Origin of the sequence: Paenibacillus sp. NPDC056579 (genome assembly GCF_042793215.1) — a bacterium.
Lineage (GTDB): Bacteria > Bacillota > Bacilli > Paenibacillales > NBRC-103111 > Paenibacillus_S.
The window spans coordinates 287,354-345,024 of the sequence record NZ_JBHTVD010000001.1 but is presented as its reverse complement, the minus strand read 5'-3'; the positions used below and the strand labels follow the sequence as shown (position 1 = coordinate 345,024).

59 protein-coding genes and 1 pseudogene (1 of these 60 cut by a window edge) are annotated in these 57,671 nt (G+C 51.1%); 9 read left to right on the top strand and 51 right to left on the bottom strand.

Features of this window, described 5'->3' with window-relative positions:
* The 13 genes from ACFQ88_RS01770 to ACFQ88_RS01710 form a co-directional block, all read right to left on the bottom strand.
* On the bottom strand, positions 1–140 hold the 5' end (the start) of the coding sequence (locus ACFQ88_RS01770; RefSeq protein WP_379451430.1) for a hypothetical protein. Its footprint begins 1,987 nt before the window's first position; 140 of the gene's 2,127 nt are visible here — the first part of the coding sequence; it begins with the start codon at positions 138–140; its stop codon lies beyond the left edge, outside the window.
* Positions 118–1,035 carry an ATP-binding cassette domain-containing protein gene (locus ACFQ88_RS01765; protein ID WP_379451429.1) on the bottom strand — a complete coding sequence of 306 codons (918 nt, stop codon included), beginning with the start codon at positions 1,033–1,035 and terminating at the stop codon, positions 118–120. The genes ACFQ88_RS01770 and ACFQ88_RS01765 overlap by 23 nt, the downstream gene beginning before the upstream one ends.
* 2 nt (positions 1,036–1,037) lie before the next feature.
* Complete coding sequence (locus ACFQ88_RS01760; protein WP_379451428.1) at positions 1,038–3,977, bottom strand: ABC transporter permease; 2,940 nt, start codon at positions 3,975–3,977, stop codon at positions 1,038–1,040.
* A gap of 11 nt (positions 3,978–3,988) precedes the next feature.
* Positions 3,989–5,032: an efflux RND transporter periplasmic adaptor subunit gene (locus ACFQ88_RS01755; RefSeq protein ID WP_379451427.1), complete on the bottom strand. Its 1,044-nt coding sequence runs from the start codon at positions 5,030–5,032 to the stop codon at positions 3,989–3,991.
* Entirely contained in the window at positions 5,016–5,717 is a 702-nt protein-coding gene (locus ACFQ88_RS01750) for an ABC transporter ATP-binding protein (protein ID WP_239634673.1), read from the bottom strand. Before ACFQ88_RS01750 ends, ACFQ88_RS01755 begins: the two co-directional genes overlap by 17 nt.
* Before the next feature lie 96 nt (positions 5,718–5,813).
* Entirely contained in the window at positions 5,814–7,337 is a 1,524-nt protein-coding gene (locus tag ACFQ88_RS01745; RefSeq protein ID WP_379451426.1) for a response regulator, read from the bottom strand.
* Between the two features lie 3 nt (positions 7,338–7,340).
* The gene (locus tag ACFQ88_RS01740) at positions 7,341–9,050 is read right to left on the bottom strand and encodes a sensor histidine kinase (RefSeq protein WP_379451425.1); all 1,710 of its coding nucleotides are present in this window, start codon (positions 9,048–9,050) and stop codon (positions 7,341–7,343) included.
* Between the two features lie 81 nt (positions 9,051–9,131).
* Positions 9,132–9,404, bottom strand: coding sequence for a hypothetical protein (locus tag ACFQ88_RS01735; RefSeq protein WP_239634667.1), 273 nt, complete (start codon positions 9,402–9,404; stop codon positions 9,132–9,134).
* 47 nt (positions 9,405–9,451) lie between these two features.
* Positions 9,452–10,240 carry a TIGR00266 family protein gene (locus ACFQ88_RS01730; RefSeq protein WP_239634666.1) on the bottom strand — a complete coding sequence of 263 codons (789 nt, stop codon included), beginning with the start codon at positions 10,238–10,240 and terminating at the stop codon, positions 9,452–9,454.
* Positions 10,241–10,308: 68 nt separating this feature from the next.
* Entirely contained in the window at positions 10,309–10,803 is a 495-nt protein-coding gene (locus ACFQ88_RS01725) for an acyl-CoA thioesterase (RefSeq protein ID WP_379451424.1), read from the bottom strand.
* 36 nt (positions 10,804–10,839) lie between these two features.
* Complete coding sequence (gene purT / locus ACFQ88_RS01720) at positions 10,840–12,027, bottom strand: formate-dependent phosphoribosylglycinamide formyltransferase (protein ID WP_379451423.1); 1,188 nt, start codon at positions 12,025–12,027, stop codon at positions 10,840–10,842.
* Between the two features lie 52 nt (positions 12,028–12,079).
* A complete protein-coding gene (locus ACFQ88_RS01715) occupies positions 12,080–14,020 on the bottom strand; it encodes a vWA domain-containing protein (protein WP_379451422.1) in 1,941 nt (646 codons plus the stop codon).
* 47 nt (positions 14,021–14,067) lie between these two features.
* A complete protein-coding gene (locus ACFQ88_RS01710; RefSeq protein ID WP_379451421.1) occupies positions 14,068–14,991 on the bottom strand; it encodes an ATP-binding protein in 924 nt (307 codons plus the stop codon).
* A 267-nt stretch (positions 14,992–15,258) separates the two neighbouring features.
* Between ACFQ88_RS01710 and ACFQ88_RS01705 the strand changes: the two genes are divergently transcribed.
* Positions 15,259–15,576, top strand: coding sequence for a winged helix-turn-helix transcriptional regulator (locus ACFQ88_RS01705; RefSeq protein ID WP_239634658.1), 318 nt, complete (start codon positions 15,259–15,261; stop codon positions 15,574–15,576).
* 100 nt (positions 15,577–15,676) lie between these two features.
* On the opposite strand, the gene ACFQ88_RS01700 is transcribed toward ACFQ88_RS01705, so the two are convergent.
* Both ACFQ88_RS01700 and ACFQ88_RS01695 read right to left on the bottom strand, forming a co-directional pair.
* Positions 15,677–15,832: a hypothetical protein gene (locus ACFQ88_RS01700; RefSeq protein ID WP_379451420.1), complete on the bottom strand. Its 156-nt coding sequence runs from the start codon at positions 15,830–15,832 to the stop codon at positions 15,677–15,679.
* A gap of 87 nt (positions 15,833–15,919) precedes the next feature.
* Complete coding sequence (locus ACFQ88_RS01695; protein ID WP_239634654.1) at positions 15,920–16,117, bottom strand: Spo0E family sporulation regulatory protein-aspartic acid phosphatase; 198 nt, start codon at positions 16,115–16,117, stop codon at positions 15,920–15,922.
* Positions 16,118–16,381: 264 nt separating this feature from the next.
* Here ACFQ88_RS01695 and ACFQ88_RS01690 point away from each other — a divergent pair, with 264 nt between their 5' ends.
* Complete coding sequence (locus tag ACFQ88_RS01690) at positions 16,382–17,083, top strand: response regulator transcription factor (protein WP_379451419.1); 702 nt, start codon at positions 16,382–16,384, stop codon at positions 17,081–17,083.
* A gap of 74 nt (positions 17,084–17,157) precedes the next feature.
* Here the strand turns inward: ACFQ88_RS01690 and ACFQ88_RS01685 are convergent, their stop codons facing one another.
* From ACFQ88_RS01685 to ACFQ88_RS01645, 9 genes are all read right to left on the bottom strand, one after another.
* On the bottom strand, positions 17,158–17,892 hold the full coding sequence (locus tag ACFQ88_RS01685; RefSeq protein ID WP_379451418.1) for a hypothetical protein: 735 nt from the start codon (positions 17,890–17,892) through the stop codon (positions 17,158–17,160).
* Between the two features lie 170 nt (positions 17,893–18,062).
* Complete coding sequence (locus ACFQ88_RS01680) at positions 18,063–18,563, bottom strand: hypothetical protein (RefSeq protein ID WP_379451417.1); 501 nt, start codon at positions 18,561–18,563, stop codon at positions 18,063–18,065.
* Between the two features lie 30 nt (positions 18,564–18,593).
* Positions 18,594–19,250 carry a trimeric intracellular cation channel family protein gene (locus tag ACFQ88_RS01675; RefSeq protein ID WP_379451416.1) on the bottom strand — a complete coding sequence of 219 codons (657 nt, stop codon included), beginning with the start codon at positions 19,248–19,250 and terminating at the stop codon, positions 18,594–18,596.
* 10 nt (positions 19,251–19,260) lie between these two features.
* On the bottom strand, positions 19,261–20,334 hold the full coding sequence (locus ACFQ88_RS01670; protein WP_379451415.1) for a Gfo/Idh/MocA family protein: 1,074 nt from the start codon (positions 20,332–20,334) through the stop codon (positions 19,261–19,263).
* 207 nt (positions 20,335–20,541) lie between these two features.
* The gene (locus tag ACFQ88_RS01665) at positions 20,542–21,195 is read right to left on the bottom strand and encodes a response regulator (protein ID WP_379451414.1); all 654 of its coding nucleotides are present in this window, start codon (positions 21,193–21,195) and stop codon (positions 20,542–20,544) included.
* On the bottom strand, positions 21,196–22,566 hold the full coding sequence (locus tag ACFQ88_RS01660; protein ID WP_379451413.1) for a sensor histidine kinase: 1,371 nt from the start codon (positions 22,564–22,566) through the stop codon (positions 21,196–21,198).
* A gap of 39 nt (positions 22,567–22,605) precedes the next feature.
* Entirely contained in the window at positions 22,606–22,989 is a 384-nt protein-coding gene (gene kapB / locus ACFQ88_RS01655) for a kinase-associated lipoprotein KapB (protein WP_239634643.1), read from the bottom strand.
* 25 nt (positions 22,990–23,014) lie between these two features.
* Positions 23,015–23,326 carry a thioredoxin family protein gene (locus ACFQ88_RS01650; RefSeq protein WP_379451412.1) on the bottom strand — a complete coding sequence of 104 codons (312 nt, stop codon included), beginning with the start codon at positions 23,324–23,326 and terminating at the stop codon, positions 23,015–23,017.
* A gap of 78 nt (positions 23,327–23,404) precedes the next feature.
* A complete protein-coding gene (locus tag ACFQ88_RS01645) occupies positions 23,405–23,923 on the bottom strand; it encodes a hypothetical protein (RefSeq protein WP_239634641.1) in 519 nt (172 codons plus the stop codon).
* Between the two features lie 106 nt (positions 23,924–24,029).
* On the opposite strand from ACFQ88_RS01645, the gene ACFQ88_RS01640 reads away from it, so the two are divergent.
* The gene (locus tag ACFQ88_RS01640) at positions 24,030–24,239 is read left to right on the top strand and encodes a hypothetical protein (protein ID WP_239634640.1); all 210 of its coding nucleotides are present in this window, start codon (positions 24,030–24,032) and stop codon (positions 24,237–24,239) included.
* Between the two features lie 99 nt (positions 24,240–24,338).
* Here the strand turns inward: ACFQ88_RS01640 and ACFQ88_RS01635 are convergent, their stop codons facing one another.
* From ACFQ88_RS01635 to ACFQ88_RS01625, 3 genes are all read right to left on the bottom strand, one after another.
* The gene (locus ACFQ88_RS01635) at positions 24,339–25,952 is read right to left on the bottom strand and encodes an ABC-F family ATP-binding cassette domain-containing protein (protein ID WP_379451411.1); all 1,614 of its coding nucleotides are present in this window, start codon (positions 25,950–25,952) and stop codon (positions 24,339–24,341) included.
* Positions 25,953–26,098: 146 nt separating this feature from the next.
* Positions 26,099–28,021, bottom strand: coding sequence for an ABC-F family ATP-binding cassette domain-containing protein (locus ACFQ88_RS01630; protein WP_379451410.1), 1,923 nt, complete (start codon positions 28,019–28,021; stop codon positions 26,099–26,101).
* Between the two features lie 15 nt (positions 28,022–28,036).
* Entirely contained in the window at positions 28,037–29,092 is a 1,056-nt protein-coding gene (locus ACFQ88_RS01625) for a M42 family metallopeptidase (protein ID WP_379451409.1), read from the bottom strand.
* Between the two features lie 101 nt (positions 29,093–29,193).
* Here ACFQ88_RS01625 and ACFQ88_RS01620 point away from each other — a divergent pair, with 101 nt between their 5' ends.
* Together ACFQ88_RS01620 and ACFQ88_RS01615 are read left to right on the top strand one after the other, a co-directional pair.
* Positions 29,194–29,526: an ASCH domain-containing protein gene (locus tag ACFQ88_RS01620; protein ID WP_379451408.1), complete on the top strand. Its 333-nt coding sequence runs from the start codon at positions 29,194–29,196 to the stop codon at positions 29,524–29,526.
* A gap of 102 nt (positions 29,527–29,628) precedes the next feature.
* On the top strand, positions 29,629–30,063 hold the full coding sequence (locus ACFQ88_RS01615; protein ID WP_379453530.1) for a DUF2269 family protein: 435 nt from the start codon (positions 29,629–29,631) through the stop codon (positions 30,061–30,063).
* Positions 30,064–30,106: 43 nt separating this feature from the next.
* Here ACFQ88_RS01615 and ACFQ88_RS01610 read toward each other — a convergent pair whose 3' ends face one another.
* From ACFQ88_RS01610 to ACFQ88_RS01555, 12 genes are all read right to left on the bottom strand, one after another.
* Positions 30,107–30,397, bottom strand: coding sequence for a Dabb family protein (locus tag ACFQ88_RS01610; protein WP_379451407.1), 291 nt, complete (start codon positions 30,395–30,397; stop codon positions 30,107–30,109).
* Positions 30,398–30,493: 96 nt separating this feature from the next.
* A complete protein-coding gene (locus ACFQ88_RS01605; protein ID WP_379451406.1) occupies positions 30,494–31,381 on the bottom strand; it encodes a PP2C family protein-serine/threonine phosphatase in 888 nt (295 codons plus the stop codon).
* Positions 31,382–31,384: 3 nt separating this feature from the next.
* On the bottom strand, positions 31,385–33,058 hold the full coding sequence (locus ACFQ88_RS01600; RefSeq protein WP_379451405.1) for a DUF6382 and FHA domain-containing protein: 1,674 nt from the start codon (positions 33,056–33,058) through the stop codon (positions 31,385–31,387).
* 25 nt (positions 33,059–33,083) lie between these two features.
* Complete coding sequence (locus ACFQ88_RS01595; RefSeq protein ID WP_239634624.1) at positions 33,084–33,608, bottom strand: A24 family peptidase; 525 nt, start codon at positions 33,606–33,608, stop codon at positions 33,084–33,086.
* Complete coding sequence (locus ACFQ88_RS01590; RefSeq protein ID WP_239634622.1) at positions 33,605–34,273, bottom strand: TadE/TadG family type IV pilus assembly protein; 669 nt, start codon at positions 34,271–34,273, stop codon at positions 33,605–33,607. Before ACFQ88_RS01590 ends, ACFQ88_RS01595 begins: the two co-directional genes overlap by 4 nt.
* 53 nt (positions 34,274–34,326) lie before the next feature.
* The gene (locus ACFQ88_RS01585) at positions 34,327–36,597 is read right to left on the bottom strand and encodes a hypothetical protein (RefSeq protein ID WP_379451404.1); all 2,271 of its coding nucleotides are present in this window, start codon (positions 36,595–36,597) and stop codon (positions 34,327–34,329) included.
* Between the two features lie 49 nt (positions 36,598–36,646).
* Positions 36,647–37,723, bottom strand: a complete 1,077-nt coding sequence (locus ACFQ88_RS01580) for a hypothetical protein (protein ID WP_239634618.1) — start codon at positions 37,721–37,723, stop codon at positions 36,647–36,649.
* Positions 37,689–37,916, bottom strand: a complete 228-nt coding sequence (locus tag ACFQ88_RS01575) for a Flp1 family type IVb pilin (protein WP_239634616.1) — start codon at positions 37,914–37,916, stop codon at positions 37,689–37,691. The genes ACFQ88_RS01580 and ACFQ88_RS01575 overlap by 35 nt, the downstream gene beginning before the upstream one ends.
* Before the next feature lie 35 nt (positions 37,917–37,951).
* A complete protein-coding gene (locus ACFQ88_RS01570) occupies positions 37,952–38,809 on the bottom strand; it encodes a type II secretion system F family protein (protein ID WP_379451403.1) in 858 nt (285 codons plus the stop codon).
* A 22-nt stretch (positions 38,810–38,831) separates the two neighbouring features.
* On the bottom strand, positions 38,832–39,764 hold the full coding sequence (locus ACFQ88_RS01565; protein ID WP_379451402.1) for a type II secretion system F family protein: 933 nt from the start codon (positions 39,762–39,764) through the stop codon (positions 38,832–38,834).
* Positions 39,765–39,801: 37 nt separating this feature from the next.
* Positions 39,802–41,022 carry a TadA family conjugal transfer-associated ATPase gene (locus tag ACFQ88_RS01560; protein ID WP_239634610.1) on the bottom strand — a complete coding sequence of 407 codons (1,221 nt, stop codon included), beginning with the start codon at positions 41,020–41,022 and terminating at the stop codon, positions 39,802–39,804.
* On the bottom strand, positions 41,009–42,145 hold the full coding sequence (locus ACFQ88_RS01555; protein ID WP_379451401.1) for an AAA family ATPase: 1,137 nt from the start codon (positions 42,143–42,145) through the stop codon (positions 41,009–41,011). Before ACFQ88_RS01555 ends, ACFQ88_RS01560 begins: the two co-directional genes overlap by 14 nt.
* A 364-nt stretch (positions 42,146–42,509) precedes the next feature.
* On the opposite strand from ACFQ88_RS01555, the gene ACFQ88_RS01550 reads away from it, so the two are divergent.
* The gene (locus tag ACFQ88_RS01550; protein ID WP_239634605.1) at positions 42,510–42,977 is read left to right on the top strand and encodes a hypothetical protein; all 468 of its coding nucleotides are present in this window, start codon (positions 42,510–42,512) and stop codon (positions 42,975–42,977) included.
* A 70-nt stretch (positions 42,978–43,047) separates the two neighbouring features.
* On the opposite strand, the gene ACFQ88_RS01545 is transcribed toward ACFQ88_RS01550, so the two are convergent.
* The 12 genes from ACFQ88_RS01545 to ACFQ88_RS01490 all read right to left on the bottom strand — a co-directional run bounded on the left by ACFQ88_RS01545 (position 43,048) and on the right by ACFQ88_RS01490 (position 53,630).
* The gene (locus ACFQ88_RS01545; RefSeq protein WP_239634603.1) at positions 43,048–43,317 is read right to left on the bottom strand and encodes a hypothetical protein; all 270 of its coding nucleotides are present in this window, start codon (positions 43,315–43,317) and stop codon (positions 43,048–43,050) included.
* A 22-nt stretch (positions 43,318–43,339) separates the two neighbouring features.
* Positions 43,340–43,603, bottom strand: coding sequence for a hypothetical protein (locus ACFQ88_RS01540; RefSeq protein ID WP_239634601.1), 264 nt, complete (start codon positions 43,601–43,603; stop codon positions 43,340–43,342).
* Positions 43,604–43,618: 15 nt separating this feature from the next.
* The gene (locus ACFQ88_RS01535; RefSeq protein ID WP_379451400.1) at positions 43,619–44,353 is read right to left on the bottom strand and encodes an MBL fold metallo-hydrolase; all 735 of its coding nucleotides are present in this window, start codon (positions 44,351–44,353) and stop codon (positions 43,619–43,621) included.
* Positions 44,354–44,437: 84 nt separating this feature from the next.
* Complete coding sequence (locus tag ACFQ88_RS01530) at positions 44,438–44,596, bottom strand: hypothetical protein (protein WP_379451399.1); 159 nt, start codon at positions 44,594–44,596, stop codon at positions 44,438–44,440.
* Between the two features lie 83 nt (positions 44,597–44,679).
* Entirely contained in the window at positions 44,680–45,714 is a 1,035-nt protein-coding gene (locus tag ACFQ88_RS01525) for an SAM-dependent methyltransferase (RefSeq protein WP_239634595.1), read from the bottom strand.
* On the bottom strand, positions 45,714–46,484 hold the full coding sequence (locus ACFQ88_RS01520) for an ABC transporter ATP-binding protein (protein WP_379451398.1): 771 nt from the start codon (positions 46,482–46,484) through the stop codon (positions 45,714–45,716). The genes ACFQ88_RS01525 and ACFQ88_RS01520 overlap by 1 nt, the downstream gene beginning before the upstream one ends.
* 13 nt (positions 46,485–46,497) lie before the next feature.
* On the bottom strand, positions 46,498–46,839 hold the full coding sequence (locus ACFQ88_RS01515) for a cyclic-phosphate processing receiver domain-containing protein (protein WP_239634591.1): 342 nt from the start codon (positions 46,837–46,839) through the stop codon (positions 46,498–46,500).
* Between the two features lie 118 nt (positions 46,840–46,957).
* Positions 46,958–47,797 carry a deoxyribonuclease IV gene (locus ACFQ88_RS01510; RefSeq protein WP_379451397.1) on the bottom strand — a complete coding sequence of 280 codons (840 nt, stop codon included), beginning with the start codon at positions 47,795–47,797 and terminating at the stop codon, positions 46,958–46,960.
* Between the two features lie 12 nt (positions 47,798–47,809).
* On the bottom strand, positions 47,810–48,619 hold the full coding sequence (locus ACFQ88_RS01505) for an Fpg/Nei family DNA glycosylase (RefSeq protein ID WP_379451396.1): 810 nt from the start codon (positions 48,617–48,619) through the stop codon (positions 47,810–47,812).
* 165 nt (positions 48,620–48,784) lie between these two features.
* Positions 48,785–50,227 (bottom strand): ribonuclease H-like domain-containing protein, encoded by a 1,443-nt coding sequence (locus tag ACFQ88_RS01500; protein ID WP_379451395.1) that lies wholly within the window; start codon positions 50,225–50,227, stop codon positions 48,785–48,787.
* A 102-nt stretch (positions 50,228–50,329) separates the two neighbouring features.
* Positions 50,330–52,582: a DEAD/DEAH box helicase gene (locus ACFQ88_RS01495; RefSeq protein WP_379451394.1), complete on the bottom strand. Its 2,253-nt coding sequence runs from the start codon at positions 52,580–52,582 to the stop codon at positions 50,330–50,332.
* 133 nt (positions 52,583–52,715) lie between these two features.
* Positions 52,716–53,630 (bottom strand): DUF4097 family beta strand repeat-containing protein, encoded by a 915-nt coding sequence (locus ACFQ88_RS01490; RefSeq protein ID WP_239634581.1) that lies wholly within the window; start codon positions 53,628–53,630, stop codon positions 52,716–52,718.
* Between the two features lie 308 nt (positions 53,631–53,938).
* Between ACFQ88_RS01490 and ACFQ88_RS01485 the strand changes: the two genes are divergently transcribed.
* The 3 genes and pseudogenes from ACFQ88_RS01485 to ACFQ88_RS01475 form a co-directional block, all read left to right on the top strand.
* The gene (locus tag ACFQ88_RS01485; RefSeq protein ID WP_239634580.1) at positions 53,939–54,631 is read left to right on the top strand and encodes a response regulator transcription factor; all 693 of its coding nucleotides are present in this window, start codon (positions 53,939–53,941) and stop codon (positions 54,629–54,631) included.
* Complete coding sequence (locus tag ACFQ88_RS01480) at positions 54,609–56,696, top strand: sensor histidine kinase (RefSeq protein WP_239634578.1); 2,088 nt, start codon at positions 54,609–54,611, stop codon at positions 56,694–56,696. Before ACFQ88_RS01485 ends, ACFQ88_RS01480 begins: the two co-directional genes overlap by 23 nt.
* A 610-nt stretch (positions 56,697–57,306) precedes the next feature.
* Positions 57,307–57,671, top strand: a pseudogene (locus ACFQ88_RS01475) (Gly-Xaa-Xaa repeat protein); the annotation flags it as partial.

Genomic DNA, 57,671 nt, shown 5'->3' with positions numbered 1-57,671 from the left:
GCAAGCCGGGAGGACGACTCCAGCTCATCCCGCTGGTAGATTTCGCCGTCAGCCAAGACGGCTCGGCTTGGAGCCGCCCAAGCCGTTGTCATGGCCACAGCCATTAGTAAGATGATTCTAGCCTTTAAGGACAACCTCATGTTTCTTTTCCCCTTTCTCCTCCGGAGGCAGCAGTACGATCTTTCCGTCCTCCACTTGGACCCTAACCTTATTCGATGATTGAACGCCTATGGTTTGCAGCATATCGGCTGGAATTTGCAAGCGGCCGGATTTATCCAGTACGGCATACTCCACGTGAGAATCTTCCTCTTCCGCTTGCGCGCCTTGTTCAAGCTCCGCAAGCTCGTCGGCGTACGATTTGCGCCGAATAATTTCCGATGACGTTTTGCCGTCGCGTATCGCAACGACACGATCCACCTTCTTGGCCAGAAGCGGATCATGGGTAACGATAACGACGGTCAGCCCCATCCGCCGGTTCAGGTCGCGGAACAAATCCAATATTTGATTCGCCATCTTGGTATCGACAGAACCGGTAGGCTCATCCGCAAGCAGCATCTTCGGATTGTTCGCCAATGCGATGGCGATAGCAACCCTCTGCTGCTCGCCTCCGGAGAGCTGATGCAGCCGGTTTTTCACGCGATGGCTCAAGCCTACCGCATCGAGCAGCTCAAGCGCTCTTTCGCGTCTCCTTTTGCCCTGCAGCAGGATCGGAAGCTCTACATTCTCCAGCGCGGTCAAATACGGAATCAGGTTCCGCGCGTTATTTTGCCAAACGAAGCCGACGGTTTCGCGTTTGTACTTCACGAGATCTTTCTCGGTAAATTTCAGAAGATCCTTGCCGTCTACAAGCAGCTGGCCTGCAGAGGGGCGGTCAAGCCCCCCGAGCATATTGAGCAGGGTCGATTTGCCGCTGCCGCTGTTGCCGATGATCGCCATCAGCTCTCCGGGATCAACGTGAAGGTCCAGTCCTTGAAGAGCAACAACTTCCAGATCAGCGACTTTATAAATTTTCACAAGGTTGTCGCAATGAATCATGTTCAGTCCTCCCCGAGCTTCACAGCCTGATGAATTTTAATTCTCGAGAGCATCGTTCCGAGAATGAACAAGCCCAATACCAGCATGATGCTGACAATAATATACAGCTGGAACTGATCCCGCGGATCGAACGTGACTTGGAACGGCGGCACTTGACTGGTCGACTGCAGGGACAGCTGGAACATCGGAACGAACAGACGGCTCGTCAAGCTTCCCGTAAGCAGGCCGATCGCAATGGCGGCGCCGGACGTAAGCAGCTGCTCTCCTATGAGCATGAAGATGAGCTGACGGAACGATATCCCCATCGCCCGCAATATACCGAGCTGAAGCACTCTGCTGGAAAGCGACAAGATCCAGTACAGCAAAAATCCGCAAAAGCTGATTACGATAGAAATAATGAAGCCCAAGGTCATAACCCCGTTGATCGCCAGAAGGAACGGATCATTCTTCGAGCGGATCAGCTCCTGCTTCGCATCCTTCAGCTTCGTAACCGGAGTGTTCTTCTCTTCCAGTGCGGTATACAGCTCTTGGCTCGAAGCGCCGGGCTTCAGCTTCAGCCACACATCGTATGGCTCCAGCGCCATATTGTTTTGAATATAGGACAGATGTCCAACGATCAGCATCGGCGCAAGCACCTTCTTGCCCTTGGCATTGCTGCCGGTCGCTGCCGGAGCAGAGCTTTTGGCCGAGAAGCTGGGGTTCGGGTTCCAGGACGGCCAATAGTCGACGATGCCGAAGATGTTGAACATCGTATTCTCTACTCCGTTCCAGCCGACATAGAACGGATCGCCCACCTTCAAGTTAAACTGATCCGCCAGCGTTCTCGAAATGAGCACCGCTTGAGGGTTGGATGCGAGCAAATTCAAATATTCGTTGAAATGGTGATCCAAGAGCCCATTGCGCAGCCAGGCCGTTCTTCCGAATTCATCAGTATCGATCCCCATTAACGTTGCGGTTCCGCGCTCTTTGCCGACGGTAAACGAAGCATCGTTCTTCGTAAACACCTTGGCCGCTTGCTCGACTCCCGGCAGCTGTGTCATCGGCAGGAACGGCGGCTCCGAATACTGGATCTTTTTCTTCACAACCGGCACGATCGGAGCGTTAGCGGCAGGCGCGGCACCTTCCTCATCCGAGCCTTCTTCGCCGGCAGCTTCCGACTCCATCCCCGGCGGAGGGGCATCGTCCTCCCATTGAATCTGCATCGAAATGTCGGCGCCGTTGGAGTACATAATTTTCTCATCGGCATTCTTATTAATGGTTCTCGCCGCGCTGGCGCTGAACAGACCCGTTGCCAGAGTGACGCTCAAAAAGACCATGATCGCCTGATACTGCGTCGTCGAACGGCCAACTTGAAGCAATGTCGAGTACAGTGACGGCGACCACCAGCGTCTGCCCGCTTGGTACAATAGTCTGATGATCCATGGATAAATACGCAGCAGCATAAAGCTGACGCCTAATATGAATAAGGCCGGTACGAGGAACAATAGCGGATCCATCTGCAAATCGCTTGCCTCAAGCCCCAGCGCCTGCATGTCGGACATACGGCGGCGGAACTGAAGCAGCCCGTACAGCGATACGCCGAGAAGCGCCACATCGAGAAAATATTTGTGCCAAAACGACAGCTTCGTTTGACGGGCCATTTGCTGCTTATGTCCGACAATGCTCGTTCTTGTAGCAAGCAGCACCGGCAGCAGGGTCATGACCAGCGAGCATAGCACCGCCATCAGGCCGTATTGATAAGCATCGTTGTTCAGACGGACATCAAGTGCCGCACGCTGCACAAATTCGAGGAACCCGTTAGACGCTCCCAGCATTTTCGTCAGCGATAATCCGAAGAACGGACCAAGGATGATGGCTATGCCTCCCAGCAGCAGCCCTTCCACTACATAGCCGAGAATAATCTGCAGCCGGCTCGCCCCGCGGCTTCGCAGCACGGCGATCTCCGTTTTCTGGCGCTCGGTAATCAGATTTGATACCATGAACAAATAGTAAGCGAGCATGATCATGACCGGCACGTTCAACGACCAGAGCATCGTGCGCAGCTTCTCTTCCTTGACGAAATAGCCGCTGATCGTCTGCATCGCCGGCGCTTTCATAGAGTAGCTTGGGAACTTCTCACTAAGAAAGTTCTCCGTCTGCTGATACGTCCGGAGGAAATGGGATATGGAATCCAGCTTCATCTGAGTGTAGTCTACAGTGCTGTACCATATACTGGAGCGAAGCATGAGCTGCTGCTCCTGCGTGACGGTTTTCTCAAACCATGGAAACGCTGCCAACAAACTCGCGTTATAGCTGGATAAAGCATTGTACCAATACACGTCGTCATACGATTTGCGGTCGATGACGCCGACGATTTTAAATTTGAACGGCAGTTTCACCGTCTCATCCTCGATAACATACTCCTGTCCGACGACCATCTTCAGATTCGTAAGCGCCTGGTCGACGACCGCCACTTCAACGACTCCGTTCACCGGCTCGGCGGAAGGAAACTTGCCGTCAATCAGTCGAACGTGATCCTCGAGACCGCTCAAGGACGTAATATCGGACAAGCGCTTGACCGTGCCGTCCACCTTGTCGCCGTCTGCAGGGACCAGATTATATTTATCGGTAGCCCGCTCGATGACATAGGATTTGATCGGCAAGTGGAATCCGGGCTGCGCCGTCTTCACCATGTACTCATCCGTCGCCATGATTGCTTGCTTGGCGGCGTCCGGCTGGATTTCCCCCGTAATGAAGGTCGACGTCCAAAAAATGCCGGGATATTGCTGAGTATTGTCCTGCAGAAGCTCCAGATCTTTCACCAGCAGCCTTTGCAGAATGGCATTCGTATATATAGGCATGCTGCTGACAAGCCCGACCGAGATGATCAAGCCAAGCAGCAGGCTGAGTTCTAGCCATTTGTTTTTGATCATTTTCCTCATGATCATCACAAGTATTGCCACGAAGCGTCACCTCAATTGTTTAAAATCACCTTTTGTCCTTCTTTGAGCCCTTTGCGGATTTCCACTTCCGTGGCCGATACGATGCCTTTCTCTACGTCCACTTCCTTCCGGCTTTCGCCTTCGAGCACCTGCACGTAATCGCGTCCCATGTACGAACGCAGCCCCACTTTAGGAATAAGCAGCACATTGTCGCGCTTCTCGGTTACGATCGTAATATCCGCGTTGGTTCCGATCGTCACGGTGTCCGGCAGCTCGTCAGGCACGATGACAATGGATTTGGCGTTCTTATCCTGAATTGCCTTAACATCGGATTGCGGCGCCGTAGCCGGTATTTGCACGACCTTCCCTTTCAAGGCTGTATTTTTAATTTTCAAATCGGCGGCCATGCCCACCTGAATTCCGGTCAAGTCATTCGAATTGGCCGTCTCATACACAAGCTTGATCGACTTTGGATCGGAAATGGTGAGCAGCGTTTTGTATGCCGTAACGGCATCGCCCTGCTTGATCGGATCCATAAACGTAACGATACCGTCCACATTGGACACAAGCTTCGTACGTTCCAGCTGCTGACGAAGCATGTCCAGCGCTATTTGCTCCTTCTGTACGTCCAGCACCTTCATCCTGATGGCAATGGCGTCGCCGCGCTGATCTTCCTTGGCTTGCTCGAGCGCCAGCTTCGCTTTCTCCAGCACGATTTCCTGCTGACGGATTTTGCCCTCGACCTCACCTTTATCCAGTTGAGCCACCACATCGCCTTTGGCCACCTTGGAGCCCATACTGACGTTCATGGACGAAAATCGGCCGCCCGATTCGTTGTAAGACAAATACTGCAATCGGTCCGAAGCGAACGTTCCGACCCCGCTGACCTGCTTGGTAATCGTCCCTTTCTTGACCTCATACAGCTCGAAATTTTCCTTCACCGGCTTCACGAGAGGCGGCTGCAGCGCTTGCTCCTCCTTGGGCAGCAGGCTGCAGCCGGGCAATACGGCCAGAACGGATGCTGTCAGCGCTGCGATGGCTAACGTGCTACGGCGTTTGCTAACTTTCTTCCACAATGTGTCCATCCTCCAATGCATACACTTGATCGACAATTTCCATAATCGCCGGATCGTGTGTTGTTAAAATAATCGTCATCCCTTCTTGCTGGACCAGGTCTTTGAACACCTTCATGACCTGCAAGCCCATGCGGCTGTCGAGCTCCGCCGTCGGCTCGTCGGCCAGCAGCAGCTTCGGACGGTGCGCGATCGCCCTGGCGATAGCAACGCGCTGCTGCTCCCCACCGGACATTTCATAGGGCCGGTGCTTCATCCTTGGCTTAAGGCCAACGAAATCCAATGCTTGCTCCGAATATTCCCGGTAATTCGAGGAGGATACTCCCGCAATACGCAGACCGAATTCCACATTCTCGTAGGCCGACATATACGGCACAAGCGCGAACGACTGGAAGATAAGCCCCAGCCTGGTTCGGCGAAGCTCGTTGCGCTTCTTGTCGGACATGACCGTCACGTCCTGTCCCATGAAGTAAACGGCTCCCTCGGTAGGGCGATCCAACGCGCCCAGCATATTCAGCAGCGTTGTCTTGCCGGAGCCGGATCTTCCTCTGAGAGCTACCAGCCTTCCGTGAGGAATGCTGAGGTTCGCTCCGCGGAGCGCGTGAACGGCGCCCGTTCCTTTACCGAATGTGCGCTTAACGCTTACCGCCTCGATAATCGGTTCATCCCTTTTCATAGGAACATTCATTGCTTCTCTACTCCCCTTCAATGAAAGCGTTATCTATATTAAATGTAATCGTTACCTTGACATAAAAATAGACACCAATCTGTTAGATAATAGTGTCTATTTGTTCTGTTCCTCGTATTCCGTCGGAGTACAGCCGACCATTTTCTTGAACGTTTTGGCGAACGTCTTGGCATCGATAAAGCCGACCGCCTCGGCAACCTCATACACTTTCCGTTCCCGGCCGGCAAGCAGGCGCTTCGCCTCCTCAATGCGAATGCGTGTCAGCGCTTCGATCAGCGACTCTCCCGTCTCTTTACCGTACAGGTCGCTTAAGTAGCTGCGGCTCAGCTTGACATGCTCGGCAATATCCGACGTGCTGATAGGCATCCGGTAATGATTCCTCATATATTCGATAGCCTTGCGTACGAACGGATTGCGGGTAGCGGCCTCCGAGCGGGATTGCAGCATCGCCGCGAGCTCGCGGCAGGCTTCGTCGAACCATTCCGTCAGCTCCTGCATCCGCAGACGGCTCTGAACGGCAGCGAGCGAGACATATTTGCGCTCGAAGGTGTCCACAGCAGTCTCCGTCTGCTGTCTGGCAAATGCCGCTGCAAGCCCCAGCAGCTCGTGGAGAAAGCTGTACACTTGATCTACCGGCGGCTTCTCACGATACAGGCGGAGGCAAATATGCCGCGCCCAATGGTGAATCGCCTCCTCGTTGCGGCCTGCGATAGCTTTCAGCAGATTTTGCCTCTCTTCCAGAGGCAGCGTATCACCGCTCTCGGCAGGCGGGGAGAAAGGCTCCGGCTCCATCATAGTTCCGTCGATGTCCGAATAAAAGTAGCGGCTCCGGAGAGCTTCATGCTGTCCGAGAGTCTGCTTTACCTGTTCGACGCCGCGTATTGCCGCGATATCGGTAATGAAAAAGCTTGCTTCCGGTATATTGCACTCGTGCAATAAAAACCGGCGGATTTCTTCCGATCGGGACGGCCCCTCATAAATTAATAGGAGACGCTGGTCCGACAAGGAAATATAGGCAAGCGCATCCGGCCACTGCCACCCGAGCAGCGGCATTTGCGAGCCTGGAGCAAAATGAATCAAATAGCTGGCGACTTCCCCGCCATCGCGGAACCAGGCAGCCTCCAGCTCCTCGTCCGGCATTCCGGTCACCCATGCTTTTTGCAGCCGCTGGCCCCATTGCGCTTGCTTGGACAGCATCAGCTGGCGCTTCAGCTGCTCGCTCTGCTCCCGCTCCTTGCGCTGCAGCAGCAGGCCGTCTCTCGCTTCGGTCAAAATGTGTACAAGCTGCTCCGGCTCCATGGTCGGCTTCAAAATATAATCATGCGCACCATGCTTCATCGCTTCCTTCACATAGGTGAAATCGTCGAGGCAGCTCAGCACGACAACCGCAACATCGGCCCCCGTCTGCTTCAAACGTTTGACCAGCTCCAGTCCGTCCATCCGGGGCATCAATATGTCCGTCACGACAAGATCAATACCGCCTTGCTGCACGGCTTCCCAAGCCTCTTCTCCGTCGACGGCCTCACCGCCCCACTGCAGACCGTGCTCCTCCCAACGGATCATCGACTTAAGGACTTTGCGGATGATCGGCTCGTCATCCACTATGAGCACTTTCATCATAGATTATCCTACCTCGCTTTGATGTACAGGCATTGTAAGCCGGATCGTCGTGCCTTCCCTGGCTTTGCTCATCATTTGCATACTGTAGCCTTCTCCGTAATACAGCTTGATTTTTTCACGAATGTGGCGGAGTCCGATCCCGCTCATCCGCTCTCTTACGGATGCCGCGGACGCCTCATTATCCCACGATTCTCTGGCCATCCCTACTCCGTTGTCCTCGACTTGGCAATAAAGAAGATCTCTTGGTACATCCAGCCAAATGCGGATCACGATGCAGCCGGATCGCCTTCCGGGCTCGATGCCGTGAATAATGGCGTTCTCGACCAGCGGCTGCAAAATCATTCTCGGGACCAGACATTGGTTGGCCATCGGATCGATGCTGCATTCCAGCTGAACCTGGTCGCCATAACGGAACGACTGAATCTCCATATAATCGTGAATGAGCCCGATCTCCTCGCGGATCGTAATAAAGTCGCCTTTCTTCCCGAGACTCGCCTGCAGCAGCCGGACCAGGGACGTGACCACTTCGGCAATTTGCGGGGTTTGGTGCATTTTGGCCACCCATTTGATCGTATTGAGCGTATTGTACAAAAAATGAGGATTCAGCTGGTATTGCAGTGCTTCCATTTCCGCTTCCTTCTTCAACGCTTCTTCCCGTTTGACCTGCTTGATCAGCTCTTCCAGCCGGTTGAGCATCTGGTTGTAGCTCTCCCCAAGCTCGCTCCATTCCTTGCTCGTTTTACTGACCCAATAAGCTTTGAAATCGCCGAGCTCCGCCCTATTCATGAGCCGCCGCAATTGATCCATCGGCTTCGTAAGATAATGCTTGAACAAATACGTGCTGACTATGCCTAGAAGCAGCAAAATGAAGGTGGCAAGCAGTATAGTCAGCTGAACCGTCGTGCTGTGCGCCTTTTCCAACACCTGCGGTGCCTCGATTCTCGATATCCATAAGGTTCCCTGCAGATCGACGGACTGCTGGGATATGACGGTGTCATCCTTCCACTGCAGCTGCGATGTTTCCGACCATTTCCAATCGGAATCGTTTGGTTTCCCCGGGCTCCCGGGCGGAATCCGCAAATACATTACATCGCCATCCGAATTCATCAGCTGATGGCGGGTCAACGGCCATTTGCCGTAGATATCCTTCATGATAGAGTCCAGCGAGACCATGAATTGGATCGAGCCGCGGACAACATTCGTCTTGCGGTCGACAAGCGGCGATACGAAGATCACTTCATAAGGGGAGCTGGCGGCGCCTTCATTTACTCTTGGCACAATGAGCCTGTCCTGTCTTTGCATGATCAGCCTTTGCGTATCCAGAAGCGAAGAGGCCGCGTCGGAGTTCGTGCACAGAATGAACGGGTTGTCGCTGACCGTAATACATACGTCCGTAATATAAGGAAGCTGCGTTGTTTGCTGTTTGATCAGCATATCCGCATAATCGCGCATTGACCTTTCTTCGGCGGAGTCTCTTGCAGCCTGCCCCTCGGTCAGCCGCTGGATGACGTAGTCGTTCCCGACATTACGCGCCATATAGTCGATTTGATTGAACGTTTGCCGGAGCCTCTGCAGCGTTTGCTCGTGAAGCCGGCTCACCTGATCTGACATTTCGCGCCGTTCGCCCGACCAAAGGTTGTAAGAATAGAACATCAACGTTCCTGTAATAGACAAGGAGCAGACCATAATCAAGTAAATCAGCAAACGAATCATCGTCGTTTATCACCTGGGGCGATCCATATTTGTTTGGAAAAAAACCCATGGGCTTGGAGGCCCACGGGTTCACGGGTTCTTTTACGGCGTGCCTACTAATTGCAAAGCCTGCGCCTGAAGCTCTTCCTTATAGCTAGCCATGCAATTGCACAAAAAGTCTTTGCGGCAAATCGGGCAAGGCTCTTTCAGCAGACGATTCACATGCGTTACGCGAGCTTCGCCGGATTCTCCGTCCTTCTCGAAGATAAGACGGCAGGATGTACGATCCTTCAAATTGACCACAATTTCAAACAATCCGTTTTTCGGGTTGTTGCTGACAATTTTGGCATCGACGACTTGTGGTTGATATGCCATTGTTTCAGCACCTCTCTTATGTATTGTATCTTGAATAATAGCTTGTTTTACTTATCCCCGTCAAGTAAATTGCCGAGTCCTCCGAGGATGCTGCCTTCTTCCTTGCGGCCTCCGGCACGCGATGCGGACAATACACGGTCGGCCAACCGGCTGAATGGAAGCGACTGAATCCATACGCGCCCCGGACCTCTAAGCGTAGCGAAGAACAGGCCTTCGCCGCCGAATATCGCGGTCTTGATGCCTTTTACGAACTCAATGTCGTAATCGACATCTTGGGTCATGGCTACGAGACAGCCTGTATCCACCCGGATCAGCTCGCCCGGCTGCAGCACTTTCTCGCAAATGGCGCCGCCGGCATGAACGAAGGCCAGTCCGTCCCCTTCGACCTTCTGCATAATAAAGCCCTCGCCGCCGAAAAAGCCTGCACCCAGCTTGCGCTGCAGCTCAATTCCTACCGATACGCCTTTAGCCGCGCACAGGAATGAATCTTTTTGGCACACGAGCTTGCCGCCGAGCTGGGATAGATCCATCGGCAGGATTTGGCCGGGATATGGCGACGCGAACGTAACTCTTTCCTTCTGGTAGCCTTGATTCGTGAATACGGTCATGAACAGGCTTTCCCCTGTCAGCAGCCGCTTGCCCGCACCGAACAGCTTGCCCATAAATCCTTTGTTATCGTCGCTGCCGTCACCGAAGATCGTCTGCATCTGGATGTTGGCATCCATCATCATCAAGCTTCCCGCTTCCGCAACGACGCTCTCGGACGGGTCGAGCTCAATCTCGACATATTGCATTTCCGAACCGCAAATCCGGTAATCAATTTCGTGAGCATTCATAGTGGCAATCCCTCCCATTACTTTACACTATACGTACACTATATCATACCTGAAATGCGGCTGCATCGTCATGCCTGTTTGGACGACTCTGCCGCCCGTTCTTCCTTGCGCTTCTTGCGCGCCTGGTACCGCTCCTGGGCGCTGGCGTACAATTTGCGCTCTTCCTCGGTCTCGGGGATGACCGCGGGCACCGGCGTCGGCTTCCCTTCATCGTCCAGCGCGACGAATGTCAGAAATGACGTGGCCGTCGTTTTCCGCTCCCCGGTGAACAAATTCTCCGACTCCACCTTGACGTAAACCTCCATGGAGCTGCGGTGGGTCCAGGATACGAAGGCTTCCAGCAGGATCGCTTCCCCGACGCGAACCGGCGCCAGGAAGTCCAGGCTGTCGCTCGAAGCGGTCACCACACCGCGGCGGGAGTGCCGCATACTTGCAATCGTAGCGATTTTATCGATATATCGCATCACGATGCCGCCGAACATCGTACCATGATAATTCGTATCGGAAGGGAATATGATGTCACTCATCGTCGTGCGGGATAAACTGGCTGCCTTTGCTTCCATCCATCTTCTCCTCCATTGCTGCTCATTCGGATTGTGTCACTGGCCGGAAGGATAGACCAGCTTAAGCTTGCCTGCCGCTTCCTCCGCGATTCGGCGAGCAGTTTCCACATCGTCGGCGCTGCTTAGCGCGACGGCCATTCTCCGGCCAACCTTCGTCTCCGGCTTGCCGAATACTCTGACTTGCGTGTTAGGCAGCGCCAGCGCCTGCTCCAGCCCTTCGATCGTGAAATCCTGCCGCTCTTCCGCCGCTTTCAAAGTATGGGATGCTCCCGGAGTCAGCAGACGGATCGTCGGAATCGGGAAGCCGAGAATCGCTCTCACATGAAGCGCGAACTCCGAGAGATCCTGTGTCACCATCGTGACCATTCCGGTATCGTGAGGTCTTGGAGATACTTCGCTGAAATAAACCCGATCTTTGCCCAGGAACAGCTCGACGCCGTAAATCCCCGCGCCGCCCAATGCATCGGTAATCGTTTTGGCGATATGCTGCGCCTCGGCAATTTGTTCCTCGGTCATTTGGTGAGGCTGCCACGATTCTATGTAATCGCCGTCCTTTTGCACATGGCCGATAGGAGCGCAGTAGGAAGTTCCCGATGCGGAGCGGACGGTCAGCAGCGTAATTTCCGACTCGAAGTGGATGAATTCCTCCACGATAACTCTCGTCTTCTTCGCTCGTCCGCCTTCCATCGCATAGTTCCACGACGTCTCGACGTCATCGAACGAACGGCATACGCTCTGGCCTTTGCCGGACGAGCTCATGATCGGCTTGATCACGCAAGGCGTACCGATCTTGGCGACGGCTTGCTTCAGCTCCTCCAGGCTGTCGGCAAATTCGAACTTGGCCGTAGGAAGCTGCAGCGTCTCTGCCGCAAGACGGCGAATGCCCTCGCGGTCCATCGTCAGTCTTGCCGCTGTCGCCGTCGGAACGACCCGGAAGCCTTCCTGTTCGAGCTCCACAAGCACTTCGGTTGCGATAGCTTCGATCTCCGGCACGATCAAATCCGGCTGCTCCTTCATAATCAGCTCGCGCAGCTGCTCCCCGTCGAGCATGTTAATGACATAAGAGCGGTGCGCGACTTGCATCGCCGGAGCGTGTCCATAGCGATCCACGGCAATCGTCTCGACCCCTAGCCGCTGCGCTTCGATGACGACTTCCTTCCCCAGCTCTCCCGAGCCCAGCAGCATCATTTTTTTGGCTTGACCTGATAATGGCGATCCGTACATGTACTATCGTTCCTCCCAAATTGAAATAACTTGCATAACAGGCAAAAATCATTTAGAGCTTGCTTAACAGCATTTTTCGCAGCAAAGGACCGAGCTGTGCCGTAATATCGGCAACATCAGGAACAAGCACGCTGTGTCTACCGTAAATGTTCCGCATGGTTTCGCGCTCCGTATCCTTGATCTCGCCGTTACCGAGAAATACGCTCACGACCTCTATTCCGCTTCTTCTCGAACGCAGAACGGCTTCGCACGTGTCAACGATGCCTTCCTCATGATAATCGGCTGCGGATGGCTCCCCGTCCGAGAACACGAGCAGCACCTTCTGCTTCTCCGGGCGCAGCATCAGTCTCTCGGAAGCGATGCGGATGGCATAGCCGTCCCGGTTGTCCTGCTCCGCCTGTAATTGCAGCAGCTTAGGTCCAACCGCACTGTCCGTCAAACTGCTGATATAGTCCGTGACGACATGGAACACATTGGGGCTGGACGATTCGGTCACTTCGTCGGCGTCTTCCCAGAAGCCTATGATCTCGTGAGGCACACGCAGCGCTCGAAGTGACTCATGGAACAGAGCAATCCCTTGATGAGCCTGTTCCATTTTATCATACATCGAAGCCGAACAGTCGATAAGCAGGCAAAAAGCGGCGTCGACCTCTGTCGATGGGCTGCTTTTTTTGTAAAACAATCGCGGAAACGGCTCCCACGCGGCCCTCACGAGCTTACGGCTCAGTCTGCCGGACAACAGCTCATCCCGTGGCGCGATCCGCTTCTGCTCCATGGTCATGCGAATGGTCTGTTTCAGCTTATGAATCAAGGGAGCGATTCCCTTATGCAGCTCGTTATAGCGAATATAAGCATCGGCATCGGGCGGCTCCGCAGGACGAAACACCGGCACCGCTTTCCGGTTCAACGCCCCGTAAGCGTCCGCTTTCCCGCTCAGCCCGGTGTCCATCCGCTCCAGCGGCTGAGTAGCAGGAAGCTCGGGCTCATTACGCTGAGCCGCCTGTGATGAGCCCTGCACAATTCCCAAGGCTTGATCCCCGCTGTCGGCTTCGCGCACATGATCGCTGAGCAGACCGGCCTTCGAGCCCTGCTCGCTGTCGAATCGAAGCAGGCTCTCCTCCTGCTTCTTCGTTTCCCGGTGCCAGGTCGGGAGCCTCTCGCCCTGCTGAGGGCGCTCTTCCTCTTGCTTCATCGGGAGCACGGACTCGTGCATCCCTTTCTTTTTGCGCTTCAGCTCGCCGATATATTCCCAGGACAATGGCTCGTCCGTCCCGGAATCCTTCTGCAAGGAAAAATATTGCGCTCGGGAGTCGCCGCCCAAACCGTTCCAATCGTCCAATAGCGTGAATAAGGCCTTACACCGTTCCGCCAGCTCCTGCGTGCTCTTAAACTGATCGTTCTTCAAATCAATTAGCAGCCGCTCAATCGCTGGACGTGCATCTCCAGGCAGCTTAGCCAACAGTCCGTTCAGCCCTTCCAACGCATCGAGATTGCGATTGCGATAGATTGCTTCTGCAAATCCGCTGAGCAGCGCATCCGCCTGCTCGCCGCGATCCGAATGTGAGGCGCGCTTGCCGGCAAAATGCTTCGCATACATCGCGCTGCGCATCGATAAGCTGCTTGCAGTACCAGGCCGATGACGGAGGCATAGCGACATCAGCCGCCTCTCCTCGCAAAGCGCAAGCCATTGCTTGGCCAGCATCGGCAGCCGGATTGACTTGATCCAATCCAAATAAGAGGCTATAACGGTAGAATCCGTGAACCACGAGCTGCCGATTCCGCGCAAATAGACGTCCGTCTTCATGCCTGTAAGCTTGATCTCTTCCGGGTAATAGCTCCAAAACTGGCTGACCGCCAGCAATTTTTCCCGATGATTATAATAAGATAAATACGATAGCTCCAGCCCGAGATCCTCAATGCCTGTGAGCGCCTTGGCCAAATCAAGAAGCTGCATGCGTAAGAAAGCGTCCACTTCATTCTCAACAAATCGCATATCCGTACTCCTTCATATCGCTTGTTGCAGAGCCTAAGATGCATTCGTTAATCAAAATAAGTCTCCGCCAAATTCATCACAAGCGCCTTTTCCCGTTCGTCGTCCAGCTTGTCTGCAATGGCGCGCTGCACTGCACGCAACGTTGGGATATAAGCGGCCAAATCGCACGCATCAATAAGCGCCCGTACGGATGCAGCTTCATCCGAAAGCTGTCCCGAGCGGATCTGCTCCTGCAAATCCGACGACAAACGGACGAAACGTTCCAGCACAGAACCATTCGTAAACCGCGCTTTTTCTTTTAGCAGCTCGAGCAGCTTATCCCCTTGCAAATAAGGGACGTCTACGACAACAAAACGGTTTTTCAACGCTTCATTCATTGGAACCGTGCCGACATAGCCTATATTGACGGCCGCTATAACGCCGAAGCCTTCCTTGGCGCGAATAATCTCGCCGGTAAAAGGATTCGTAATGGTCCGGCGATGATCCAGCACGCCGTTAATGAGCGGCAGCGTTTCCGGCTTTGCCATATTGATCTCGTCGATATACAGCCAATGCCCGAGCGTCATCGCCTTGACGACGGGTCCGGGAACGAACCGGACGGCGGATTGCCCCAGCTCGACCTCAAGCGTCTTGAAGCCGATCAGCCCTTCCGCATCCAAATCCACCGAGCAATTGACGGCGTGCATTGGCTGGCCGAACAAATACGACAGCGTTTCGGCCAAGCGGGTTTTTCCCGAGCCTGTCGGCCCTTTAAGAAGCACGTTTTTGCCTAACGCCATAGATACTATCGCATCGTCCAGCACATGCTCGTCCGGCGCCCGGTATCCGTCGTCTCCGATTAAGCTCAAAGCTTCGGCATCCAACGAATGCCGCAGAAACTCCCGCTTCTCCAATATTCTTTTAAGCAGCGGGGCGGGAAGCTTCGAGCGCGTTAATGGTTCTACTTCAATCATGTGATCTGTCCTTTCCATTCAAGGCATTCTCCTAAGTTACCTATCGTTGTTATACTTTACTATGTGAAATTTTTCAACACCTAATCGGATCGGTTTACCCAAAACCGCCTAGCGCCACATACCAACTTTTTACTTAATCAAACCGATGTATGCGAAAGCATAAGATAAGGAGTATAATAGGAGCAACAACCATCACAATAACGGAATTTCATCGGATTGTAGAAAAGGGCTTACTTTTGACAAGTAACTTATGTTAAACTATAGAGAAGAAGGAGATGATCAAACATGGCCGATCACGATTATCAGCTATGTCCCAAGTTTGAAGCGGCTTTCGAGCTTTTGGGGAAACGATGGACAGGCTTGATTATTCAATCGCTGCTGCATGGACCTAGACGGTTCAAGGATATTTCCGAAATGATTCCCGGAATGAGCGATCGCATGCTGGCCGAGCGTTTCAAGGAGCTGGAAGCAGCTGGCATTATTAACCGGCATGTGTACCCGGAGACACCCGTGCGAATTGAGTATGAGCTGACGGACAAAGGCAAGGCTCTACAGCCTGTTATGGTTGCAGTAGGTCAGTGGGGCGAGCAGTGGGTCAAATAATCGACATTGACTTACCCAATGACTGTAGAGCATCGAGCAGTGAACCTATTTCGAGGGCTTGGCATCTGAACCGATTGTGCATTCGCGTATAGCCCTTCGCTTACGTGAGCATGAGATCCGGATGCCAAGCCCCGTTCATTTTATCCTCTTCCAGCAAAAAAGAAATAGACGAGCACCCGAGGTGTTCGTCTATTTTGCCGCTTACCTTGACGAGTGTCAGAAAATAAGCGTTTCCTATCTTATTGGCGATTTCCACCTATCATTCTCCGATAATCCAAACCGCCGCGTCATGTGCCCTGTGAAATCCCCCATCTTCTATAAAGCTTTTGACGGCAAAGCCGATTTATGTATTGACAGGTTCTTCCCGATGCTTTCTATTCTCCCTCTGCAGATGCATCGCGCGGATGATTAAACGATCGAGCTCCTTGCTCTTTTTCACGACGTCCGGATTCGTCAGATCGTATCCCTTCACTGTAACCATCTCTTCCAATGCATCAATGCACAAGCGGATTTTATGTTCCAATCGTACTGGCAATTTCATGGAACCAACCTCCTTGTTGTTCATCAATTTGACACGATTCATAGGAAAATTGAAGCTTGTCCTGCACTTGTTTTTCAGTTACAGTAAAAATACTTGTGTTTTCTACACTTCCTATTATGACGGAATTGTTTTAAAAAAGTTGTAGACTTTGGTAAAAAAACAGCCCGTTTCGACTGATTTTGCTAATACTTTCTTAACATTCGATGGCAACTTTATAGTTTGCCTTTCTCACTATTCCCCATATGTATCAAGGAGGAGGAGTTCATGTCGACCATATTACTTATTGAAGATGATCAAAGCATTGCGGATATGATTTCCATTTATTTATCCGAAGAAAATTACACGGTGCACAGCGCTTCCGATGCCAAACAAGGCAAGCGGCTGTTTCAGACGATAGACCCTGATGTCATTATCCTCGACGTGATGCTGCCCGATATGAACGGAATTGAGCTCTGCAGAGAATTTCGCGCGAATTCTTTGATACCGATCATGATGATATCCGCCAAAAGCGAAGTTTCCGAACGGGTGAAAGCGCTTGTGATCGGCGCTGACGATTATTTGTGCAAGCCGTTCAGTATGAGAGAGCTGGCAGCAAGAACCGGCGCCCTGGTTCGAAGATCGGCAATGTCCAAAGCAGCCGCGTCACCGCCGCCTGAGCCGCCGCAGGCAGTGAAGCTGGATATCGAGAAAAGAAGCGTGTTTGTCCATAATGTGCTTGTAGAAACAACTTACTCGGAATTTGAGATAATGAAACATTTTTGGCTCCATCCGGGCAAAGTTTTTTCCCGAGAAGAGCTGTTAAATAAAATTCGCGGCATCGATTCCTTCGTAACCGAGCGCTCCGTAGACGTACATATTACGAATCTTCGCAAAAAAATCGAGTCGGACCCCAAGGATCCGAAGCATATTAAAACCGTTGGGGTGTCGGATATAAATTCGAGTCATAAATCCGTCTCTAACGGATAAGCTTGTCTTGGAAATGAACGATTCCAAATAAAAACTCCTGACCGGCAGCAAGCCTAGTTCAGGAGTTTTGTTCATTATTGACGCGTATTGTGATCGTTCGGAAACACCCGTTGTATCATCGTGTTGAACTCGTTCATATACACTGACAAATCGACTCCCCGATCGTTCTCCATCGAGTAGAACCGGATTCGCTGAACGAAATTCGGGTTCGCCGATACGAATACCCGCTGGACGCCGGGCTGGGACATCGCAAGCACATGGCCGGAAATGCGATTCGACATGGCATGGCTTAATCCGCCCGGATCGGACCAATTCAACCGGTGAGAGCCTTTGTCCGTACCGAATAGTCCTACTCCGCCTTTCGGCGTAATGGAATTGGCCATCATTTCCGGATGCGCTTCTTTGTCCGGCTGATGTCCGTCCAGCACCAGAGCAACATACGCATTGTTCTCCGTAATGATAATGGTTGACTTATCAACCCCGGCTAATTGCTCTACTCTCGCTGAAATTTCGGGCGCGAACCGAAACGTCTTGGTCAAATGCGGATTGTTCATATCCAGCTGCCGGAACGCGCCCGGATTGTCCGGTTCCGGTCCCGAAACCTGCTGCTTCTCCCACTTCGGCTTGACACCCAGCGTATTATCTTCGTTATTCAAGCTGCTCCGGTCATATAAAGCGTGGTGGTCGCCCGATTGCAAGCCGGCTCCCAGCTGCTTGTTCTTGTTCTGATTGCAGCCGGCCATGAGAACCATTACAGCCGCTGCTATCGCTATACTCCAAATGACACTCCGTAAGTGCATCTTGCGCATGGTGAACCTCCTCAAATGTCTCATCCTTCTATGGTTAGGATGAGTTATGAGCAGGAAAATATACGCTTGCCCTGAACGAAGTTCAGCCATTCCTTCGGTTGGAGCTGTTACTCTGCACAAAAAAAGAACCCGCATGCATGACAGCATCAGCCGGGCTCCCTCTTTTGCTTTTATGATCCGTTATCGTCTTTCCCTAATGTCCGATCGAGCTCCTCCAACAGCTTACGAACGGCTTCTTCCGACCGGTCCGACGACTGCTTGAACCGGAGCAGCTGCTCCTGCAGGTTCACACCCATCTCCTCGCTCTCCGCTTCCTGATCGGTATAGGACGGGTCGAACCATACGTAATCGCCGTCCGGACCATTGCGTAAAAACGATTGCGACCAGTTCTCCGGATACTCGTAGGATTGCTCACCGAATACCAAGCCGAGAACATCGTCGCTTGTCAGAGGCATTAAATGGTGAAACGTTTCTTCCCCGTTGCTCTCCGGTCCGATAGCGGCAATCTGCTTATGCAGGTAAGCATAGTGCAAATAATGCTCCCCGGTCAATTTGTCTTTGGCGACCTCATACATTTCCAGCGCCTCTTCTTTCAACGGCTTGACCGTCTCCAGCCGCTCCTGGAGCCAATCGGAAGGAATTCGTCTCATTTCAACGAACGACATGACCATCATCATTCACTCCTATTGAATTGCCTGCGGTTACCCGTGCCATTTGGCCGGAGTTACGGTCTCATCCGCCAAACGAAGCGAGCGCCGCGGCAAACGCCATTTAAATACAACGGAAAGCATACGCAGCACAACGATCAACACAAATAAAACTAACAACGGATAAGATCCCAGGAACCATCCGAGCGCTATCAGAAGGCCTGCCAGCATGCCCCATACGGCGTATATTTCATCGCGCAGCACAAGCGGCTTGCGACCGGCGAGCACATCGCGGATAATACCTCCGCCGATTCCCGTCATGACCGCCGCAACGATAACCGCACTGATAGGCGAGTTCATATTCGTCGCATATAAGGCTCCCTGTATGGAAAAGGCGGCCAGCCCAATCGCGTCGAACAGCGATTCCCAAGTCTTCCAGCGCTTGATCCAGCTTGTAGGTACGATGAACACTAGCGCCGCCGCAATCAGCGCGGTCTTCAAGTATAAGCCCTGCTCCCACAAGGTCGTCACCGGAATCCCGATGAGCAGATTTCGGACGACGCCCCCACCGAAAGCCGTTACCAAGGCAAGAACGAACACCCCTAGCACATCGTAATCCTCTTCCATGGCGACTACGGCGCCGCTGACGGCAAAAGCTATCGTGCCGATTATGCTGAACAGCTGTAAATTCAATTCGAGTAGCTCGCTCATGTTGTGCGCATCAATTCCAATCCAACGTTACGACGTTGCCCGTACGGGACGATTCATAAATGGCTTCCAGCACCAAATTGTTCGTCAAGCCGCTTAAACCGGAAGTCAGCGGTTCTTTGCCTTCCCGGATGCAATCCACGAAATGACGGCTCATCCGGACGCGCGGACCTGCATCGTTGGCAGGCTGAGTCAGCTCGACATCGGCTGTCCGGTCGAACACTTCGGTGAACAGCTTCCCTTTGCCGCCGCGCAGCGAAGCTCCGCCTTCCGTACCCATCAAGTAAATATACGGCTGGTTGTCCAGCATATCGGTATGCGCCGCCCAACTAACATCAAGTGTCAGGGTGCTGCCGTTATCCATTTTTATCAATGCGGTAGCCAAATCCTCGACATCGTAGGTGCCGTTCCAATCCGGCGTGCCCCATGTACCGATCCCGCGCCGTTTCGGTCCAAACTCCGCATAGGTCGTTCCGAACACTGAAACCGGCTTTGGATTGCCCATCAGATGCAGCGACAAGTCGAGCATATGAACGCCGATATCGATTAACGGACCGCCGCCGGATTTGGACATTTGCGTAAACCATGTGCCCCAGCCCGGGATCCCTTTGCGGCGGAGCCAACCCGTCTTAACGTTATAAATATGTCCTAAAGCGCCTTTGTCGATCTGTTCCTTCAATTGCTGGTTGATCGACTCCCAGCGCATTTGATGTGAAATCATCAGCGTTTTGCCGGTTTCCTTATGAGCTTGGACAATCGCCTTTGCTGCTGCAGCATGGATCCCCATAGGCTTCTCAAGCAATACATGCTTCCCAGCCTTCAACGCATGGATTGCAATGTCCGCATGAAATTGGTTGGGAACCGCAACGATTACCGCGTCGATACTCGAATCCTGGAGCAACTGCTCATAATTCGCATATACATTAGGAATTCCGTGTTCTTTCGCTCTGGCTTCTGCGGAAGGCAGAAAAACGTCGGTGATGCCTGTAATCTTCGTGTCAGGCAGTTTCTTAAACTCATTAATATGCACGTTGCCGATATTTCCGGCCCCGATAACGCCAATATGAAGCTGGCTGTCAGCACTCATGTTCACGGGTTCCTCCATTCATTGTCACTAGTCAAGCCGACATTAAATATACCATATGCGTGCGGATTTACGCTATCGTAAAATGCCTCCACCTGACGGAGCTATGACGTTGAATTCTATCCAATTCTATGCTTGGAGCCATCGATCTTAATAATTCGATAATACACAAAAAAACGGCCAAAACCGTCATGGATGACCGTTCCGCCGTTACAAAATACCCATATCTTTTGCTTTTTGCGCCGCTTCCTTGCTGCTTTTGCCTCCGAGCTTGCGCAATATATTGCCGACATGCACTTTGACCGTTCGAATGGATACTACGAATTTATCCGCAATTTGTGTTTGCGTAAATCCTTTTTCAATCAGGTCCAGCACTTGAATTTCCGTCGGGGTCAGCAGATCGCGCAGCTCCTTGACGCGAATTTCCTGCTCCAGCTTTTTCAGGCGCCGGAATTCCTCCCTCATCTGGGCGGCCGCGCCGGGTGAGATCGAGCTCCGGTTGGCGTACGCGCTGCGGATCGACTGGGGAATTTCCGTAAAATTCGATTTTACCATGTAATCGACGGCTCCCGCCTTGAACGCCTCGAAGATCAGCTCCTTCTCTTCCATTGAGGTAAGCATGATAACCCTTGCGCCCGTACACTGCACAATCTCGGCCGCGGCCCATATCCCTTCCGGACTGTCCGACATCATAATGTCCATCAATACGACGTCCGCCTCCACCTGCTCCAGCAGGCTTACGGCATCTTGCCCGGACGAAGCGGTGCCGACGATTTCGATGTCCTCCTGCTTGTTCAAATAGCTGGACAATCCCCTCAGCCAATCCTGATCGTCCTCAACGATGACCACTCGAATCCGGTTCAATTAGCGTTTCCCCCTCTCTTTTTTGGAAAAGTTAATAAACACCGCTGTGCCTTCGCCCGGCTTGCTGTGAATATGCATAGACCCTTTGTGCTTCTGAATGACGTGATAGCAATAAGACATCCCCAGGCCGAAATTGAATTTCTTGCCGCCCTTGGTCGTATAGAAAGGATCGAACACCTGCTTCTGCTGCTTTTTATCCATACCGATGCCCGTATCCTTGATTTCCACCGTAATATTGCGTTTGGTTTCCGTCAGCTTGACGGTCAGCAGCCCTCCGCCCGGCATAGCTTCTACAGCATTGGTAAGGACGTTGGTGAACACCTCGGCCAGCTGCGCTTTATCGCCCCATATCGTTCCGGTGTAGCGGAAGTCCCGTTCAACCTCGATCTCATTCATTGCCGGCAGCAGCGTCGCTACGCATTGCTCCAATAGCTGATCCAGGTGAACATTGTCGGGATGCAGCTCCACATCCTGCGTCTGCCCTTGAATCCGGTAGATCATATCGTATATATGCTGAGAAGCGGTAATAATGACCCGAATATCGTCACGAAGCTGGTGCGGATCGGGCTGGTCCGCCTCGGACTGGATTTTTTCGCTGAACAGCCGAATTTTGCCTACATCATTCTTGATCGCATGATTCAAGATCGAAGTTCCTGAAGTGATCGCTCTCAACGTATAATCGAGCTTTTGATTTTGAATCGAGATTTGCAGGCCCATAAAGCCATAACGGAAGCTGGAAATCAAGATGACAGCCAGCGTAAACCCGATCAGCCACGAATTGTAGCGCCACATTTCATAAAGTCCGAAATAAGTAGGCAGCACATATAAGGTAAATAAGGCAAAAAACAAGGTGGGCGCCGCGGCTAACGTGGTCAGTATCCTGTGCTTGCGAAAAAAGGTGTTGCGCTCCTTCAACGTCGCATGCACCAAGATCGCGATACCCGCCATAATATAGGGCGTCGTCCACAAGGTAACATAGCGGTACGGGATAGGGTCGTCCTTAACGGGATCAAAGCCGAAGGATAGGAGTACTGGAACCAATAGCGCCCAGGGAACCCAGGTTTTCCGCGAGGACCATACGGCATAATTCGGATGATACACAATCGTGAACATCAGAAACGTATAGGGCAGCCCGTAATAGCAAATGAGCGAGCAGGTAGTTTCAATCTGGATAAGAATCTTGGCAACAGGCTCCGTCAACCATCCCTTATCGTAAAAAAGAGGCTTAAGAGTGTCGTCAATGACCGCCGACAAGCCTCCGGAGCCCCCGGTAAACGCAATGGAAGCGATCCAACGGGTCGTTCGCCGTTTCGGGTCCGTCACTATAAGCAGAAGCCCGATCGTCCATAACCCAATAAGAACAAACATCATCGAAGCCGACTCTCCAGTTCCGTCTTGATTATCGTCTTGCTACTGGGCGTAATCCTTCTTCAATTGCTCCAGCTCCTGAACGCTGCGTTCCGCCCATTGAATCGTTTGCTTGAGCCCTTGAATTTCAGACAAAAGAGCTTGTTCCAAGGACGCTTTATATTCCGGAACCGTTCCGTGGAATGGTTTGATCGTATACAACGGCATCAACGCGATTTCCTGGAACGCAAGCGCACGGCGCTGGTGAAAAAAGGCAACGTTCGGGTTCATCGGATTGTGCAAATCGCCTTGGGTCGGATGCTTCCGGACCGCCAAAATTTTAACAGCCGCTTTGGATGACGAGGTCAGCTCCACTACCTCACCTACGTACTCCCCGGTCTTATATTCGGCTGACACGATGCTGCCGATCTCGAAGCTATGATTCATAGTTATTCCTCCTTGTCGAATTGTGCTACTCCTTGTGCTGGAACCATCGGAGCAGATCGTCTACGGATTGCATTCTATACCGTTTATCCGCCGCTTCCCCATCTACAACGTAGGCAATGCTGGGAACGCTCTCCAGCTGCCAGCGCTGCGCAAGGTCGGGGCTGAAATTAATGTTGCACTTAACTATGGGGAGCTCCGGCTTCATAGCCAAAATTACCTCCAGCATTCGCTCCGTTACTTTGCAGGTTCCGCACATGGGGGTATAAAAATAAATAAACATTCGCTTGCCAGGATGAGCTGACAGCTGCTTCACCTGTTGTTCCGTCCAATCTTCCACAGCCGGCCCCCCTTTTCCTCTGACGATACCGAATCCGTCGCGATGACCGGCTTCTTTTGCCCCGGCCTTATGCGCAAATTACCTGAAAGATTGATCCAGCTGCTCCATACTGGATTCCATATGCTCCAGCAAGCTGGGAATATCCTCGATTTGCCGTTCGTCGAGCTTCCTGACAAAATGAACGGTCAGATGATTACGGAGCTGTCTCGGCTGCTCGCCGTAAGCCGTATGCACCGTCTGCCGGATGACCGGCCCTTCGCCCCAAATGGAGCGCATCAGCTGTTCCGCTTCGGCACAATCCTTGTCTATATCGCTGACGGGAAACGTGAAGGCAAGCTCAAGACTGCAGCCTGGCTGTTTCCCCGGCTCCGCCAGCAGCTCTGCCGATAAATCCGCCAACGATGCGGTTAATACAAAGCTGCCCTTCACTACTCCGCCCGGACGTCTTACCGCTTCCATGCTGAAGCTGCGGGACATCGTAGACAGCTCCACCCTGTCGAGCCGATTCACGATTTGCACCGATCCTCCGAGGTCCAAGTCATACATGGCGCCTTCAAATACTACCTTTAAATTGTCAAAAATCGTAGGGTCGAACATAACGCTCCTCATATCTGGTAAGTTGATTATATTATATTTTTCACTTGCTTCCTATGGGACAAATCAGTACAATGAAATCATCCAATTCAAGGAAGGTGTTACATCAATGTCTGACGAGAATCAGAACGTCGAATCCGGACAAGAGCCTAAGAAGGTCAGCCTGGCTGACGCTATTAAAAACAAGCTTGCCCAGAAGAAGCAAGAGCAGCACGATGCAAAAGCGAACCCACAACTGCGCGGCGGCAACAGCGCTGTGATGAGAAGCCAAAACAATAAAAAGCCTAACAATCAGCGTCGCCGTACCGGCGGGAGCTAAGCGGGCCTTAGGCGGAACGTTTTGCTTCGCCACAAGGATACCTTTTTACATCGAAAAGAAGGATGAGCTTATATTGAAGCTCATCCTTTTTCATTTCATTTAAGCGTAAAGCTTAGCGCGCAGCTGCTTGATTTCTTCGCTTTCCAGGTACTCGTCGTACGTCATCATTTTATCGATCAGACCGTTAGGCGTGATCTCCATGATCCGGTTAGCAACCGTTTGGATAAACTGGTGGTCATGCGATACGAACAGCATCGTTCCGTCGAAATCGACCATTCCATTGTTCAGAGCCGTAATCGACTCCAGATCCAAGTGGTTCGTCGGTTCGTCGAGAATGAGCACGTTCGCTCCGCTCATCATCATTTTGGAGAGCATGCAGCGCACTTTCTCTCCCCCGGACAATACGCTTGCCTTCTTCAGCGCTTCTTCGCCGGAGAACAGCATCCGACCCAAAAATCCGCGGAGATACGACTCGTCCTGATCTTTGGAATATTGGCGCAGCCAATCCACCAGGTTCATATCGCTATTGAAGTATGCCGAGTTCTCTTTAGGGAAATAAGCTTGCGTCGTCGTAACGCCCCATGTGTACTCCCCGGAATCCGCTTCGACCTCACCCATAAGGATTTGGAACAACGTCGATTTGGCATGACCGTTCGGACCGACCAAAGCTACTTTATCCCCTTTATTCAGCGTGAAGCTGATGTTATTCAGCAGCTGCTCGCCTTCAGCGGATTTGTTCAGCTTCTCCACGGTCAAAATTTGTTTGCCCGCTTCGCGTTCCGGCTGGAATTTAATAAACGGATATTTCCGCGTGGACGGCTTGATGTCTTCCAGTGTCAGCTTCTCCAGCTGCTTCTTACGGGAAGTAGCCTGCTTCGACTTGGATGCGTTCGCGCTAAAGCGCTGGATAAACGCCTCAAGCTCTTTACGCTTTTCTTCCACCTTCTTGTTCGACTCGCGGGTCAGCTTCAAAGCCAATTGGCTGGATTCATACCAGAAATCGTAGTTACCTACGTACAATTGGAGTTTACCAAAGTCGATATCCGCAATGTGCGTACATACCTGATTCAGGAAGTGACGGTCATGGGATACCACGATAACGGTGCCTTCGAATTTGGCCAAGAAGTTTTCCAGCCAGTTGATAGATTCGATGTCCAAGTGGTTGGTAGGCTCGTCGAGCAGCAGAATGTTCGGCGTTCCGAACAGCGCTTGCGCAAGCAATACGCGTACCTTTTCGTTACCGCCCAATTCCTTCATCTTCTGTTCATGCAGCTCTTTGCCGATTCCGAGACCGATCAGGAGCTCAGCTGCGTCGGATTCCGCCTGCCAGCCGTCCAGCTCCTGGAACTCACCCTCAAGCTCCGCTGCGCGCATTCCGTCTTCTTCGGAGAAGTCGGGCTTGGCGTACAGCGCATTTTTCTCTTCCATAATCTCGAACAGACGCACATGACCCATCATTACGGTCTTCAGCACTTCCACTTCGTCGTATTCGAAATGGTTCTGCTTCAATACTGCCATCCGCTCGCCCGGGGTGATGCTGACTTCTCCTTTGTTCGCTTCCATCTCACCGGATAAAATTTTCAGAAATGTCGATTTGCCCGCGCCGTTCGCGCCGATCAAACCATAGCAGTTACCCGGTGTAAATTTGATGTTTACATCCTCGAACAGCGCTCTTTTTCCGTATCGTAAAGTGACATTATTAACTGTAATCATCGATACAACCTACTCTCTCATTTTAGTACGATAACGCCCTCAAAGCTTCCAATCACAGATTATACCACAAACCGGCTGGCATTTCCCATTACATTGCAAAAAATGCTATGGAGCATGCGCCGGCATGAGCTTAAGTACCGTCCTGTCTATTTGCCTGCCGAAATTTGCTCCACCAGTTCAGACAGCTCCGCCCAACGATCCATCGTTTGCTCAAGCTGCTCGGTGAGCTTCTGCTCTTCCACGTACAGCTCCTGAACCTTGCCGTAGTCGCTGCCCGCCCGTTCAATCTCCGATTTAATAGTGACAAGACGCTCCTCAATCGCTGCAATTTTGCCTTCGATCTCATCCCATTCCTTCTGATCCTTAAAGGAAAGCTTGCGAGCTCTCGCCGTTTCTCTTCGCTCCGGCGCTTCCACGGTGGACTGGGCAGATGGTGCCTGCAGCTTGCGGTCGTTCGCTTCCGCCTGCTCCTCTTGTTTAACGGCTTCCATATACTCCGTGTAGTTTCCGAAAAAGTGGCGGATATGCCCTCCGCCTTCAAATGCAAACAAATGGTCCGCTGTACGGTCCAAAAAGTACCGGTCGTGGGATACCGTAATGACCGCACCCGGGAAGTCTTCCAGGTACTCTTCCAAAATCGTCAGCGTTTGGATGTCGAGATCGTTCGTCGGCTCGTCGAGCAGCAGCACGTTCGGTTCACCCATCAGCGTGCGCAGCAAGTACAGTCGTCTGCGCTCACCGCCGGACAGCTTGCCGATCGGGGTCCACTGCAGCGCCGGGGAGAACAGGAAGCGCTCCAGCATTTGTGCCGCCGTCACAGCTTCTCCGTTAGCCAGGCGGATCACTTCCGCCGCGTCCTTGATATATTCGATGACCCGCTGCTTAGGGTCCATTTCTACATTTTCCTGCGTATAATACGCTAGCTTGACGGTCGTTCCGACGTCTATCGTGCCTTCATCCGGCTGCAGTCTGCCGGCTATCAAGTTGAGCATCGTCGACTTGCCGCTCCCGTTAGGGCCGATGATCCCGATCCGGTCGTCCGGAAGTACAATATAGCTGAACGGATCGAACATTTTGCGTCCGTCGAACGATTTGCTCACGCCTTCCAGCTCAATCACCTTCTTGCCCAAACGGCTCGCTCCAAGGGCCATCTCCAGCTTGGCTGCAGGTCCGTCGACTTTGCGGTCTCTAAGCTCGACAACGCGATCGATGCGCGCTTTTTGCTTCGTGGTCCGAGCTTTCGCTCCGCGACGCAGCCAGGCAAGCTCCCGGCGCAGCATGTTTTGCCGCTTGTCTTCCTCCGCTGCCTCGCGCTCGAGGCGCTCCGCTTTTTTCTCCAGAAATGCCGCATAGTTACCTTCATAGCTGTACAGCTTGCCGTGATCCAGCTCGATAATGCGATTCGTTACGCGGTCGAGGAAATAACGATCGTGCGTAACGAGCAGAAGCGCGCTCTTCCATTTCCCCAAAAACTCCTCGAGCCATTCGACCGTATCATGGTCAATATGGTTCGTCGGCTCGTCGAGAATAAGGAGATCCGCTGGCTGGATTAGCACCCTAGCCATTGCAACCCTTTTGCGCTGGCCGCCGGAGAGTACCCCCACCTTCTGCGAAAAATCATGAATGCCTAACTTCGTCAATACCGTTTTGGCGGTTGTATTGGCTTCCCATGCATTCATGGCGTCCATTCTTTGCTGAACGGCGAACAGTCGGGATTGTCTCTTCTCGTCTTCCGGAGCCAGCTGCAGCTCCGACAATGCCGCTTCATAATCGCGCAGCACCTGCATGAGCGGCGTATCGCCGTAAAACACCTGCTCCAGCACGGTCGACTCTCCGTCGAACTCGGGATTTTGCGGCAAGTACTCCACCCGGAAGTGATTGGAATGAATCAGCTTGCCCGAATCGACGGATTCGAGTCCCGCCATCGCTTTGAGCAGCGACGATTTTCCGGTTCCATTGACTCCGACAAGGCCAATCCGCTGCTTTTCGTTGATTTGAAATGAAATGTCGTCGAACAATACTTTGTCGCCGTAGCTTTTGCAAAAATGCTCAATCGTTACAATATTCAATGATACCAGCCCCTTTTATGCGTTGGTTCCCCATGCTTCGGTTACGTAAGCCGTGAGCAGTGCGATCGTGTTCCAAATAGCGTCCTGATGCGTTCTTTCCATGCTGTGCGATGCGTGTACGCCCGGACCGATCAATGCGGCTCGAATATTGCTTCCGCCACGAAGCGCAGCCGACGCATCGGAACCGTATTGCGGATAAATGTCCACGGCATAATCCAGCTTCTCGCGTGTGGCCAGCTCAATCAATTTGGAGGTCATTTCGTAATCGTATGGACCTGAAGAATCTTTGGCACAGATGGAAACATCCCGCTCCGTGCAGGACAGATCATCTCCCATCGCACCCATGTCCACAGCGAGCAGCTCATCGATTTCTTGCGGCAAATAAGCCGCTCCGTGTCCAACTTCCTCGTAAGTGCTGATTACAAGCTGAAGGGTATACTCCGGTGTGATTTGCTCCCGCTTCAACAGCTCCAGAAGACCGAACAACGCCGCTACACCGGCTTTATCATCCAGATGCCGCGATTTGATATATCCGCTATCCAGAAAACGCGCCCGCGGATCGAAAGAAATAAAGTCGCCGACGCCGATGCCCAGCTTCTTGACGTCCTCATCGCTTTTCACCGGCTCATCCAGGCGAATTTCCATAACCGACTCCTCGCGTTTGAACTCCCTCGCATCCGGGTATACATGCACGGAAGGCTTGGTTGTCAAAATCGTGCCTTCGTAGGTTCGCCCGTCTCTTGTGTGCACCTTGCAATACTCGTTTTCCACCGCTCCCATCATATAACCGCCAACCGATGTGAAGCGCAGGAAGCCGTTCTTTTTGACCGCTCTCACCATAGCTCCCAACGTATCAACGTGAGCGGACAAGCCGACGACACGATTCGGCTGCTTGCCCGGAACGGTTATCAGGCCTCCGCCTTTTTTCGTATAGCTAATCGAGTATCCGAGCGCCTCGGCCTCCTTGGCTATGACTTTCATGATTGTGCTGCAAAATCCGCTCGGACTCGGCGTGTTAAGCAGCTGTTCTAGAAGACGCAAAACATATTCTTGATTGATCTGCTTTTTCATTGGACTGCACTCCGTTTCTTCTATTGATTACGAAGCATTTGCTATCGTTATTTATTTCGTGTAAGCTATCAAATGAATAAAATCAGGGAGGTATTACCATCATGTCTGAAGCATTGCCGCCAAAAACCTGTACCATCGAACGCCTCGTGACCGTAGCCGCTGACGTGGAAAAAGTCATTAAAGGCGAAAAAACGGCGACCCGCCGTAACGGTCGTTACGCCGATCCGGGTGAAATCATGGAGCTTAACGGCCACAAATTTGAGGTGCACAAAGTGTACCAGCAATCGCTCGGCGAGCTTACGGATGAAGCCGTTCAAATGGAAGGCTACTCCAGTGTGGAAGAATACAAGAACTACATCCTTTCCATGCATGCCGGCATGCCTTGGCTTCCGCACATGAAAGTGTGGGTTCACGAATTCCGTCCAGTGCAATAAGTACACGTTGGCTCCTAAGGCCAGTTGCATGCCAAAAACAGTGTAGCCTTCAATACATGAATGCTACACTGTTTTATTCACCTTTTCAAGTTTGGAGGCTTCATTTTGTATCCTTGGCTCGTTTTTATCCATGCTGTAAGCGCGATGGTATCCATCGGTCCATTCTTCGTCCTTATTCCTATGCTAGCCAAGCTTCGCACGGCTGAAGAGCCGCTGTTGAGCGCATACCTGGATTCCTTTCACTTCGTCGTCCGACTTTCCAAGCATTGCGGCCATGTTTTGGTTTTCTCCGGATTGCTGCTCATGTGGCTCGGTGATTGGCCATGGAATACTCCATGGTTATTCGGAACGTTCGTCGTGCTGTTCGCTTCCGTGCTATTCATGGCCAGGGCGTTTTCCCCGACCATCCGTCAATTGCGTAAGCCCGATCATGACAGAACACGGCTCGTGGATAAGCTGGCCCGCGCGTTGTATCTTTATCTATTCGTTCTCTTCCTAATGCTGTGGCTTATGATAATGAAACCGGCTCTGTGGTGACCATCGTTCACCCGAGCCGGTTTTCGTTGTAATGATGCAGCTATTAAGAGACAAAATCAACGCAAACGCTCGTTCCATCCAGCACTTGCTTCATATGTGCTTTGACCTCCACGTGAATCGGATGGTTGTCATACACGCTTAAATCTTCAAGCGAATCGAACTTCGTGATAAGGGCGATATCGTAGGAACGTTCCGAATGGAGAACGTCCGTGCCAACCTCAATATATTTCAGCACAGGAATTTTACCGTCCATATTCTCCAATACGTCAACAGTAGCTTGTATAGATTCCGGGCTGCGATCTTTAAGCTTGAAAAAAACGACATGAGTTAGCATTGTACAATGTCTCCTTTGTGGTCTCGAATTCAATGTTCCCGATAGACTTCCTTATCGTAGTTGCCTGTTTGCTCTTCCGCGCTGTCGCCCATCGTTTCATGACAGCTTATTATACCATTTTCTCCATTCAACTGGAAATAGCTTATCAATATTTTTCGCCCTGTGCCATGCCCTTTGCAGCGGATTGAAATGGCTGTCAAGAGATTGAAGAAGCACGGCGCTTATATTATCCGGAGACCGTTTATCCAGCGCTTTATCGACGATTTTATCGCAAATGAGCTGCATATCCGCACCAGATTGAAGTTGTTCGGTCAAGAAGCGTTCAACCGCCAAGTCGGACAGCCGGTTGTACAAGCCGTCGCTACAAAGCAGGAACAAGCTGTTTTTCGTATAAAATCCGGTCCGGCGGTATAAATTCAGTTCCTTACTTACTCCTAAACAATGGAGAAGAATATGGCGTTTCGGGTGGACCTGCGCTTGCTTTTGCGTCAGCCGTCCCAAGCGGACTTGACTGGAAACCCAAGACTGATCCTTTGTTATTTGCCTCAAACGACTCCCGTTAAAACGATAGATTCTGCAATCTCCGGTATGGCATAAGAAAAAGGTTTCATTCAGCAGAAAAAGCAGGGTCAGTGTGGTGCTCACCTGACTTCCTGCACGATTTCCGATCATTAACAATTTCTCATTGATTGCATGAAACAATCGCTGGACGGAATGGTCCAGCCTGTCCCAATCTACAGGATCGCGGAGTACGGACTTCAGTTCTCTGTCGAGCCATCCTCTGATTATTTCAAAGGCGGTTTCGCTCGCTTTCTCCCCGTCCCCGCTTCCTCCTACGCCATCGGCAATCACTGCCACAGCGTAGGGCTCACCTCGTTTCGTCGTTCCTATTCTAAGCATGGAGCGGTCCTCATTCATCATCCGAAACCATCCCGAATGAGTCGCAACTCCGTAATGCCAGTTTACGGCAAATGTTGTTCGCACCTTTTACAACCCCATTTTAAAAGTAAAGTCGGTACCTACTATCGTCACTTTGTCTCCTTCTTTCAGCTCATACACTTTATAGGGAACCATCCATTCTCCATTGAAACGCGTTCCGTTACGGGACCCTAAGTCCTTCACCCCAAAAGTGCCGTTCTGATTGACGATTTCCGCATGAAGTCTGGACACGCCATGCTCTTGATGCTCGTAGTCGACGCCCTTCCCCCCTCTGCCAATAACAAAACACGGCTTGTCCAAGCTGATTTTCCGTACGGTACCTGCATCAAGCAGTTCCATGTAAGGAAGCGGTGCTTGTATCTTGCTGTGGCTGTCAGGCGAACTGAGCAGAACGGTAGCATCAGGCTGGGATAGAAGGGTGGTCCTTTGCTCAAGGGACTGATAGTACGGATCGGGTGCTAGAGCATGAGCATGGTTTGACATGGATTCAAATGGACTTTGCACCGCCGGGCGAAGTTCCGCATTGCGGCTCAAACCGGAAACGGCTGACGCAGCATTCTTTTGCGATTCCCCCATTAAGAACGATGCCAGCGGCGATGAAGCTTCCACAGGCTTCTGTGCTATCAGTCGGGAAAGGATAGCTTCCGGAGATGGAAGATCATCGGCCATAGGCTTATTGGCTTCAACTATCCCGTCTTCTGCGATTCGTCCGGATGCATTACCTATATGGTTCCGAAGCCATATCATGACATAAACCAAATCGGCTGTCAGTAAAGACAACCCGGAGCTAATGTACAACCACCCTTCCGAAGGGTGATCCAGATAAAGCTTCCATGAAAGGCATATCCCGAGAACTCCGATCAGCATCATCGGCAGCTTCATTTTATTAGCAGGCTTGCTCGTATCTCCGGCTTCTGTTATTTCAGGCCCGGCGAATAATGGCTGTCCATCCGGTCTGCTTATTTCATCATAAGCACCGCGAGGTGCAATGGCAGGTGCAGTGTCCGCACCATCTGATGCGGCATGGAATAGCGCAGCTGCCTTATGCAAAGCCGGCTGCGTAACATTTAATTCCCCGAAGCCGGAAGAATCCATGGATTTCTCCGGAATAGCTGAACTCTCTCTGCTCCCGGTGTCGCTGGCTGGACCGTTCATATGCCTCAGCAGTAACTGCTTCAACGTAGCTAGATGGAACGATTCGTCCATCAGGTAGTTTACAAGCTCTTGATAGCCGCTGCCTGCCAGCTCGGTCACTTTATGCACTAGACGGGACGCCAGCTGCTGCAGCCGTTCTTGGACGGAATGCGGTTCAGCAAGCTCCATCGGAATGTATGTAATATATATATCGGTTAAATCGCTCCCACAATAAATATAATCTTCATGAATGATGTAACTTCGTTCCTGCAGCATATTTACGCCGCATTCCGACAGCGTATCTGCAATCGTGTACATCAAATGATAAAAATGCTTCATGGTCAGATTGTGCATCCTTAACCAATGCGAGAGCATGCGTTTATCCGTAATATGATAATAGAGCTTCATCTTCCGATTCAGCTCCTCAACTTGAAGCTCCAAAAGATGCGGAATGCGATTGGCCAGCAGCATATTGAGCTGAAAAGCAGACAATTCGTCTCGATCCAGACCTTTTTCTGTCGATAGCACCATATAATGGCCTTGTTGATTCACATAATCCACTTTTAAGCCGTATAGCTCCGCAAACACTCATGATCCCTCCTTTCCGCGGGGATTAGGGAAACTGTAAATAGACGGTGGCTACCGCGGGCAAGACCGCCCACATGAACGGAAACCTCACATGATGGCCCGAACGAATGTATGGTTTCCATTGAGCCATGTCTTTGAAAGCAAGGAAGCCTATGAGCATCATGACGATCCGTTGGCTCGTCTGCTTCCACTCTTGCCGCCACAGTAATATAAGACAGCCGACCAAGCCAGCATAGAACAACGAATACAGCATACTTTGCAGTACCATTTCCCCGCCGGTCAATGCGCCTATGGCTGCGAACAGCTTGACATCCCCCGCTCCTACCGCCTTGATCAGATATAGCAGCAGCATAGGAATAAATCCTATTGCCGTTCCTATCACCGCATGTAGAACGCCAGATCCACCGGAGTAAACGGCATGCAGGCCAAGTCCTGCAAGCCATCCGGTTAACGTCAGTGCATTCGGAATTCTCCTTCTCCAGATGTCCGTAATGAATGCAAAGACAATCAAACCGCCAGTAACAGCCGCAATCATTATCGCAGCCATCATCCAACCCCTCCTACCCATGCACGTTCATATGCTTTTTTACGAATCGTGACGGTTTTCCTGAAGAAAGGAACGGCTAACGGCAGCTCGTATTCCGCTTCGATACCGATAAAAGCATTTTCTTTATTGTTCAAATCCGGAAACATAACGTCCGTTACCTTTAATCTTTCTTTCTTCAATCTGGTTTTATTGGCATACATAGCAACAATCGGCGTGAAGGCCTTATGCACCAACGGTTTATATGCTTCTTCAAGCTTCTTTCTAGCATCATCGGTCGTAGCCTGGCCAAGCTCCTCCAAATGAGTCCGGTATGTTTTCTCCCAGCCTACTAGCTGTACTACAACATCGGGAATCCAGCTTTCATAATCCTCAACGAACTTCTCCGTGTCTTCAACCCTTTGCTTTGCCGCTTGAATCTGGCTTAACGCCTGATCCACCCAGCCTGCGGCCGCACTTTGGCCCCATTGACTTTTCGCTTGCTGGTACAGCAAATCGACCGGATACATGTTCGCCGCAACCACCTTCGTCGTATCCGAGACAGCGGACTGGAGAGCCATTTCGGCCAGTGAAACCTGGATGAAGGCAATCAGCATTACAATGAAAGAAAGAAACAAAGGCAGGACAAGGGCCGCCTCCAGTACGATTCCTCCATCCTCCTGCCTCGCCACTGAACGAGCCTTGGATTTACAGCGTAATCTTAAAACCGTAATGAATATCGGGATCAGTAGCCCATCACTCCTGTTTTCGTAATTTGACATCTTCCTTCCACCACTTTGCAGGAGTTCAAACCGGTTTTACCGAGCTGCTTCATTAATCCCGGCAAAAACCAAAGCTTAATCGAGGTGGTTGCTGTACCTGAAACATAAGTAGAGCTTTGGAGCAAATCTAGCCCCGTATTCAGCTGGATTAACGATTGCATCCGTGACAACAAAACCTTATCGCGGCTGTGCAGCAGCAAAAAAACGCGTAAATAATCTTTATAGTTCAAGTGAAGCCATTGCCCAAGCTTGCTGGACAGCGGTACGGCTTCTCCTTGGACGAGCTTCGCCATATCCTGCTGAGCTTTGGCCGCACCCTCGGCAACAGCCGCCAAAAACACAAGCAGCGGGGAACCGAGATTCAGCATGGCTTTATCCGGCTCCAAAAGCGCTTCTGTCGTACCTACCGCCAATCGGAATGCAAACATTTCCGCGTAAGCCATCGTTTGATTGCTGACGCAAGAGTTGGCGCCGTACAGCAAATATTCCAGCTCCTGATTGATCAGCAAATGGCTTTCCGGCTGAGACAGCTCTTTGGAAGTCTTGAGCTGTCCGTGAATGTCTTTTTCCATCCCCAACGTACGATAATTGAATTTGCTTACAGCAAATTCATCCAAGTAAAACTCATCACGGACATCGACAAGCAGATCGGAAAAAGCGGAAATCAAGCTTAACGCACTGGATCCGGCCTTATCCGCATTGTCCAGATCGATGACAGGAACCGGTTGAGAGCTGTTCTTCTCCTGATTCGCTTCCATATAGGCTTGATAATAGCCTTTGTTGCCTTTGGACGGATCTCCCTGCAAAGCTATATAATGCTCCTTCGACGGATCGACGCTTCCTGCCAAGCTGCATCCGGCTATGGCTCGCATCGCTTGATCCAGATAAGGCTGAGCCTTCTTTCTTTGCTCCTGTCTGGAGGTGTTAGCAGCCGATTTGTTCTTGTTGCGCTCTGCTTCTTTGGCGCTCTGGGCTGTGTATAGATCTTGAACCTGCTTCCAAAACGACTGCAGCGTACTATCCGCATTGGCATAATTTTGCGCATCGAATAATAACACATTGGCAAGCTGAGACTGAAGTCCGGAGAACATGGCTACAGAGGAAGAAGCTTTACTGCCGTATTCATCCAATTCTCCTCGGGTGATCAAATGGATCGATTGAAATGCTCTCTCCGCGTCGAATGCTCCGGATGCCGAGCTTTGCGATTGGACGTCGCGAAGCTGCGCATTTAGCTCATCATTGCTCTTTTTCGCTTGCTCCAACGCATCCTGAAATCGTTGCAAACGGTCTTTCAGCTCATCCAAATCCTGAGTCGATTTCAGCTTCAGCATCGCGATCAGCTTGGCATAATCCAAAATATATTGAAGCAGCTGCTCGAGATCGCTTAGGATCGACTTCATATCGTTCATTTGCTCCTTCAGTTGTCTTCTTTTATCAAGTAGAGAGCCTGCGGACGCCCCCGCTTGATGTAGCGCATCGATTCTGTTATCTATACGGTCGAGTTCCTTTTTCAAATTGTTTATTTCTGTTTCCGTCTCTTGTATCGTTCGTCGAACCTCATCCACAGTATGAATGCCGATTTTGCTGCTAAGGCCATTCAAATCAGCCAATTGTGCCGTATAAAACGGGTGCAGGACAGACGCCTTTTGATAGATGGCCGTCCACTCCTTCCATGCCTTATCCAGGTACGAATCACGCTCATCAAGCAGCTTCTCGATATGAGCGGCATTTTTGGAAAATTGGGACGCCTGTCCCATCAACGAGGCTATTCCTGTCTTCTTGAATGCATCCGCTATTTCCAAAGAATAGATCATCGGAGCGCGGTACTTCATTTCCTCCATGATCTGCTTCTTCATTACCGCATGATTACCAAGCGAATACATGGATGTCAGGCTGGACCCCTCCTCCTCAACACGAAGATCAATAAATTGAAATCTGGAGGACGGCAGGTTCCCGGATACATTCCCGTTTACGGTGCGCATAAACAACCCCTGTGCCTTCTCCCGGTCATCGGTTAATGCATACAGACCATATGCATGCAAAGAAGGCGAGAATGCCGATAAGGTCGAGCGAACCCCGGTTTTCACGGCATTCTCCGCTTCCTTCTCGGATGTCTTAATGCGCGCGAAATCGATAAGAAGCGCACAAAATAAAAATATCGGCACCAACAGCAGCAGCAAATATAATGAGACCGCTCCCTGCTGCTCCGCAATCAGCCGCCGCAACAGCTTCACAAGCCCTTCTCCTTTCGTTCAGAAGCTAGGGTGCCAACCATAACTTCGATCATTCATGAATAACGACGACAATGCCTTGTCGCTCCAGCTCCTGTCTTAGCGCACCGGTTAGCTTCACCTTGTCCTGCTTGGACAGCTTAAAAAAATGCCAGACGATCCCTTTCACATGAGTCCCCTCCCTCAACAGCTCTACATCTTTCGGCATTTGCACTTCTCTCAGCTGCTTCTCGTTAAAGCTGTAGTAGGCTTGATGCGCTACCTGGTTCGCGTCCATGGCATCCACCGTTCTTTTCGTAGAAGGATTCACCTGAATGATCTGCTCCTGCCCGTTAACCAGAGTCCGCAAGTACGCCGCAGCGCTCTGATGGCTGTTGATGACAGGGGACGGTTCGGGTACCGTATTCGGCTCAACCATCGTTTGCAATGCTTCCTTCGGATTGATTCGACCCTGAATTTCCTGAATGAACGTACGGGTCAAATCGACAAGTCGAATCCATTCCACAGGGTCGATTACTTGAGCATGCGCACCGGATTCGACTTGCTTTTGAAGCTTGTCCGACGCGAACAGCGGTGAACGAAACGGCTTTTGCAGCTGTACCTTAACCTCTCTTGCTATCCCGTTGTTCACGTACTGCATGCTTCCTCTCCATTCTTGAGGAATCGTACGTCCAACGTTAATCATTTTTTTCTCTGGACCACCGACGTTCTCATTACCGGAAGTCGGGAGCTCAACAGAAGCCGATGTGTTGGGAATAAGGAACCTGAACAAATCGGACATACTGTCGCTATGCAGTCTCCAATAGAGGCCGTCGCTCGCTTGGATGTCAACGTCCCCTGTAACAGGATTTTTGCTGCTGTTATCCCATACGAATGCCGCACGGTCCGCAGCTAGTCCCGCATTATGAAATGCGGACGACGTTTGAAACACGAATAATGCCAAAAACAATAGCGATATCGTACTCAATAAAACGATAGGCAGCACGAAGCTCGCTTCGATCGTAAAGCTGCCCTGAGTGCTGCGAATCAAGCTGCTTCCGGATACAAGCCTTATCTTTTCTTGCCACCCGACACGGTATCGGCTCACAACGTGATTATGGCGCAGCAGGACTAATATTTTTGGCATCATCGGTAATCGATCCGGACTGGTTCGTGATTTCTGTATTCGCGGAATCAAACAAGCTTTTTACCCATTTCATAATCCACTTTCTGAACGCGATCGCAATAATCACCAGCACCGCCAAAATCAACAATATTTCCAGCGTGCCCAATCCATCCTCATCTTCCCAGAGCTTCTTCATAAATTGAAAAACCGAACTCATCTCTGCCTCTCCCCCTCAAATTAACTAATTGCCTGTCACCCCATGACCATTAATGCAGGCGCGGCAACGATAACCATGACAACCATGAAAATAATTACCATGGGAAAGACCATTTTCGACGAGGCCTCTTCACCCAACGTTTTAGCTAACGACTTTCTTTTCTCCCACAATGTGTTGGACAGCTCCTTAAGCGACATCACCAGCTCGTCGCCGCCACGCTTGTAGTTTAACAATAAAGTGGTTGTAAATAAGGAAACCTCCTGGACACCGCACCTTTTGTTGAAATCCTCCAGCGATTTGGAAAAGGAGGCATTCATTCTTATTTCGTGCGCGGTAATGGCCAGTTCCGTTAATAAGGGACTTTGAGCAATGTCAGACCTGCGTTCAATACATCTCAGCAGCGCCTTCTGAACCGTTTCTCCGGCATTGACCAGCAAGACGATCTGATTCAATATTTCGGGGAGCTCCAGCAGCATTTGCCGTTTCCTCCGCCGCAGCTTGCCGGACAGCTCCTTATACATCACGAACGGCAAAAATAACGTCAAGCAGCAGCCATAAAGCAGCAGCTCTGCGTTCCCGTCGGCAACCGCGGACAGGACGGTACATCCAACAAGCATGGCCACACTAAGAGACAGCACATCGGCAATAAAGCACTTGGTTCGGATAAGAGCTGATTTGGCACCATATAGTCCGATCATCTGCTGATGTATGTAAGAAACAGCCCCGGACAACCGGTCGGCCAACTGGTAACGATCCGTCAACCATAAGGATAAGGGAGCTATTAACACCAGCTTCATGTTGCTCCGGTTCTCTTTGACAAAGCCGATGTACCGCGGATAAGCTCTCCAGAGAATCAAGCTCCCGATGACCAGCTCCAAAACCATTAACATCATTAAGAACAAACCCAATAAATCATCACACCTTTATATCCATAATCCATTTTGTAATGGCATAGCAGCCTATGAGAACTAGCAATGCCACCGTCATAATCAGAAGACCGGCGCCCTGATACAACGGCTCCATGTAGTCCGGCGAGCTCAAATTCAATACAGCGACAACAACCAGCGGCGCAAAAGTCAGCACCTTGGATTCAAACCGTTTTTGCGACATCATGACATGAATATCCTGCTGAATGTCCAGCTTCTCCTGGATGATCAAGGCTGTCCTCCGTATCACATGCACCAGATTCCCGCCTGTTCGTTTGCAGGTCATGAACACTTCGGTAAACTGCTGGATGTCTTCCACCTCCGCCCGGTCACTCCAATCCTTCAATGCAAGCTCAATCGTTTCGCCATTTTCGATCCGCCGGTTCACCGTCTCCAGCTCCTTGATGATGAAAGCATCCGAATCCGGGTACAGCAGCCTTAAATCGTTCAATGCTTCCTTGAATGCGGTCTCGACGGAATTGCCCGCACCCAGGGCGGACGATAACGAAGACAATGCTTGCTTAAACTGCAGCTGCAATTGGGTTTTTCGTTTGCGAATGAGCTCCCGTTTCCAAAGGACCGGCGCATACAGACCCCCGCAAGCCAGCACCAGTACGGCAAATACATTCTGATAAAAGATAAATCCGATCATCCCTAGCAGGACGGCTCCCGCTGCAGCAGACGTAATGATTTCTCCGGAGTTCATCTCGTATTCACCGTAACGTGTGAGTGAAGACTTGGGAGGCTTTGCCGGTTTACGCGAGCCGAATTGAAGAGAACTTAATCGAGCCATCCAGCCAGCCTTGGAGCTGGAGCTTAACTCCATTTTTGCTTTATTAGCGGACCGGAATCGGTTGGATGCGGATAAGACGAACCAGCAGCAGCAGCCAACTATGACTAGAATAATAACCAGCAATGTCAACAGCCATCATCACCTCCTTCACGCATACAAGTATTCTTCACAGTTGAATTCCCGCCATGGCCAACTTCTCGGAATGATGCAGCTGTCCTGACGGCTGCAGTTCTCCCAGCACCTTCCCGGATTCGTCCTCTCCCGATTCTATAAATTGAAACAAACGATTCAGCTTCACTTCCCCCTTCTCCATGCCGATGATTTCACTGATCTCGACTACCCGTCTCGTACGGTCTCTTAGCCGCTGCAAATGAATCATGACGTCAATAGCGGAGCAAATTTGTTTGCGGATCACTTCAACCGGAAGCGCAGCACCGCTTAATACCATCGTTTCAAGCCGGCTCAGCATATCCTCCGTCGAGTTAGCATGTCCGGTTGAGAGGCTCCCATCATGTCCAGTATTCATCGCCTGAAGCATGTCCAACGCTTCCGATCCCCGAACCTCGCCCACAATGATACGGTTTGGCCTCATACGCAAGGAGGAACGTATCAAATCGCGAATCGTGATTTCGCCCTTACCCTCGGTGTTGGCGTTGCGCGTTTCCATCCGAATCAAGTTCGGTACCGTGCGGATCTGCAGCTCTGCCGAGTCTTCGATTGTTATCAATCGTTCGTCATCAGGAATATATTGCGATAGCGCATTAAGGAAAGTCGTTTTGCCCGAGCCCGTCCCACCTCCGATAAACAGATTGTACTTCCCTCTTACCAGCTTAATTAACAAGGAAGCGGCCTCTTCCGTCAGCGCCCCCTTGGCTACCAAATCGTTAAGGGTCAACGGAGTTTCCGGAAACTTACGGATCGTCATAGCCGCACCGTCGAGTGAGATCGGCGACAGGACGACATTGACACGGGAGCCGTCCAAAAGTCTTGCATCCACGATCGGATTCGCTTCATTCACGGCACGATTCACTCGGGATACAATGGCTTGAATGACGTCCTCCAGCTTCTCCTTGCTTTCAAACTTCACCTCCGTCAGGCAGACACGCCCTTCCTTCTCAATAAATATCCGGTCATACCGGTTAATCATAATTTCCGTTACCGACGGATCATCCACCAAGGGCTGAATCATGTCCAGTCCGCGAAACGAGTGGAACAGTCTCATCGTTAACTGATGTCTCTGGCCCGCCGTCAAGTAAGACTGGAACGGAAAGGCAAACACTTCGTGCTCAATCATCTCCATGAGCTGCTCATCGGTCAGCGATACCGACAGATCCAGCTTATCCTTTACCAGCTGCTTCAGCTGAGCAACCGTTTCATCCGACCACATGCCGCTGTACCTCCGCTTCTCCGGTTAATGCTTGAAACCAGGGAAGCGCAGCCAGGCTTTCACTGAATGCGGAACGGGACAGTACCCCCTCCATCCGGCTGAATGTTTTCCATTCCGGGATGTATGGCAAATAACCGTGAATGGGAACCAGCAAGTCGTGGGCATTGTTGGACAAGGAGCCGTGGAACTTATTAACGAGCAGGGTCACCTTTCCCAATCGCTCGGTTTCTGAAAAGCCTGAGGCCGCCGGCCGCATTCTCATCCGCGTCTTCTCCCACTGAACACGCTCGTCCACCACCAGCCAGACAATGTGATCACTCAGCTTGAGCGCTGACCGGACACGAGGATGTGAGGCGGAATCCAGATCAAGCAATATATAGTCGTAGGACCCGGTAGCCTGAAGAGCGCCGATCAATGCTTCCGTATCGGACTCCAGCATTTCCGCCAGTTCCGCAGCCTCTTCGTTACCGGGAAAATAGTCGAATCCGAGCAGGCTATGCTTGCGTTTCATTCTCTCCACCTTGGCGCTCTGAAGCTTGCGGTCCGATTTGCCGTAAAACAGCATTCTGGAGAAATGACCGCTCTCCTCGTTGGAAGCAGAGCCTATCCAGCTGGCCGAAGGAAGCTCCTCCAGCGTAATATAAAATACTCTTTGCCCGGCTAGGACAAGCTCTCGCGCCAAATGCATGGCGGTTAGCGTCTTGCCGCTTCCCCCTGCAGCGGAATAAATGGAGATGACTTCCGAGCTTCGGTTTCCTTTCAAAATTCGGCTTCTGGTAAACTCGTTATAATGTGAAATGACGACCGACATGAGTTGATTCAACGGCTGATACTTACAAATAATCGGGTATTCAACGATATCGGCGACGACCTGGAGATCGCTGACGATAAGCATGCACCCGTGTTCTCTTTGATACACTCTCTCGGGTAGCGGCATGAAGCTCTCATGCACCAATAGAATGAAAGGCTCGTTGGAATGCTCGATAAAAGCAAAACCATGTTCTTTCGTAGTAAATGCAGAAACGGTAAATGTTCCCGAATAATCGGCAGCTCGGATATAAGATGTTACCATCTCGATGAAATAGGCATCGGTATCTAATAACACCAGCTTCATTTTCGGCATGACAGCCTCGCCCCTCCCTAACCATGAATCCCAAACGCGTAGGTTACATCACCCCCATGATCTGCAAAACTCCGCTTGCTATCAGCACCAACGATAAAATAGCGATGACGACAGCAACCTTCCCTTTGTTCGTAATAACATATCGCCTCCCTGCATTTGCACGCAAAAAAAGCACCGACTGAACAAGAAAAGATTCTTGCTCAGCGGTGCTTCCGCTTACGATTACATATTTGCCATTATTATATCATAATAAATGGAATTTACAACTGTTTTATCAATTTTTGTTAAGCAAATGTAGAATCAGGTTAATAATTGCTTCCATGGATATACTATCCTCATAATCAGAAATGAAGGAGCATTGGACATGATTAGCAATCGCGAATTAAAGGGGCAAATTGAGCAAATTACTGAGCAGCAGCAATCCTTGACGGATGAATTGCAGCAAATTAAAGATCTGCTGCAGCAAAGTCATTCCGACAACCAAGGAACTCAGCAGTCCAGCGACGGCCAATCGCAACAACAACAGCAGCAGCAAAACAACAGCAGCGGATCCAATACATTTTCCGATATCGCCAAAGATTTTCTCAAACTGAAGGATTTGACAAGCAAGCTGGAAACCAAAATGCAGGATTACATATCCAAAAATTCGAAAAGCCAACCTTTAAGCGATGAAGACGCGATTAACCTTGTACTTAGCATGATGAACGGCATGATTGACTGGAGTATGGACCTTGTATCCAGACAACCCGGCTCCAAAGGGCAATCGAATCAATCCGACTCCAATCAGTCCGATCCGTACGGTCAAGCTTCTCAGTCGAATCAATTACAATAATAGTGCGGTACTACCACGGCGGCAACCTTCGAGGTTGCGCCTTTTTTTGCATCACAGACGGTTAGAACATCTAGATCGGCATTAAATCCTGCTTTTCCGCTTTCGGCTTGCAGTCTTTACAAACACCAACCGCCGAGCCATGGACGCCGGCATAAAAAGTCAGACGGTCCGACTTCTTTTTACAGTAAGAGCATTTTTGGCCCCGCTTGTCGGGCTGCTTCTTGAATTTATCCATCCGAACGACTTTGCCTTGACGTTGAGAGCGGGCACGGTATTGGAACCATACGATCAGAAGCAATGCGCACAGAACCAAAATTCCCATTGTCATCCAACCTTGCACCTTCAAGCCCCCTTCTTTCCGGCTACTCCCGTAACGCTTCCCTCAGCTTGCTGGACATGCCGTTCTCTTTGGCAGAGGAGGAAGCGCGAAGCTTGCGATTCTGCTCCTTAAGCTTTACGTTGTCCGCCTCCAGACGTTGAATCCGTTCCAGTCTCTCCGGTTCTTGCTCGTATGCCTCTATACAACGGAGCAGCAACGCATAGGCAACGCCATCCTGCTCAGACTCGGCAAATAATTGCTGCAGTGAATGGCGCAACTCTTGTCCCTGTTGTTTACGATCTTCCACTATGACTAACCTCTTTTATACTTCAAATTGTAGACCGGTTGCGGCCAGAACGACCTCGCCGCGGAACTTCACCCGGACCTCATCCTCAAAATCGGCAATATCACCGAAATGCGGCAAATGGGTCAGTACAACTTTCTTTACTTTGGCCATTTGAGCCAAATGCCCGACCTCTTCCGAGTTCATATGCCCGTATTTCTTGGCGTCCTGACCGGCGTAAAAGGAAGTTTCCGCAATGAGCAAATCAGCATCGGCACAAAAACCGATTAACGAATCGTCGTAATACGTGTCCGCTGTGTAGACAATGGTGGCAGATCCGCTCTGGATTTTCATCGCTAAACAATATGCCCCGTGAAAGGTCTTAAGAAATGAGAATGTCATGCCGTGCAAATGCAAAATCTCGTTTTCAAAAAACGGCACGACTTCGGAGCCTTCCATCGATGGATACGGGTTATGCCCCGTAGGCTGCAAGCCAGCCACGTAGATCGGAAGTGCTTTCGTTCTCTTGTTCAAATCCGTATCGATGATACATGCATACTGCAAGCAGCCCAAATCGGCGACATGATCATGATGTGTATGGCTTATAACCACAGCCCCAAGCTCATTCAACGGCATATAGTTTTGCAAAATAGAAAGAACCCCGCTTCCGCAATCGAGCAGCACGCGGTTTCCGTTAAATTCCAGCAAATAGCCTGCCGTTGCTCCCCCTGCTGCGGGATAGGCTCCCCAAGGACCTAAGATCGTTATTTTCACAAGCTCTCCTCCACTTCCTTCAATGATCTATAACCAGCAGAAATAGCACATTCACGAATGGTACCGCTGTGCAATGAATGCAAGCTATGTATTGATCGTGCTGTCCGGCAATGGCACTGGCGTAATCGAGGATGTCGCGCCCGGTTGCGCACGATGCGGCTGTATTGTATTACGCGGCAGAAACAGCAAGCCCAAAACGGCAATCACGAGAAATAATCCAATCGGCACAAGCAGCCTTTTCACAGGATAGCCTCCCCTTTAGTATGGTTTGGGCTTCTTCTTTTTAGGACTGGCAGGACACGCTCGAGATCTTTAACGATGTTAACTTATGATTTGATCAGGAATAAAGTCAGCTCCTCACGGTTATGGAACAGCTGCTTCGCTTTTTGCAGCTCCAGCTCCGGAGACAGATCCTGAGTAAGCTCACGGACCGTCTGGAACGGCTTCTTATGCATCAGCTTGACTGTTATGATCGCCGATCCGCCTGTTTGCAGCGAGTACAATAATCCTTTGATCAGCTTCGCCATTTGGCGCGGACTCCAGCTCATGTCGCAGACAAGCAAATCAAACGACTGAGGAGGGAACGATACCTCTCCCGCGTTTTTCTGAAGGAACGTGAGCCGGGGATGCTTCAGCAGCCCTGCATCCAGCTTGGCCGGATCGACGGCCGTAACCTTGACTCCCCTCTCCAGCAAGAGCGACGTCCAGCCGCCGGGTGCTGCGCCGATATCAATGGCAGACCGGTACTGGGAGAAGTCCAAGCCAAATGTGCGTTCCGCTTCTAGCAGCTTGAACTTGGCGCGGGACACTTGTCCTTCTTCCTTGCGGAAGCGGATCGCTCCTCCCGACCAATCGCTCACATTATGCTCCGGCTTCGAGATCCCGTAGTACGCGTTGTCCTCGGTTAAAAAGAGCGAAATGACGAAGTCCGCGTCCTTGGCTACCGGCATGGCCGCATACTCGTTAACTAGCAGCTCGTCGACCATTTGTTTACAAGCTGCAGTTGTAATGTCGCCTCCTACGGATTCGGTCTTGCGAACTTGCACCGCGACCTTGGCTCCAGCCTCAACCTCTAACCGGCTGCGCACGAAATCGCGAAGACCGGACAGCGTTCCGTCCCACTCCAGCTCCGCATCGACCGGCTGCATATGGCGCAAAAACATCGGCTCCTGATCCAGAATCGTCTGAGTGGCGGCCGATTTGCTCTCCGGTATCGAGAACCAGAACACCTCCGACGGAATCAGATGCCGAAACTGGGTGCCGGTCTGGAACAGACGGCGAATTTCTTCCTGGGCGTGCTGACCGAATCCATGATTGGCCGTTCCGATAAAAGCGGCGGCAGATATAATCGTTTCCGTCATTACAGCACCTTGATCCATGGACGGCCGTTATACCATTCCAGAGAAACCGGAACCTGGAACGCTTGAAGCAGGTTGGCCTCGTTCAATACGTCTTCTTTTCGGCCAGAAGCGATAATCTTACCCTGGTCGATCAACGCTACGTGCGAGAACATAGGCATAATTTCCTCAATATGATGTGTTACGTAAATCACCGTTATTTGCTGCTTGCCCAATTCATTGATATTTTCGAGCAGCCGCTCGCGTTCATATAAGTCCAGACCGGAGCAAGGCTCGTCCATAATCAAAATTTTCGGCTCCGTCATCAGCGCGCGGGCCAGCATCACTTTTTTCCGTTCGCCCTGAGACAATGTTCCTAGAGGCTGGTACGCCAAGTGCCGCAGGTTGACACGCTCGAGCATGCTCAGCGCTTTTTGCTGCACTTCCGACGGTATCTCCTCATAGAAACGCAGAAACCCGTATTCGCCGGTAGCAATGACTTCCCATACGGAATCGGCCGGCGTCAGTTTCTCGTACAAGGATTGGCTGATGTAACCGATCTGCTTGCGGACTTCTCTGACATCGACTTGCCCGTAAATATGGTCAAGCACCTCGACTTTACCGCTGCTCGGAAATTGATAGCCGTTGATCAGCTCGAGGATAGTTGTTTTTCCCGATCCGTTCTTGCCGAGAATAACCCAGTGCTCCCCTGCATTGACCTGTATTCCCACATCCGATAAAATATTCCGCTCTTCGCGGATAAAATGAATATGCTCTAAAGATAAGACCTGCACGAAAAATCACAACCTATTCTTCTCTAGTATTTGCTATAGCGGTAAGTCTGGCATAAGGAACGGGGCTGCCGTACAGTTCTACCTTATCCGGCTTGCTCTGGTACAGCAGCTCATACATGCCTCGTCTTCCTTCGAAGCTTGAACTATGCATATAAATCTCCTGAGGAAAACGCTGCGATGCGATGATGAATCGCACAACATCCATGCCGGTCGGCTGATCCCATCCCAAGTCGTAGTCAAGCGATAAGATCGCGATGTCGCACTCCTGCAAAAGCATAATGCATTCGTCAGCGCTGCGTGCCAACACGAAGCCGGCTGGACAGGCTCTGTAATCATCCAAAAAAACGTTGATCATGGTAATGCTTCTCCCCTCCCGCTCCCGCTTCCATCTTGTAGATCGGTCCTTCGCCATGGATTCAGACAAGGGAAATAGTAGAAGCCGCCGATGGAGCGATAGTAGAATGGTTTGCCTATTATGTAGGGGACAGCTCTTTAACAAAGCGGATTTCCGGTCCATGATCGCCCCCCCGCGGCACCGGAGTTTCCAATACGACAGGAATATCCATCGCTGAGAACGTCTTCAAGCATTGACGAAACCGGTCGGCTCCAATGCTGCCTGTTCCTATTATAGCATGGCGGTCCTTGCCCATTCCCCCCTCGTAAAGGGAGTCGTTCAGATGAACGGCGAGCAAATGGTCCCAATACCCGAGACGGGCAGCCTTCTTGTCCAGCTCGGCCCAGCCGCCTGGTGCTGAGGACCACAAACCGCATGCGTAGGCATGGCACGTATCGAAGCAAAACCCGATATGCTCGCGATAGTCGGATAACGAGCGGATTTGAACCAGCTCCTCCAAGGTCGTCCCCATCGCAGAGCCTTCGCCGGCCTGATTTTCTATCAGCAGCTTGGCCGCACCTTGCCAGCCCTCAAGAACTTCATGAAGACATTGTATAATATTTTTGTAGCCTTGTAACGGGTCCGCCCCTTTATATTTGCCAAAATGAACCACGACCCCTACCGAGCCGCAAGCCTCGGCAATGGCCAAATCGTTGCGAAGCGACCTTACGGTCGCCTGTCTAAGCTCGGGCGTTTCGATTGCCAGGTTGGTGGGATAGGGGGAGTGGGCGATCGAATACATACGATGCGTCCTGCAATAATCCATGCAGGCTTCTGCATCTTTGGGATTCCACTGCTTCACGGACAAGCTGCGCGGATTTTTGGGAAAATATTGATAAGCCGAAGCTTCGAGCTTACTCGCTAGCTTAGCCGCTTCCAAGAAGCCATTGCGAATACTGAGGTGGCATCCGATGTTCATCGTGTCCGCCTCCTAATGCTGACAGTGCGTGCAGCAAAAAGATTTTTTCGAAGAAACATCTCGTCGTTCAATCGGATGGCCGCAGCGGACGCAGGGCTCGCCTTCCCGGTCGTAAACTTTGCATCGGCTGTCGTAACCGCCTGTCAACTCATCGCCGGCATACAAAGGCATGTCCATGTACCCGCCATATCGCGTCGCTTCGGTTAGCACATGCTGCATCGAATCATACAATCGCGCTGACTCCTCCACTGACAATCGATCGCACTTCCGGGATGGCAGCAGCCCGGCTTCAAAGCAGATTTCATCGGAGTAGCAGTTGCCGATACCGGCCATTACGGCCTGGTCAGGCAATGTCGCTTTTAATGTCCTGCTCTGCTTGTGCAGCAAGGAAGCGAACCGCTCCGCGGTAAAGGAACGGTCCGTCGGCTCCGGTCCGAGCTTTTGCAAGAACCGATCCGCCTCATCGGGACTGTACAAATGCAAATAACCAAGCCTGAGTCCGATAAAATAAAGGTTCATATCATGAAAGCTCATCGTCACTTGTACAGTACGATCCGGTTTGTCTTCCTTGGAGCCATAGAACATGATGCCCCCCAGCATCAAGTGGAGCAGTAAAATCCGAGCGTTGCTTAAATGAAACAACAGATGCTTCGCTCTCCGTTCCACCCTCTGGATTGATGTTCCGATTACCTCGTTTCTAAACTGGGAGACGGGGACGTTAATCGACTTCTCCCGCTCTACCTGGACATCGGTGATGAGGTGTCCGACCAGCCGCTGATTCAACAGCAGCTTATAATTCTCCATTTCCGGCAGCTCCGGCATAAGCAGCACTCCTTCTTAAGACGATACAGAATAAGACCAAGAAAGGTCCTTCAGGCCTCGCAGAAAAGCCTCTTCAATATCTCCTTATATTTCCAAAAAGGAGCGGTTTTATGCCGTTCAGCGCTTCTTTCCGCCTCAGCTGACCAAAATAAGGCTATCTTCATCTCAGATTAAGCTGTCCATGCTATATCCGGTTTCGCCGCCCGCAGCCCTTCTTCGGCTTCCGGACCGACGGCCCGAAGCTTCGCTCGCCTTACGGGCAGCTGGATTAACGTTATTTAAGCGCTCTATTTTGGACTTGAGCCGTGCCAGGCGTTTCTCCAGCTCAGCCGTCTGATCGTTCTGCTTCTTTTCCTCACTGGTCATTCCTTTTCGACCTCGAGCCCCAAGGAGTCCCGGCCTGGCCAGCGATTTGCGCTGCCGCGCTTTGTTCAAAGCCTCCTCTGCGTACTGCAGAGCGAGCAGAAGCCGCTTCTCCCGATGCTCATAGTGCATCGACAATTCGATATACGGCTCGACCGAAGCCATGCTTCGATGTCCTTTACGCAGCACATAAGCGGTCCATAACCGGCAGGCGGTCTCATAGTCGTGCGTCTGCTTATATACTTGCGCCAGCGGCAATAAATAGTCTTCTTCCTGCTCTCCGGAATCGTCTTGAAGCAGGCGCTCCTTCAGCTGATCCAATACGTCCTCTGCGTAGGAGGATAGCTGCAGCTTAAGGAACCAGAGCCCCAGGCGGAAATGTTCTTCCAGGCCCATTTCGGATAGCGAGAATTCGCCGCGAAGAATTCGGGCGAAGTGAATCGACAATCCGGCCAATGACAATATATCGAGCTCATTATGGATAAATATGCCTTTTACGACCGTTGCATCCTTGTCCGCCAAATATTGAAAATATAGCGCCGGAGCCATCGAACCGGGAAGATCGTCCTGCCTTTCCACGTGAAGCCTGTCTTCCTCGACTTTGCCCAGCCGGCACGACGGCAGAGTGTGCTTCCACAAGCTGCGGGACGGATACAAGAAATCCAGATGGCCCGCGATATCCGGCTCCGATGGGATGCGGTTCAATATGTACCGGTTTTTGATAAGGGGCCAATCGAACGTCTTGCCGTTATAAGAGACCAAATACGGATGCCGTTGGAGCCTCTCCTGCAAATGATGAAGCATGGCCAGCTCTTCCGCCGGATTACGAATAAACATTTGCTCCACGACGAACTGCCGGTCCTCGTAAAAGCCGATTCCTATCATAAATGCTACGTTGCCGGCTCCAACTCCCAATCCCGTCGTTTCGGTATCCAAATACAAAAGCTTGTCGTACGGCATCCCTTCCGCCGCAGCCTCGACATCTCCCGGCAGCAAGATCGACAGCAGCTCGTCCGCCTGCCCTTCCAGGTCTCCAATAGCATACCGGCCATGACGGAAGTCATTTCCGTAACGGATTCGCCTCAGCACAAACGAACCGCGCTCGTTATGCTCCATTTGCGCCCCGATGAAGCTCCACTCCCCTTGCTCGTCCGCCTCCCTGCTAATCTCGGCAGGCGCAGCAGCGGATGGTGCCGCCTGTTCCGTCTTCTTATGCCTCAGCAGCCGCTCCCGAAGCCCGCTCATCGCGGCACCTCCGTTGGATCGGGCAGCTGCTCAGCCACGGGCAATAACCGACATTGCATCATCTCGTTCAGCCTCCCTTTCAAGTTCGCCCCTTCGATGAGGTCATAGTCCCGCCAGCAATTCAATGCTCTTTTGCTTGGCGCTCAGCCCCTCGATCTCCGTGCCGATACATGAAGGGCAGCCGTCCTCACATGGACATCTTCGAATCAAATTTCTTGCAGATGCTTTTATTTCGTCAAACCGTTTGTACACGTCCTCGGCCAATCCGATCCCGCCGGGATAATGGTCATAGATGAAGATCGTAGGCAGCTGCGTATGCTCGGCTCGTATTTGCGATACGACATGAATATCGCTCCGGTCGCACATGACATGAATGGGAACGATATGCCTCAACACATTCGAAATCCCGAGAAGCAGCTGCTCCAGCGTTTTCGTGCCTATGCCCGGGTCCGTCTCCTTCAATTCTATCCAGGTCGAGCTGGTATGCAGCTCCTCTTCGGGAAGGCTGATAGGGCCGTATCCGATATTTTCAAACGTGGTCAGCTTGATTTTCTTAAAAATCGTCGGCATGGCGTTAACAACCACGTCGCCGTAATGCAGCGAAGCGGTTCTCCTATGCTCCGTCCGGTCCGTGTCCAGCACTTTCAGCTTTACAGCCAGGTTCGCGTCCGTGTAATATTCCACACTGACTTCCCTTACGTAAGCCTTCTTGTGGTCCCAATCCAGCTTCTCGACCTGGTATTGTACCCCCTCGTGCAAATAGATCGCCTCATCGTGCAGCAGGGTCATCGCGCTGAAACGGTCCATTTCCCCGATGATTCTTACGTTGGCTACGTCGGATTGATCGACGATCACTACGTTTTCCTGCGCTGCCGAACGCAAGCTCACTTCACTGGCCGGAAACGACTGGTTCGCCCAATAAAACGTATCCCCTGCATAATGGAGCACCTTCTCGTCTACCAAATATTCCAATAGCTCCTCGATTTCGAGCGGGCCGAATTCCTCCCCTTTTTTAAAAGGAAGCTCATACGCCGCACACCGCAAATGATCGACCAAAATAATCAGGTTCTCCGGGTTGATTCTGGCGGATTCCGGCGACCGGTCGAAGAAATATTCCGGATTTTGTACGATATACTGGTCTATCGGCGTATTGCCGGCAACCATCACCACCAGGGCTTCCCCATGCCGCCTTCCGGCCCGGCCTGCTTGCTGCCATGTACTTGCGACACTTCCGGGATATCCCGTCATAATGCAGACCTGAAGCTGTCCGATGTCTACACCCAGCTCCAGAGCGTTCGTGCTTACGACGCCCAAAATATCCCCGCTTCTCAGCCCTCTTTCGATTTCGCGCCGCTGATTCGGCAAATAGCCGCCGCGATAGCCTCTTATCGATTTGGCTCCGATATCGTTTTTAATAAGCTCCTGCAAATGGCTTAGAATAATTTCGACCCTCACCCGGCTGCGGGCAAACACGATCGTCTGTATTTTATTCGCCAAAAACTCCTTAGCCACGTGGTTCACTTCGGCTGTCGCGCTTTTCCGGATGTTTAACGGCTTGTTCACAATCGGAGGGTTATAAAAAACAAAGTGCTTTCTCCCGCGCGGCGCCCCATTATCGTCAATTAGCCGCATGGGACTCCCTGTCAGCTGCTCGGCAAGCTCCTTAGGATTAGCGATGGTTGCAGAGGTACAAATAAAAATCGGATTGCTTCCGTAAAATTTGCAGATTCGTTTCAAGCGGCGTATTACATTCGCAACATGGCTGCCGAATACGCCACGATATGTATGAAGCTCGTCAATAATAATATATTTAAGATTGCTAAATAAACTGACCCACTTCGTATGATGGGGAAGAATGGCGGAATGCAGCATATCCGGGTTGGTGATGACGATATGCCCGACGCTTTTTACAATCTGCCGAATCGCCGGGGACGTATCGCCGTCATAGGTGAAGCTTTTGATATCGATTCCCATCTCCGCGATAATTTCGTTCAGCTCGCTTTTTTGGTCTTGCGCCAGAGCTTTCGTCGGGAACAAGTACAGCGCCCGGCTAACGTCGTCATTGGCTATCGTCTGCAGCACGGGAAGGTTGTAGCACAGCGTTTTGCCCGATGCGGTCGGAGTTACCGCTACGATATGTTCCCCCTTTAGTACGGTTGTTTCGTAGGCGGTATATTGGTGAGTATACAGCTGCTCAATTCCGCGTTTGGCTAATGCGGCTCTAATTCTCGGGTCTACGCTTTCCGGTATCGGCCTGGTTTTGGCTTCTTGCGGCTCGACCTCGTGCCAATTGATGATATTTTCATTCCCTCTCAATTCTTCAATCAATTGGGACAAATTTTTCTTACGGAACATGATTGGGTCACCCCTTATTAAGAACTACTGTTCCCCTATTATAAACTTGTATGGAAAAATAAAAAAGCCCCTTGTCCAGGGCTTTCAATGATGTTCATAAGGCTGACGGATTCAGCACCGTCATTCGTTCCTTTCAATCCTGCCCCAGAGTAAAGTTCCCCGAGCCGGTGCGAACCTTCAGCTGAGTTGTACCGGAGCCGAAGACGCCTTTCAGCGTACGGCCGTCCTCGCCTTTTTCTTTATACGTTACATTATCCCACTCTATGTTTCCGCTGCCCGAACCACCGTTATATTGAACCGTCAACGACTTGGGCTCATTAGCAGTTTTCACCGTAACATCGCCGCTGCCGGCTTTTAAATCCATATCTTGATCCAGCTCGTTCACTGCAACATCAATATTTCCCGAGCTGGTCTCTCCTTTAATGATGGCCTGCCCTCCGGACAAGCTCACGTCTCCGCTCCCTACATGAAAAGTCAGGTTTTTGGCTCTGAATGCATTCGATTCGATATTTCCCGAACCCGCTTGCAGCGTAACTTGGCCTGCTTCAATATCGTTTGCGGTTACATCGCCGCTATTAGCATGTACGTCTATGTTCGTCCCTTTCAGCTCTTCTATGTCTACATCGCCGGATACGGTTTGGACCTTGACGTTCTCCCATACTTGCTCCGGAAGCTCTACGGTTAAGTTCAGATCCGAGAAGCTCATGCCGAACGGGAAGCGCTCCGGAATCTCGACTTTTAGCTCCAGCGTATCGCGCCGAGGGTCTGCCTGCAGCTGAATGTTATCGGCAGCGTCCCGCTTCACCCGGCCGTCCAGTCGAATTTCGATAGCTTCGGAATGTCCGCGTACAACTTTCACATCCGTCCTTCCTCCATCGATATTCACACTGCGGATGCCCTCTGCTTTTACCGTTTTCTCTATATCTACCGTTTTCGTATTCCAGGAAAACACATTTGCCGCAAAGCCCTGCTCGCTTATAAATACACCCAGTAAAATGACAAGCCCTGCCGTAATGAAAAGCTTGCCCATTCCTGATCCTTTACTCATGTTTTTCTCTCCAATCGATCCCATTTGATTTATTTTTTATTTGCTTGACTCGCATGTTTAATTTATCATGAACACTCATGGTGACACACTGGACCGCCGAACAGAATCATACCCGACTATAGTCTAGGGGGATATTTGGCAGTATGGATACACCGAGTCACCTAGATATCGGCCGGCTTCCGTTTAAAGTCTTCATAAATTTGTAAGGATTTTGTCTAGTTATTTGTAAAAAGTATCTTGTAGTATAGACTTAAGTTTTTCGCGAAAAGCCAAAGGAAAGAACCCGTTAGGACAAAGGAGTCGTAGAAGTGCAAACGTACAATATCCTCGTCGTGGACGACGAATTGGAAATTCAAGAGGCGATAGAGATTTATTTGACTAACGAACGGATGAACGTATTTAAAGCGAACGACGGCGAAGAGGCGCTGCAGCTGCTTGAACGCGAGGAGATCCACTTGATCGTCATGGATGTTATGATGCCCAAGCTCGACGGTGTGAAGACAACATATAAGATCAGAGAATTACATAACGTTCCGATCCTGATGCTTTCGGCCAAAACCGAGGATACGGACAAAATACTGGGCCTTACGGTCGGTGCGGACGACTACATGAGTAAACCGTTTAACCCCATGGAGCTGGTGGCGCGGGTGAAGTCCCAATTAAGAAGATATACGCATCTCGGTACCTACAAACCGAACGACGACGAGCTTCAAGTAAGGGGTCTCGCGCTCAATAAGCGGATGAAAACCGTCACACTGGACGGGGAAGAAATCAGGCTCACGGCTACGGAATACAAAATTCTGGAGATGCTGATGGAGCATCGGGGCAGAGTATTTTCCATAGAGGAAATCTATGAAAACGTTTGGAAAGAGCCCTACTTCAACGCGGAGAATACCGTTGCGGTTCACGTAAGACGAATCCGGGAAAAAATCGAGGTCAACCCGAAGGAGCCTCAATATTTAAAGGTGGTGTGGGGAATTGGATACAAAATTGAAAAGTAAGGCGACGCCCTTGATCGCCTGGGCATTGCTGCTTGCGTTCACATCAGCCGCCTTTTTGTCGGGATGGGATGTGGTTACTCACCGGGCATTTTTCGATACGTCTTACTATTTTAAAAGCAACGCTTTTTACAACCAAATAGAAACTCATTGGAAGCTGATCAAATATATACATCTGGATAATAAAAATTACCCTCAATTACCTCGTGAGGATAAATTGAATGATGATTGGATCCTCTATTTGAAAAAAAGCTATGACGAACAAAAGCAAATGAACATGAATACAGGCTCGCGAATCGAAGCTATGCTCGAAAAAGATATAAATCAATATCTAGCTTATAAGGAACACGAATATAACCAAGTGAAAAAAAGCCTCGACAGCCGCAGCGGCGTTTTCAAATATTACATAAAAGACGTCGGTTCCGGAGAAGTATACACGAATATTCCCAATTCATCAGAGCAGGGGGTTAAGCTGTACCCAGCTCTTTACCGAATCGAGCTTCCAACGAATCAATTGATGAATCAGGCTTTGCAGCCGATCAACCGATATTTTCAGCAAAACCGGCTGACAGGCACGCTATTCATTCCCGAGACCGTAAATGAGCACAGCCAGATCCACTCGGACTATGCGTACTACTTGGCGATTCGCGAGAGGATCATTAAGGAAAGCGTCTTGTTTGGTGTTTCCTTGCTTTTGACACTCATTTTGATTGCCGTCATCCGGAAATCGGGCTGGGCTTTGAGCTTCGCTTCGAGTGTCCAGAACGGATTCAGGCAAGTTCCGCTCGATGCACGGTTTGCCGTCCTGCTAATCATCTGTTTAGTCTCCTTCTCTTACGTTCATCCGTCTGAGCTGTTCCGCATACCGGTTGATCCCGTGCGGGTGCTGCCGGTCGTTTTCCTTGCCGTGGTTGCAGCTCTATTGATCCTTCAGTGGCAGGAAGTCTTATTGCTTTATCGCAACAAACCGGAGCTTAAGCGTCAGTGGCAGGAAACTTACATTTTTCGTCTTAGACAGTTCATTGGCGGCAGTGTGGCTAACCGGAATTTGTTTGTTAAGGCTGCTCTGATCTTTGGCGCTTCTATTTTGCTGGTTATTTTTAGTGTTGTTGGCATCATCGGCTTGGATGACGGCGCCGGCGGTGCGATTGTCGTCTCGGCTCTATACATTTTGCTGTATCTGGTTGTTATCCTGCCTTACATCCTTACACGCATCTCGATGCTCAGCTCCATACTGGCCGGTGCGGAGGCCATTGCTGCAGGTGATTTCAACCAACCCATCGAACCTAAGGGACGCGGCAATCTGGCAGCTCTGGCAAACCATTTGAATAATATGAAAGCCGGCTTCAAGTCCTCTCTGGAACAGCAAATGAAAAGCGAAAGACTGAAGTCGGAGCTGATTACGAATGTTTCGCACGATCTCAAGACGCCTCTTACTTCAATCATTAATTACGTAGATTTGTTAAAGCAAGAGAACCTTACCCAAGACCAGCGGGATAACTATATCGAAGTGCTCGATCGAAAAGCTCAACGTCTGAAGGCGCTCATCGACGATTTGTTCGAGGCTTCCAAGATGGCAAGCGGGGCCACAGAGCTTACCCTTGAGAACGTCAATGTCACATCGCTTCTAAGACAAACGCTGGCGGAGCTCAGTGAGCAAATCGAAGCCTCCGGTTTACGTTTCAAAATAACCGTACCTGACAAAAAAGTCGAAGCTGTCCTGGACGGCAAAAAAATATGGCGTGTGTTCGAAAATCTGATCGGCAACGCATTGAAATATTCCACGCCGAATACCCGTGTGCACATTACCTTAACGGAAAGTACCGATAAAATCACATTCAGCATTAATAATGTGTCTGCTTATGAAATTGAGTTTGAAGCTTCGGAGCTGCTGGAGCGGTTCAAGCGAGGCGACGCTTCCAGACATACGGAAGGCTCGGGACTTGGACTGGCTATTGCCAAAAGCATCATTGATCTGCATGAAGGCGAGCTTTTGATCCAGATAGATGGCGATTATTTCAAGGTTATCGTAACGTTGAGCAAGAATCCGGCAGTGTCGCAAAGGTGAAGAGCTAAACAGGAGCTAAAGCTGTGCAGGATTTGACCCTCACTTATCTGGAGGCTGTCAGCGAGAAATTCGTTGGCGGCCTTCTTGATGCTTTGCCGGCTTTTCTTCCAACCTCCCCTGTTATTGATTTTAGTGTCATCTAAATACTCTCTGGTCTGCATCCTCATTGAATTCTTTGTTAACAGAACATTCGTTCCTCTGTTTAATCGGATTGCTTGGAAAAGAACAAAGCAATAATCACATCTCCATTGCTTGGGCAGATACACGGTATGGATCGAAATTGAATTGAACCATTGGATGACGTTGTTATTTTAATTTTCTGAATATTTTGTCGTTTCCTGCGCTTTCCCGGGAAAAGTTTTTAATTACCTACGTTCGCTACTATTCTAGCTTATAGTTGCTAGCAGATTTGTTTAACTATTTATCTATTAAAAGGCACAAAATGGTAACAATTGCCGTTACCCGTTAAAATCTTCATCATATACTTTAATATTCCAAATTGAAAGGAGTAGATTGATTCATGGCTTTTACACCTGGACCTCCGGGACCTCCCGGACCTGTTGGACCTGTTGGGCCAACGGGCCCGACGGGCCCGACGGGACCTACTGGAATGACGGGATATACTGGCTATACTGGACATACTGGAGCTACGGGCGCTACGGGCGCTACGGGTCCAACCGGTCCAACCGGTCCTACTGGACCGACGGGACCTGTCGGACCTGCTGGAGCTGACGGTGCTCCTGGACCGACTGGGGCTACGGGCGCTCCCGGACCTCAAGGCGATCAAGGACCGGCGGGCTCTACTGGCGCTACGGGCGCTCCTGGGCCTCAAGGCGATCAAGGACCAGCGGGCTCTACTGGCGCTACGGGCGCTCCTGGGCCTCAAGGCGATCAAGGACCAGCGGGCTCTACTGGCGCTACGGGCGCTCCTGGACCTCAAGGCGATCAAGGACCAGCGGGCTCTACTGGCGCTAC

Excerpts from the sequence above, each read along its gene's own strand:
- ACFQ88_RS01745 (WP_379451426.1), bottom strand. The coding sequence starts at position 7,337 with ATGATGAAAGTGCTCATAGTGGATGACGAGCCGATCATCCGCAAAGTC.
- ACFQ88_RS01750 (WP_239634673.1), bottom strand. The coding sequence starts at position 5,717 with ATGAATGTTCCTATGAAAAGGGATGAACCGATTATCGAGGCGGTAAGC.
- ACFQ88_RS01685 (WP_379451418.1), bottom strand. The coding sequence starts at position 17,892 with ATGCGCAAGATGCACTTACGGAGTGTCATTTGGAGTATAGCGATAGCA.
- ACFQ88_RS01595 (WP_239634624.1), bottom strand. The coding sequence starts at position 33,608 with ATGATGGCTGCGATAATGATTGCGGCTGTTACTGGCGGTTTGATTGTC.
- ACFQ88_RS01575 (WP_239634616.1), bottom strand. The coding sequence starts at position 37,916 with ATGAGTTCGGTTTTTCAATTTATGAAGAAGCTCTGGGAAGATGAGGAT.
- ACFQ88_RS01725 (WP_379451424.1), bottom strand. The coding sequence starts at position 10,803 with ATGGAAGCAAAGGCAGCCAGTTTATCCCGCACGACGATGAGTGACATC.
- ACFQ88_RS01490 (WP_239634581.1), bottom strand. The coding sequence starts at position 53,630 with ATGAGTAAAGGATCAGGAATGGGCAAGCTTTTCATTACGGCAGGGCTT.
- ACFQ88_RS01495 (WP_379451394.1), bottom strand. The coding sequence starts at position 52,582 with ATGTTCCGTAAGAAAAATTTGTCCCAATTGATTGAAGAATTGAGAGGG.
- ACFQ88_RS01505 (WP_379451396.1), bottom strand. The coding sequence starts at position 48,619 with ATGCCGGAGCTGCCGGAAATGGAGAATTATAAGCTGCTGTTGAATCAG.
- ACFQ88_RS01550 (WP_239634605.1), top strand. The coding sequence starts at position 42,510 with ATGATTAGCAATCGCGAATTAAAGGGGCAAATTGAGCAAATTACTGAG.
- ACFQ88_RS01580 (WP_239634618.1), bottom strand. The coding sequence starts at position 37,723 with ATGATGCCAAAAATATTAGTCCTGCTGCGCCATAATCACGTTGTGAGC.
- ACFQ88_RS01515 (WP_239634591.1), bottom strand. The coding sequence starts at position 46,839 with ATGATCAACGTTTTTTTGGATGATTACAGAGCCTGTCCAGCCGGCTTC.
- ACFQ88_RS01625 (WP_379451409.1), bottom strand. The coding sequence starts at position 29,092 with ATGAAAAAGCAGATCAATCAAGAATATGTTTTGCGTCTTCTAGAACAG.
- ACFQ88_RS01610 (WP_379451407.1), bottom strand. The coding sequence starts at position 30,397 with ATGCTAACTCATGTCGTTTTTTTCAAGCTTAAAGATCGCAGCCCGGAA.
- ACFQ88_RS01510 (WP_379451397.1), bottom strand. The coding sequence starts at position 47,797 with ATGAACATCGGATGCCACCTCAGTATTCGCAATGGCTTCTTGGAAGCG.
- ACFQ88_RS01730 (WP_239634666.1), bottom strand. The coding sequence starts at position 10,240 with ATGAATGCTCACGAAATTGATTACCGGATTTGCGGTTCGGAAATGCAA.
- ACFQ88_RS01735 (WP_239634667.1), bottom strand. The coding sequence starts at position 9,404 with ATGGCATATCAACCACAAGTCGTCGATGCCAAAATTGTCAGCAACAAC.
- ACFQ88_RS01500 (WP_379451395.1), bottom strand. The coding sequence starts at position 50,227 with ATGAGCGGGCTTCGGGAGCGGCTGCTGAGGCATAAGAAGACGGAACAG.
- ACFQ88_RS01695 (WP_239634654.1), bottom strand. The coding sequence starts at position 16,117 with ATGAAATTGCCAGTACGATTGGAACATAAAATCCGCTTGTGCATTGAT.
- ACFQ88_RS01740 (WP_379451425.1), bottom strand. The coding sequence starts at position 9,050 with ATGATTCGTTTGCTGATTTACTTGATTATGGTCTGCTCCTTGTCTATT.
- ACFQ88_RS01570 (WP_379451403.1), bottom strand. The coding sequence starts at position 38,809 with ATGATGTTAATGGTTTTGGAGCTGGTCATCGGGAGCTTGATTCTCTGG.
- ACFQ88_RS01670 (WP_379451415.1), bottom strand. The coding sequence starts at position 20,334 with ATGAGTGCTGACAGCCAGCTTCATATTGGCGTTATCGGGGCCGGAAAT.
- ACFQ88_RS01765 (WP_379451429.1), bottom strand. The coding sequence starts at position 1,035 with ATGATTCATTGCGACAACCTTGTGAAAATTTATAAAGTCGCTGATCTG.
- ACFQ88_RS01645 (WP_239634641.1), bottom strand. The coding sequence starts at position 23,923 with ATGTTCGACCCTACGATTTTTGACAATTTAAAGGTAGTATTTGAAGGC.
- ACFQ88_RS01560 (WP_239634610.1), bottom strand. The coding sequence starts at position 41,022 with ATGTGGTCGGATGAAACGGTTGCTCAGCTGAAGCAGCTGGTAAAGGAT.
- ACFQ88_RS01660 (WP_379451413.1), bottom strand. The coding sequence starts at position 22,566 with ATGATGTTTGTTCTTATTGGGTTATGGACGATCGGGCTTCTGCTTATA.
- ACFQ88_RS01635 (WP_379451411.1), bottom strand. The coding sequence starts at position 25,952 with ATGATTACAGTTAATAATGTCACTTTACGATACGGAAAAAGAGCGCTG.
- ACFQ88_RS01620 (WP_379451408.1), top strand. The coding sequence starts at position 29,194 with ATGTCTGAAGCATTGCCGCCAAAAACCTGTACCATCGAACGCCTCGTG.
- ACFQ88_RS01680 (WP_379451417.1), bottom strand. The coding sequence starts at position 18,563 with ATGGTCATGTCGTTCGTTGAAATGAGACGAATTCCTTCCGATTGGCTC.
- ACFQ88_RS01710 (WP_379451421.1), bottom strand. The coding sequence starts at position 14,991 with ATGGAAAGGACAGATCACATGATTGAAGTAGAACCATTAACGCGCTCG.
- ACFQ88_RS01555 (WP_379451401.1), bottom strand. The coding sequence starts at position 42,145 with ATGCCGAAAATGAAGCTGGTGTTATTAGATACCGATGCCTATTTCATC.
- ACFQ88_RS01525 (WP_239634595.1), bottom strand. The coding sequence starts at position 45,714 with ATGACGGAAACGATTATATCTGCCGCCGCTTTTATCGGAACGGCCAAT.
- ACFQ88_RS01640 (WP_239634640.1), top strand. The coding sequence starts at position 24,030 with ATGTCTGACGAGAATCAGAACGTCGAATCCGGACAAGAGCCTAAGAAG.
- ACFQ88_RS01690 (WP_379451419.1), top strand. The coding sequence starts at position 16,382 with ATGTCGACCATATTACTTATTGAAGATGATCAAAGCATTGCGGATATG.
- ACFQ88_RS01715 (WP_379451422.1), bottom strand. The coding sequence starts at position 14,020 with ATGCGATTTGTTGAGAATGAAGTGGACGCTTTCTTACGCATGCAGCTT.
- ACFQ88_RS01675 (WP_379451416.1), bottom strand. The coding sequence starts at position 19,250 with ATGAGCGAGCTACTCGAATTGAATTTACAGCTGTTCAGCATAATCGGC.
- purT (WP_379451423.1), bottom strand. The coding sequence starts at position 12,027 with ATGTACGGATCGCCATTATCAGGTCAAGCCAAAAAAATGATGCTGCTG.
- kapB (WP_239634643.1), bottom strand. The coding sequence starts at position 22,989 with ATGAATCATAGCTTCGAGATCGGCAGCATCGTGTCAGCCGAATATAAG.
- ACFQ88_RS01705 (WP_239634658.1), top strand. The coding sequence starts at position 15,259 with ATGGCCGATCACGATTATCAGCTATGTCCCAAGTTTGAAGCGGCTTTC.